General features: G+C 37.4%; 53 protein-coding genes. 23 read left to right on the forward strand and 30 right to left on the reverse strand.

The window, feature by feature from the left end; genetic code table 11:
• Positions 1-234: 234 nt before the first annotated feature.
• Together PHO43_RS02315 and PHO43_RS02320 are read left to right on the forward strand one after the other, a co-directional pair.
• On the forward strand, positions 235-1,380 hold the full coding sequence (locus PHO43_RS02315) for a glycoside hydrolase family 76 protein (RefSeq protein WP_288009094.1): 1,146 nt from the start codon (positions 235-237) through the stop codon (positions 1,378-1,380).
• A gap of 99 nt (positions 1,381-1,479) precedes the next feature.
• Positions 1,480-3,642 (forward strand): GH92 family glycosyl hydrolase, encoded by a 2,163-nt coding sequence (locus tag PHO43_RS02320; protein ID WP_045088908.1) that lies wholly within the window; start codon positions 1,480-1,482, stop codon positions 3,640-3,642.
• 23 nt (positions 3,643-3,665) lie between these two features.
• Here the strand turns inward: PHO43_RS02320 and recG are convergent, their stop codons facing one another.
• The 3 genes from recG to PHO43_RS02335 all read right to left on the reverse strand — a co-directional run bounded on the left by recG (position 3,666) and on the right by PHO43_RS02335 (position 8,313).
• Positions 3,666-5,759 carry an ATP-dependent DNA helicase RecG gene (recG, locus tag PHO43_RS02325; RefSeq protein WP_045088907.1) on the reverse strand — a complete coding sequence of 698 codons (2,094 nt, stop codon included), beginning with the start codon at positions 5,757-5,759 and terminating at the stop codon, positions 3,666-3,668.
• Between the two features lie 121 nt (positions 5,760-5,880).
• Entirely contained in the window at positions 5,881-7,161 is a 1,281-nt protein-coding gene (gene glyA / locus PHO43_RS02330; RefSeq protein WP_053826825.1) for a serine hydroxymethyltransferase, read from the reverse strand.
• A gap of 75 nt (positions 7,162-7,236) precedes the next feature.
• A complete protein-coding gene (locus PHO43_RS02335) occupies positions 7,237-8,313 on the reverse strand; it encodes a GDP-L-fucose synthase family protein (protein ID WP_045088905.1) in 1,077 nt (358 codons plus the stop codon).
• Positions 8,314-8,514: 201 nt separating this feature from the next.
• Here PHO43_RS02335 and PHO43_RS02340 point away from each other — a divergent pair, with 201 nt between their 5' ends.
• Entirely contained in the window at positions 8,515-9,012 is a 498-nt protein-coding gene (locus PHO43_RS02340) for a hypothetical protein (RefSeq protein ID WP_053826826.1), read from the forward strand.
• 6 nt (positions 9,013-9,018) lie between these two features.
• Here PHO43_RS02340 and rfbB read toward each other — a convergent pair whose 3' ends face one another.
• The 8 genes from rfbB to PHO43_RS02380 all read right to left on the reverse strand — a co-directional run bounded on the left by rfbB (position 9,019) and on the right by PHO43_RS02380 (position 16,555).
• The gene (rfbB, locus tag PHO43_RS02345; RefSeq protein ID WP_045088903.1) at positions 9,019-10,077 is read right to left on the reverse strand and encodes a dTDP-glucose 4,6-dehydratase; all 1,059 of its coding nucleotides are present in this window, start codon (positions 10,075-10,077) and stop codon (positions 9,019-9,021) included.
• A 21-nt stretch (positions 10,078-10,098) separates the two neighbouring features.
• Positions 10,099-10,668 carry a dTDP-4-dehydrorhamnose 3,5-epimerase gene (rfbC, locus tag PHO43_RS02350; RefSeq protein ID WP_045088902.1) on the reverse strand — a complete coding sequence of 190 codons (570 nt, stop codon included), beginning with the start codon at positions 10,666-10,668 and terminating at the stop codon, positions 10,099-10,101.
• 6 nt (positions 10,669-10,674) lie between these two features.
• Positions 10,675-11,553: a glucose-1-phosphate thymidylyltransferase RfbA gene (gene rfbA / locus PHO43_RS02355; RefSeq protein WP_288009103.1), complete on the reverse strand. Its 879-nt coding sequence runs from the start codon at positions 11,551-11,553 to the stop codon at positions 10,675-10,677.
• 40 nt (positions 11,554-11,593) lie between these two features.
• Positions 11,594-12,265: a tRNA (guanosine(37)-N1)-methyltransferase TrmD gene (gene trmD, locus PHO43_RS02360; protein ID WP_053826827.1), complete on the reverse strand. Its 672-nt coding sequence runs from the start codon at positions 12,263-12,265 to the stop codon at positions 11,594-11,596.
• A 36-nt stretch (positions 12,266-12,301) separates the two neighbouring features.
• Positions 12,302-14,794, reverse strand: coding sequence for a TonB-dependent receptor (locus PHO43_RS02365; protein ID WP_288011175.1), 2,493 nt, complete (start codon positions 14,792-14,794; stop codon positions 12,302-12,304).
• A gap of 104 nt (positions 14,795-14,898) precedes the next feature.
• Complete coding sequence (locus PHO43_RS02370) at positions 14,899-15,066, reverse strand: type II toxin-antitoxin system antitoxin (RefSeq protein WP_045088898.1); 168 nt, start codon at positions 15,064-15,066, stop codon at positions 14,899-14,901.
• Complete coding sequence (locus PHO43_RS02375; protein ID WP_045088897.1) at positions 15,063-15,584, reverse strand: hypothetical protein; 522 nt, start codon at positions 15,582-15,584, stop codon at positions 15,063-15,065. Before PHO43_RS02375 ends, PHO43_RS02370 begins: the two co-directional genes overlap by 4 nt.
• Positions 15,585-15,613: 29 nt before the next feature.
• Positions 15,614-16,555 carry an SPFH domain-containing protein gene (locus PHO43_RS02380; RefSeq protein ID WP_053826830.1) on the reverse strand — a complete coding sequence of 314 codons (942 nt, stop codon included), beginning with the start codon at positions 16,553-16,555 and terminating at the stop codon, positions 15,614-15,616.
• A gap of 277 nt (positions 16,556-16,832) precedes the next feature.
• Here PHO43_RS02380 and PHO43_RS02385 point away from each other — a divergent pair, with 277 nt between their 5' ends.
• Positions 16,833-17,873 (forward strand): metallophosphoesterase, encoded by a 1,041-nt coding sequence (locus PHO43_RS02385; protein WP_154904841.1) that lies wholly within the window; start codon positions 16,833-16,835, stop codon positions 17,871-17,873.
• Between the two features lie 6 nt (positions 17,874-17,879).
• On the forward strand, positions 17,880-19,013 hold the full coding sequence (locus PHO43_RS02390; RefSeq protein WP_288009112.1) for a metallophosphoesterase: 1,134 nt from the start codon (positions 17,880-17,882) through the stop codon (positions 19,011-19,013).
• Positions 19,014-19,074: 61 nt separating this feature from the next.
• Here PHO43_RS02390 and PHO43_RS02395 read toward each other — a convergent pair whose 3' ends face one another.
• Positions 19,075-20,376 (reverse strand): UDP-N-acetylmuramoyl-tripeptide--D-alanyl-D-alanine ligase, encoded by a 1,302-nt coding sequence (locus tag PHO43_RS02395; protein ID WP_053826832.1) that lies wholly within the window; start codon positions 20,374-20,376, stop codon positions 19,075-19,077.
• Between the two features lie 17 nt (positions 20,377-20,393).
• Positions 20,394-21,563 (reverse strand): C1 family peptidase, encoded by a 1,170-nt coding sequence (locus tag PHO43_RS02400; protein WP_045088893.1) that lies wholly within the window; start codon positions 21,561-21,563, stop codon positions 20,394-20,396.
• A gap of 165 nt (positions 21,564-21,728) precedes the next feature.
• Between PHO43_RS02400 and PHO43_RS02405 the strand changes: the two genes are divergently transcribed.
• On the forward strand, positions 21,729-22,181 hold the full coding sequence (locus tag PHO43_RS02405) for a hypothetical protein (protein ID WP_045088892.1): 453 nt from the start codon (positions 21,729-21,731) through the stop codon (positions 22,179-22,181).
• Positions 22,182-22,188: 7 nt separating this feature from the next.
• A complete protein-coding gene (locus PHO43_RS02410; RefSeq protein WP_045088891.1) occupies positions 22,189-22,833 on the forward strand; it encodes a ribonuclease H1 domain-containing protein in 645 nt (214 codons plus the stop codon).
• Here PHO43_RS02410 and PHO43_RS02415 read toward each other — a convergent pair whose 3' ends face one another.
• From PHO43_RS02415 to PHO43_RS02450, 8 genes are all read right to left on the reverse strand, one after another.
• Positions 22,834-23,532 (reverse strand): TatD family hydrolase, encoded by a 699-nt coding sequence (locus PHO43_RS02415; RefSeq protein WP_288011177.1) that lies wholly within the window; start codon positions 23,530-23,532, stop codon positions 22,834-22,836. It abuts the gene before it with no gap.
• A gap of 11 nt (positions 23,533-23,543) precedes the next feature.
• Entirely contained in the window at positions 23,544-23,810 is a 267-nt protein-coding gene (gene yidD / locus PHO43_RS02420) for a membrane protein insertion efficiency factor YidD (RefSeq protein WP_045088889.1), read from the reverse strand.
• The gene (gene rnpA, locus PHO43_RS02425; RefSeq protein WP_045090753.1) at positions 23,810-24,214 is read right to left on the reverse strand and encodes a ribonuclease P protein component; all 405 of its coding nucleotides are present in this window, start codon (positions 24,212-24,214) and stop codon (positions 23,810-23,812) included. Before rnpA ends, yidD begins: the two co-directional genes overlap by 1 nt.
• A gap of 148 nt (positions 24,215-24,362) precedes the next feature.
• Positions 24,363-25,127, reverse strand: coding sequence for a uroporphyrinogen-III synthase (locus PHO43_RS02430; RefSeq protein WP_045088888.1), 765 nt, complete (start codon positions 25,125-25,127; stop codon positions 24,363-24,365).
• Positions 25,124-25,969, reverse strand: coding sequence for a DUF4271 domain-containing protein (locus tag PHO43_RS02435; protein WP_288011180.1), 846 nt, complete (start codon positions 25,967-25,969; stop codon positions 25,124-25,126). The genes PHO43_RS02430 and PHO43_RS02435 overlap by 4 nt, the downstream gene beginning before the upstream one ends.
• A gap of 72 nt (positions 25,970-26,041) precedes the next feature.
• Positions 26,042-26,638, reverse strand: coding sequence for an LOG family protein (locus tag PHO43_RS02440; RefSeq protein ID WP_045088886.1), 597 nt, complete (start codon positions 26,636-26,638; stop codon positions 26,042-26,044).
• Between the two features lie 148 nt (positions 26,639-26,786).
• A complete protein-coding gene (metK, locus tag PHO43_RS02445; RefSeq protein WP_045088885.1) occupies positions 26,787-28,097 on the reverse strand; it encodes a methionine adenosyltransferase in 1,311 nt (436 codons plus the stop codon).
• A 247-nt stretch (positions 28,098-28,344) separates the two neighbouring features.
• Positions 28,345-28,953 carry an HAD family hydrolase gene (locus PHO43_RS02450; protein WP_045088884.1) on the reverse strand — a complete coding sequence of 203 codons (609 nt, stop codon included), beginning with the start codon at positions 28,951-28,953 and terminating at the stop codon, positions 28,345-28,347.
• A gap of 197 nt (positions 28,954-29,150) precedes the next feature.
• On the opposite strand from PHO43_RS02450, the gene PHO43_RS02455 reads away from it, so the two are divergent.
• The gene (locus tag PHO43_RS02455) at positions 29,151-30,044 is read left to right on the forward strand and encodes a C40 family peptidase (protein WP_052673059.1); all 894 of its coding nucleotides are present in this window, start codon (positions 29,151-29,153) and stop codon (positions 30,042-30,044) included.
• Here the strand turns inward: PHO43_RS02455 and PHO43_RS02460 are convergent.
• Positions 30,027-30,857 (reverse strand): hypothetical protein, encoded by an 831-nt coding sequence (locus PHO43_RS02460; RefSeq protein ID WP_053826837.1) that lies wholly within the window; start codon positions 30,855-30,857, stop codon positions 30,027-30,029. The two genes, PHO43_RS02455 and PHO43_RS02460, sit on opposite strands and share 18 nt — an antisense overlap.
• A gap of 260 nt (positions 30,858-31,117) precedes the next feature.
• On the opposite strand from PHO43_RS02460, the gene prfB reads away from it, so the two are divergent.
• Both prfB and PHO43_RS02470 read left to right on the forward strand, forming a co-directional pair.
• Positions 31,118-32,228 (forward strand): peptide chain release factor 2 gene (gene prfB / locus PHO43_RS02465; RefSeq protein WP_154904843.1). Its coding sequence is split into 2 segments (ribosomal slippage): positions 31,118-31,180 and positions 31,182-32,228, totalling 1,110 coding nucleotides; the frame shifts between segments, so codons are not numbered across the junction.
• 23 nt (positions 32,229-32,251) lie between these two features.
• Positions 32,252-33,292 (forward strand): AI-2E family transporter, encoded by a 1,041-nt coding sequence (locus PHO43_RS02470; protein ID WP_045088882.1) that lies wholly within the window; start codon positions 32,252-32,254, stop codon positions 33,290-33,292.
• 14 nt (positions 33,293-33,306) lie between these two features.
• On the opposite strand, the gene PHO43_RS02475 is transcribed toward PHO43_RS02470, so the two are convergent.
• On the reverse strand, positions 33,307-34,068 hold the full coding sequence (locus tag PHO43_RS02475) for a TIGR02757 family protein (RefSeq protein ID WP_045088881.1): 762 nt from the start codon (positions 34,066-34,068) through the stop codon (positions 33,307-33,309).
• Between the two features lie 84 nt (positions 34,069-34,152).
• On the opposite strand from PHO43_RS02475, the gene PHO43_RS02480 reads away from it, so the two are divergent.
• Positions 34,153-36,408, forward strand: coding sequence for a trypsin-like serine protease (locus PHO43_RS02480; protein WP_053826839.1), 2,256 nt, complete (start codon positions 34,153-34,155; stop codon positions 36,406-36,408).
• A gap of 13 nt (positions 36,409-36,421) precedes the next feature.
• On the opposite strand, the gene PHO43_RS02485 is transcribed toward PHO43_RS02480, so the two are convergent.
• The 5 genes from PHO43_RS02485 to PHO43_RS02505 all read right to left on the reverse strand — a co-directional run bounded on the left by PHO43_RS02485 (position 36,422) and on the right by PHO43_RS02505 (position 42,074).
• Positions 36,422-38,128 carry a lytic transglycosylase domain-containing protein gene (locus tag PHO43_RS02485; protein WP_082057315.1) on the reverse strand — a complete coding sequence of 569 codons (1,707 nt, stop codon included), beginning with the start codon at positions 38,126-38,128 and terminating at the stop codon, positions 36,422-36,424.
• A 44-nt stretch (positions 38,129-38,172) separates the two neighbouring features.
• Complete coding sequence (locus PHO43_RS02490) at positions 38,173-38,898, reverse strand: DUF5683 domain-containing protein (protein ID WP_045088880.1); 726 nt, start codon at positions 38,896-38,898, stop codon at positions 38,173-38,175.
• Between the two features lie 10 nt (positions 38,899-38,908).
• Positions 38,909-39,814, reverse strand: coding sequence for a ParB/RepB/Spo0J family partition protein (locus PHO43_RS02495; RefSeq protein WP_288011183.1), 906 nt, complete (start codon positions 39,812-39,814; stop codon positions 38,909-38,911).
• 25 nt (positions 39,815-39,839) lie between these two features.
• Positions 39,840-40,604 (reverse strand): ParA family protein, encoded by a 765-nt coding sequence (locus tag PHO43_RS02500; protein WP_045088878.1) that lies wholly within the window; start codon positions 40,602-40,604, stop codon positions 39,840-39,842.
• A gap of 138 nt (positions 40,605-40,742) precedes the next feature.
• A complete protein-coding gene (locus tag PHO43_RS02505; RefSeq protein ID WP_045088877.1) occupies positions 40,743-42,074 on the reverse strand; it encodes a KamA family radical SAM protein in 1,332 nt (443 codons plus the stop codon).
• A gap of 420 nt (positions 42,075-42,494) precedes the next feature.
• Between PHO43_RS02505 and PHO43_RS02510 the strand changes: the two genes are divergently transcribed.
• From PHO43_RS02510 to argH, 8 genes are all read left to right on the forward strand, one after another.
• Positions 42,495-43,121 carry a GNAT family N-acetyltransferase gene (locus PHO43_RS02510; RefSeq protein ID WP_053826842.1) on the forward strand — a complete coding sequence of 209 codons (627 nt, stop codon included), beginning with the start codon at positions 42,495-42,497 and terminating at the stop codon, positions 43,119-43,121.
• Entirely contained in the window at positions 43,118-44,308 is a 1,191-nt protein-coding gene (gene argG, locus PHO43_RS02515; protein ID WP_288011185.1) for an argininosuccinate synthase, read from the forward strand. Before PHO43_RS02510 ends, argG begins: the two co-directional genes overlap by 4 nt.
• On the forward strand, positions 44,301-45,275 hold the full coding sequence (gene argC / locus PHO43_RS02520) for an N-acetyl-gamma-glutamyl-phosphate reductase (protein ID WP_045088874.1): 975 nt from the start codon (positions 44,301-44,303) through the stop codon (positions 45,273-45,275). Before argG ends, argC begins: the two co-directional genes overlap by 8 nt.
• Positions 45,276-45,296: 21 nt before the next feature.
• Complete coding sequence (locus PHO43_RS02525) at positions 45,297-46,421, forward strand: aspartate aminotransferase family protein (protein WP_045090748.1); 1,125 nt, start codon at positions 45,297-45,299, stop codon at positions 46,419-46,421.
• A gap of 5 nt (positions 46,422-46,426) precedes the next feature.
• A complete protein-coding gene (locus PHO43_RS02530) occupies positions 46,427-47,380 on the forward strand; it encodes an N-acetylornithine carbamoyltransferase (RefSeq protein ID WP_288011188.1) in 954 nt (317 codons plus the stop codon).
• Between the two features lie 204 nt (positions 47,381-47,584).
• Complete coding sequence (gene argB, locus PHO43_RS02535) at positions 47,585-48,406, forward strand: acetylglutamate kinase (protein ID WP_231623096.1); 822 nt, start codon at positions 47,585-47,587, stop codon at positions 48,404-48,406.
• 4 nt (positions 48,407-48,410) lie between these two features.
• On the forward strand, positions 48,411-49,484 hold the full coding sequence (locus PHO43_RS02540; RefSeq protein WP_045088872.1) for a M20/M25/M40 family metallo-hydrolase: 1,074 nt from the start codon (positions 48,411-48,413) through the stop codon (positions 49,482-49,484).
• A gap of 51 nt (positions 49,485-49,535) precedes the next feature.
• Positions 49,536-50,831: an argininosuccinate lyase gene (gene argH, locus PHO43_RS02545; protein ID WP_053826844.1), complete on the forward strand. Its 1,296-nt coding sequence runs from the start codon at positions 49,536-49,538 to the stop codon at positions 50,829-50,831.
• A 179-nt stretch (positions 50,832-51,010) separates the two neighbouring features.
• Here the strand turns inward: argH and PHO43_RS02550 are convergent, their stop codons facing one another.
• The gene (locus tag PHO43_RS02550) at positions 51,011-51,622 is read right to left on the reverse strand and encodes a DUF6448 family protein (RefSeq protein ID WP_045090746.1); all 612 of its coding nucleotides are present in this window, start codon (positions 51,620-51,622) and stop codon (positions 51,011-51,013) included.
• A 279-nt stretch (positions 51,623-51,901) separates the two neighbouring features.
• Here PHO43_RS02550 and PHO43_RS02555 point away from each other — a divergent pair, with 279 nt between their 5' ends.
• The 4 genes from PHO43_RS02555 to PHO43_RS02570 all read left to right on the forward strand — a co-directional run bounded on the left by PHO43_RS02555 (position 51,902) and on the right by PHO43_RS02570 (position 56,089).
• Positions 51,902-52,681 carry a Crp/Fnr family transcriptional regulator gene (locus PHO43_RS02555; protein WP_052673056.1) on the forward strand — a complete coding sequence of 260 codons (780 nt, stop codon included), beginning with the start codon at positions 51,902-51,904 and terminating at the stop codon, positions 52,679-52,681.
• A gap of 130 nt (positions 52,682-52,811) precedes the next feature.
• Positions 52,812-53,822, forward strand: coding sequence for a phosphate acetyltransferase (gene pta, locus PHO43_RS02560; protein ID WP_288010207.1), 1,011 nt, complete (start codon positions 52,812-52,814; stop codon positions 53,820-53,822).
• A gap of 32 nt (positions 53,823-53,854) precedes the next feature.
• Entirely contained in the window at positions 53,855-54,835 is a 981-nt protein-coding gene (locus PHO43_RS02565) for a 3-hydroxyacyl-CoA dehydrogenase family protein (protein WP_288010209.1), read from the forward strand.
• A 48-nt stretch (positions 54,836-54,883) separates the two neighbouring features.
• Positions 54,884-56,089 (forward strand): acetate/propionate family kinase, encoded by a 1,206-nt coding sequence (locus tag PHO43_RS02570; protein WP_045088868.1) that lies wholly within the window; start codon positions 54,884-54,886, stop codon positions 56,087-56,089.
• A 38-nt stretch (positions 56,090-56,127) separates the two neighbouring features.
• On the opposite strand, the gene PHO43_RS02575 is transcribed toward PHO43_RS02570, so the two are convergent.
• Positions 56,128-56,694 (reverse strand): hypothetical protein, encoded by a 567-nt coding sequence (locus tag PHO43_RS02575; RefSeq protein ID WP_045088867.1) that lies wholly within the window; start codon positions 56,692-56,694, stop codon positions 56,128-56,130.
• Between the last annotated feature and the right edge of the window lie 281 nt (positions 56,695-56,975).

Raw genomic sequence — 56,975 nt, forward strand, 5'->3', positions numbered from 1 at the left:
ATGCGAACAGTCCCGAATCATATTATTACTTAAAACTGGTGAATCCTACACAATGGGATAATAAATGGAAATTGATGGGTAATTATGATGGGAACCCTGCTGTATATACAATATATCTTCAGGCAGACCAGCCATATACTCATTCAGTTACAGCACCTTGACAGATGAGGAAAGTAGTATGGGAATTACCAATAGGTTATTCCCATACTTTATTATTTTAAATAAATTACTCTTATGAAAAAAAACTATCAATATCTGCTAATGCTATTCATACTTTTTGCCTGGGGATGCGAAAAAGGTGATATACCAGGTGATGGGGATAAAGATGATGATGATGATAAAGTAGAGATAAACTGGAATGATGCTGCAAACTCAAGCAGTGATGCTTTAATTTCATCTTTTTGGAATAGCAGCGGACAATATTTTAATACTAATAATGGTGGTAATACTACCTTTCAGTATTGGCCAAATGCACATGCTCTGGATGTGGTAATAGATGCATATGTGAGGACTAATAACCAATCATATAAAACTATAATTGAACAGTGGTTCACAGGTGTAAAAGCCAGAAACGGCAACACCTGGAATAATGATTTCTATGATGACATGGAGTGGAATGCTTTAGCCTTACTTAGGGCTTTTAAAGCAACAAACGACCCAAAGTATAAAGATGCAGCTCTTGAACTATGGGGATATATAAAAGAGGGCTGGAATGATAATGCCGGCGGAGGTATCACATGGAAAAAGGGTATGGAATGGAGTAAGAATGCCTGTTCAAATGGCCCTGCTGCCATACTTGCAGCACGTCTTTACCAGGAGTTTGGTAACCCTGAAGATAAAGAGTGGGCACTGCGAATATATGACTGGCTAAAATCAACATTGGTGAATACAAATTCAGGTGCTGTCTGGGATAGTATTGACTCAAGAGAGGGTAAAATTAATAAAGATTGGATTTTTACATATAACCAGGGTACATATTTAGGAGCTGCAGTTGAATTACATAAAATATTAAATGAAAAAAGTTATCTGAATGATGCTGCTCTGGCTGCCGACTATACAATGAGCAGCTTGGTAAACAACTCTATATTAAAGAGTGAAGGTGACGGGGATGGAGGACTCTTCAAAGGTATATTTGTAAGATATTTCACTCAGCTTATAATTCAGGAAAGACTTGATGAACCTGTTCGCAGAAGATATTTACAGTTTATCAAACTAAATGCCGAGACATTATGGAATGAAGGCACTAATAAACAAAACTTTCTTTTTAGTCCCAACTGGCGTGTAAAACCCGGTAATACAACAGGGCTGACAGAACAGCTCAGCGGATGCATGTTAATTGAGTCTGCTGCATACTTACAAAAAGAGAATTATATTGATTAATACAATCAATTCATTATAAAAATAGTTTGTGAATTATTACATTTATGATTAGGTTCGTAATTGCATTAATTTAATACATATATCATAGAAATAATTAAAATGAGACTTTTATCTACGATTATCACCCTTTCAATTATCTTATCAGGCTGTACATCTATATCGGAGAAAGGCTTAACAAGCTATGTTAACCCATTCCTTGGAACAGCTACTTTGTGGGAACCTGAAGACCTTGGCTATGTACGCACTTGGGAAGAGCGCACATGGGGAGCAGAGGTTTTCCCTGGATCATCACTTCCGAATGCAATGGTTCAGCTAAGTCCTGTGACACAATTCAGAAGTGGAGCCGGCTATCAGTATGAAGATACTGTAATTTTTGGTTTTGCTCACACCAATAAGGGTCACTGGAACCTACTCCATCTGCCTGTGCTTCCTGTAACAGGAGATGTAAATCCAACCGATTTCGCATCGGAATATAGTCATGAGAATGAATCTGCACATCCGGGATACTATCAGGTATTTTTAGAGAGGTATGGTATAAATGCTGAACTTACTTCCACTTTAAGATCAGGATATCATAAATATAGTTACAATGATGGATCTGATAAAAAACTTATTGTTGATATAACACGCACTAATAACAGAGTGAGGGACTGGGCAATAGAAAAGAGTGGTGATTATTCCTTCACAGGTTTTCAGGACGCAGAGGGTAAAATATATTTTTTTGCTGTTTCTAACTACCCTATTGACGAAATAGAGCAAGTAAAGAATGACCAGCATGAAGTATCTGTTGTTAAATTCGGGAATAATGGAAAAAATAGCCCATTGGAGTTAAAGATTGGGTTCTCATTTGTGAGTGTTGAGAATGCAAAGATGAACCTGGAGGAGGAAATGATTGATAAAAGTTTTGATCAGGTTCGTAAAGAGGCAGATAACACATGGAATAAACTATTGTCGAATATTGAAGTGAGTGGTGGCACTGAACGTGAGAAAGGAATTTTTTATTCAACTCTGTATCGTTCGTTTTTATGGCCTGCATTGAGAAGTGATGTGAATGGCGACTTTACAGACGAGAGAGGTGAAGTTGTAAATGAGGGTTTCAGATATTATACTAATCCATCGTTCTGGGATGATTACAGGAACAAACTTGTGTTGCTGGGAATGGTATCACCTGATGTGACAACAGATGTTATTAAATCAATCATTGATAAAGGTGAGAAGAGAGGCGGATATATGCCTACATTCTTTCATGGTGACCACGCTTCGGTATTTGTTTCAGGTAGTTGGCTCAGAGGAATAAAAGATTTTGATCTTGAGAGAGCTTATGCATTGTTATTAAAAAATGCCACAGTTCCGGGTCGTGGTGGAAGACCATATCTTGACGAGTATATAGAGAAAGGGTGGATTGCTGAAAAAGATACAACTAATGTTCCATTTTGGGATGAGTATAAAGCTGCAGTTACCAAAACGGTTGAGTATGCTTACGACGATTACGCTACTGCTCTTGTAGCAAAAGAGATTGGAGATACAGAAAATTATGAGCTGCTGATGGGTCGCTCAATGAACTATAAAAATCTGTTTGACCCTTCAACCGGTTTCTGGCGTGGTAAGGTGGATAATGGCACCAAAGAGGGTAAGTGGATTGAAGACTTCGATCCTTATTATGCCTATTTTGCCTATATGTATCGTGAAGCAAATGCATGGAATTCTCTCTTCTTTGCACCTCATGATGTTAAAGGAATGATTGATCTTTATCCAAGTTATGAAGCTATCGACAAGAAGCTTGATTCACTGTTTACAGAACCGTGGAATGGAATTGAACTTCATAATATGACAGGATTCATAGGCAATTATTGCCATGGCAACCAACCGGGACACAGTATTCCTTATACCTATTACTTTATAGATCGCCAGGAGAAGGCACAATGTGTACTTGATAGTATCATGAACAGGTTTTATGATATGGGAGCTGAGGGACTTGCATATGCAGGTATGGATGATGCTGGTGAGATGTCTGCCTGGTATGTATTGAATGCAATAGGATTATATACATACTCTCCGGCCGATCCGGAGTATATTGTAACTGTTCCGCTGTTTGATGAAGTTAAGTTCAGACTAGGTACAGGCAACAAGTTCACTATCAGAAAAGATGGTAATGGTAAAAAAATTAACCAGATTACCTATGGAGGTGAAGTAGTTGACGGCTGGTTTATCTCACATGAATTACTTGAGCAGGGTAAAGAACTGGTTATTAAAACTGAATAATATAATTGAACTGTTTGGACCTTTCAGCTTATTCTGCTCCAGTCGTAACGATTACCTCCGAGCAGTTTAAGCTGATGTTTAAGCACCTCATGCTCAGGCAGTTCAAGAGAGGGGTCATTATCGATTAATTTTTCTGCAATTTCACGTGCCCTGAACAATATATCGTTGTCTTTAACGATATCAGCAATTTTGAGATCGAATGGAATCCCGCTCTGCTGGGTTCCTTCCAGATCTCCCGGGCCCCTGAGTTTCAGGTCAGCTTCAGCAATAACAAATCCATCGTTACTCTCTGTCATTATCTCAATCCTTTTACGGGTATCTGATGACAATTCATAAGGGGTTATTAAAATGCAATATGACTGATCCGCACCCCTACCTACTCTTCCTCTTAACTGATGCAACTGAGACAGACCAAACCTTTGTGCACTCTCTATTACCATAACACTGGCATTTGGCACATTAACCCCAACCTCAATTACTGTTGTAGATACCATTATATCTGCTTTACCTGAAACGAACTTCTGCATAACTTCATCCTTCTCGGCTGGCTTCATCCTGCCATGCATTTTGCAAACTGAAAACTCAGGGAAAGCCTCTTTTATATGCTCATATCCCTCTTCCAGATTTTTTAGGTCGAGCGTTTCACTCTCTTCAATCAATGGGTAAACAATGTAGACTTGGCGACCAGAATTGATCTCTTTCCTTATAAAATTATATAGCTCACCCCGCTTTTTGTCAAATCGATGCAATGTTTGCACTGGTTTTCTTCCAGGTGGTAATTCATCAATTACAGATACATCAAGATCGCCATATACAGTCATAGCCAGAGTACGAGGTATAGGTGTAGCAGTCATCACCAGTATATGTGGCGGGCGGTTGTTTTTAGACCATAGCTTTGCTCTCTGTGCTACCCCAAAACGGTGCTGCTCATCAATAACAACAAACCCCAGATTTTTAAACTGTACTACATCCTCTATAAGCGCATGAGTACCAATTAAAATATTTATTTCACCAGATTGCAGTCCTGCATGCAACTCCTCCCTATCCTTCTTTTTAGTTGAACCTGTCAGTAACTCTACTCTTAGATTCATTCCTGACAGCATTTTGGTGAATGTTTCGTAATGCTGGGAAGCAAGAATCTCTGTTGGAGCCATCAAGCATGCCTGGAAGCCATTATCCAAAGCTATCAGCATACACATTATAGCTACCAATGTTTTTCCACTTCCAACATCACCCTGTAGAAGACGATTCATCTGCTTTCCTGATGCGGTATCTTTGCGAATCTCTTTAATAACCCTTTTCTGTGCACCGGTTAAAGGGAATGGCAGATTATTTTTGTAAAAATTGTTCAGGTACTCACCCACCTTATGGAAAACAAAACCATTTAATTTTCCCTTTCTATCAGATGCATAACGGACGATATTCAACTGGATATAAAACAGTTCTTCAAATTTTAATCTATATTGAGCATCCTTCAGATTAGCAGGTGATTTAGGAAAGTGGATATTCTCAACAGCATCATGAAAAGATATTAGCTTTGCATCAGTTATAACATCAGAAGAAAGAGATTCAGGCAGTCTATCTTTGATTAAGCTGAATGCATTCTCAATAATCTTCTGCATAGCCTTTGAGTTGAGATAATGATTTTTCATTTTCTCAGTTGTATTGTACATTGCCATCAGTCCCTGAGGCAAATCTGACTCATTTAAAAAAGGATCTATTTCTGGATGAGCTATATTCCACTTACCATTAAAAAGATTAGGTTTGCCAAAAACTATATACTCCTGATTAAGCTTATATTTTCCTTCGATAAAACGAATACCCTGAAACCAGACAAGATCAATAAAACCGGTACCATCTGTGAAATGCGCTACCAGTCGCCTTTTTCGCCCCTCACCAAAAGTCTCGAATGCAGTTATTTTCCCTTTTATCTGAATATATGCAAGGGTGTTGTCAATTTCATGAATATAATAGAAACGGGTTCTGTCAATATACCTATACGGATACCATCTTAAGAGATCCCCAACAGTGAAAACATCTATCTCCTTGTTTAATAGTGCTGCTCTTTTAGGACCAACACCCGGTATAAACTGAATTTCTGTTTGAAGGATACTCATAAACTATCTACTGTAGGATTTCAAATCTGCCTGTTATATGCAAATATAAATAAAAACGAGGAATAGTTCAACCACTCCTCGTTTGATATTGTCTAAGAAAAAGCCAGTAACTGTTTTTACATTACCAAGCAAAAATTGGATATTTTTTCATTGTTTCATTCACCTTCTCACGAACAGAAGAAATCACTTTACCATCTTCGGGATTTGCCAGAACCTTATCAATCATCTCAACAATTTCACCCATAAGATCTTCCTTTGCACCGCGAGTTGTTATAGCAGGTGTACCGAAACGGAGTCCTGAAGTCTGGAATGGCGATCTGTCATCGAAAGGCACCATGTTCTTATTTACGGTAATATCAGCCTCTACCAGCAGATTCTCGCCTTGCTTACCTGTCAGATTTGGGAACTTGCTTCGCAAATCTACAAGAATGATATGATTATCTGTACCACCCGATACTACATTATATCCAAGATCGACAAATGCTTGCGCCATTGTGGCTGCATTTTTCTTAACCTGTTGTTGATAAACTTTGTACTCAGGCTGAAGTGCTTCATGAAAAGCAACAGCTTTAGCAGCAATAATATGTTCGAGGGGACCTCCCTGCATACCCGGGAAAACTGCTGAGTCAAGCATAGCTGACATCATTTTCGTCTCACCCTTTGGAGTTTTTACACCCCATGGGTTTTCAAAATCTTTACCCATCAGAATAACCCCACCACGTGGTCCGCGAAGTGTTTTATGCGTTGTAGATGTAACTATATGTGCATATTTAACCGGATTTTCAAGTAAACCTGCAGCTATTAATCCTGCCGGGTGTGCCATATCAACCATAAAAATTGCGCCGATCTCGTCAGCAACTTTTCTGATACGTGCATAATCCCATTCACGTGAATAAGCTGAAGCACCTGCAATAATCAACTTCGGTTTTTCAGTACGTGCAACCTGTTCCAGTTGATCATAGTCGACATGCTGATCATCTTCTCTTACATTATATTCAAGTGGATGAAACATCAATCCTGAAAAATTAACAGGAGAACCGTGAGTTAGGTGACCACCATGAGAAAGGTTTAAACCCAGGAATTTATCACCTGCTTTAAGGCAAGCAAGAAATACAGCAGCATTTGCCTGTGCTCCTGAATGTGGCTGAACGTTTGCCCATTCTGCATCGAACAATTGCTTTAATCTGTCTATTGCAAGCTGCTCACTTAGGTCAACAACTTCACAGCCACCATAATATCTTCTACCAGGATAACCTTCTGCATATTTATTTGTAAGGACAGAGCCGGCAGCTTCCATTACCTGCTCACTAACGAAATTTTCAGAAGCAATCAGCTCCAAACCCTTTAACTGACGATCTCGCTCCTTTTCTATTATTTCAAAGATGTGCTTATCTCTATTCATCTGATTCTGTTTAAATAATGACGTGCAAAAATAGTGAAGTTTACTTACAATAGGAAGTTATTTATACCACAATTTTCATATATTCTGAATATACCAATTGTACAATTTCTGAACTCCCTCCTCAACTTCAATCTTATGCTTCCACCCAAGATTATTTAATTTGGTTACGTCAGTCAGTTTTCTCATAGTACCATCAGGTTTTGAATCATCAAAAAGTATCTCACCATCATATCCGATGGTCTCTTTGATAAGTAATGCAAGATCATGAATTGATATCTCTTTTCCTGTACCAATATTTATATGACAGTTTCGTATCTCTTTTTTATCTTCTATTAAGTCAGAAAAATCAACATTCTCCATTATGAACACGCACGCATCCGCCATCTCTTCACTCCAGAGAAACTCTCTTAATGGCTTGCCTGTTCCCCAGAGCTTTACATGCTTGTCTGTGATTCCATATTTTCCAAGTATCGACACTTTCTCATCTTTACTGCTTTCTCCGTTTACCTTTTCTACAGGGCGAACATTGAGGTCTCTGTTTATCGTATCCCAGTTGTTATCCATCAAAGCCTTTGAAAGAAAGATCTTCCTTATCATTGCAGGAAGAACATGACTCTTTTCCAGATCAAAATTATCATTTGGTCCATATAGGTTTGTGGGCATTACCGCAATAAAGTTTGTGCCATATTGAATATTAAAACTCTCACACATCTTAAGTCCGGCAATTTTTGCAATGGCGTATGGTTCATTTGTATATTCCAGTGGTCCGGTAAGTAAAGAGTCTTCTGAAATAGGCTGACTCGCCTCTTTTGGATAGATACATGTACTCCCCAAAAAGAGCAGTTTCTTTACGTTATGACGGAAACTCTCTGAAATCACATTATTTTGAATCTGTAGATTTCTGTATATAAAATCAGCTCTGTAATTATTATTGGCAATGATACCACCGACATGTGCTGCAGCCAGAAATACAAAATCAGGTTTCTCCTGATCGAAAAACCTGGAAACTTCAGAGCCATTCATAAGATCGAGCTCTTTATGGGTTCTGCCAATTAAATTAGTATAGCCTTTCTTTTTCAGATTATTCCATATTGCAGAGCCAACCAACCCCCTATGCCCTGCCACATATATCTTTGACGATTTACTAATCATACAATATTCTCTTTAAATTCTTGCTTTTACCAATAACCTATAATTCAAATAAAATTTCAGAATAAAGCTTTAAGTTTAAATGTAAATGTAATATAAAAATTGCTTAAGATAAAATAATACTATAATTTAGACGTCTGAAATTATTAATTATCCGATATGAAAAAATTATACTTTACTCTGTTATTTACAATTGTCATTTTAATGAGCGCTAAAGGCCAGTACAACAACTACATCAGGATATCTGGTGACATTGGTATAGTTACAAACAGTGAGCGCGATAAAAAGTTCGGAGCCGGCGGTACTATAGCTTGGTTGACAGTGGATAATTATGTTTCATCCACTGGCAATAACTTCATTTCACTTAGCATAAAAGGCTTTAATAACCCATATGGAGAAGGTAAGCTGGTTTCAAGTATCCTCAATAATGCAGATGATGGATTCAATTATATTATGCCATTGGTTGGATACAGGATTACCAAGATAGGCTTTGAAGATGGATTATTTTTTGAACCACGCATAGGTGCCGCATTTGGTGGTAATTATGCAGCATTTGCATTTGCTCCGCTAGCCGGTTACTCCTTTCAAAATATAGAACTCTCTATCTTTGTTGATATGGGATTTGGATCAAAAAACAGCGCAATAAGAAAGAAAAACTTTGTTACACCCGGTGTGAGTATAGCATATAACTTAGGCATGTAATATCATCTATTCGCCATACATTTGTTTATAATAGTTCATGTATTCACCACTAGTTACATGATCAAGCCAGTCCTGATTGTCAAGATACCATCTAACTGTCTTCTCAAGCCCTTCCTCAAACTGAAGTGATGGTTTCCAACCAAGCTCGGAAGTCAGTTTAGTCGCATCAATAGCGTAACGCAAATCATGACCGGCCCTATCGGTAACATAGGTTATAAGTTTTTCTGACTCACCTTCTGCTCTCCCTAATAGTTTATCACAAACTTTCACAACCTGATGAATCAGGTCAATATTCTTCCACTCATTGAGTCCTCCAATATTATATGTATCCCCTCGTTTACCTTTGTGAAATATTACATCAATTGCTTTGGCATGATCCTCTACATACAGCCAGTCTCTTACATTCTCTCCCTTACCATAGACAGGCAATGGTTTATTGTGACGAATATTATTTATAAATAATGGAATAAGTTTTTCGGGAAACTGGTAAGGTCCATAATTGTTGGAACAGTTAGAGATTACTATTGGCAGCCCATATGTATCCCTATAAGCTCTGACGAAATGGTCCGAAGATGCTTTCGAAGCTGAATATGGTGAGTGTGGATCATAAGATGTAGTCTCAGTAAATGGATGCTCTCCAAATTCAAGTGATCCATATACCTCATCAGTAGACACATGATAAAACAGTTTATTGCTGAAATCATTGTTCCAATACTCTCTGGCAGCCTGTAAAAGATTTAGAGTACCCATTATATTTGTACGGGCAAAAGAGAACGGATCAGTTATAGATCGGTCTACATGACTCTCTGCAGCCAGATGTATAACAGAATCTATTTCATACTTTCTGAAAAGATTTTGCATTTCAGAAAAATCACATATATCAGCTTTTACAAAAGTATAATTTTCTCTATCCTCAATATCCTTCAGATTAAGCAAGTTGCCTGCATAAGTGAGAGCATCAACATTAATAATCTTATACTCAGGATAACTATTAATAAAATGTCTTACTACATGTGAACCTATAAAACCGGCACCTCCTGTAATTAATATGTTTTTTCTTCCCATTTTACTCAAAATATCTAATTTTTAATTTTTTGACTTCTTACTTTCGAAATATACAGAGTTTAAGTCAAAATTTGGATTATTCTTATCCTTTTCAGATAATATTATATCTTCATCAGGTAGTAACCAATTAATGTTTAACTGTTTATCATCCCACATTAAACCCTCTGCATAATCAGGAGCATAATAGTTATCACATTTATACTGACACACAGCATGATCACTTAAGACAATAAAACCATGCGCGAACCCTCGGGGAATAAAGACCTGCTGTTTATTCTCTTCTGATAATTCAACCGAGACATGTTTACCAAATGTTGGAGAATTATGTCTTAAATCAACTGCAACATCCAACACTTTTCCACTAATCACTCTTATCAGTTTAGCCTGAGCAAAAGGATTTTTCTGAAAATGCAAACCTCTCAATACACCATAGCTGGATCTGCTCTCATTGTCCTGAACAAACTGCGTTTTACTTACCTTTTCTTCAAACTCTCTCTGAGAAAAAGACTCAAAGAAATATCCTCGTTCATCTCTATAAATTTCAGGACGAATAATTACCAGACCTTCAATTTCAGTGTACTCTACTTCCATAAATTTTTATTCTATATCAATTAAACGCAATAGATACTGACCATATTGATTCTTTTTCATTGGTTCAGCAATACGTTTAATATCTTCTCTTGAGATCCAGCCATTTAATAATGCGATCTCTTCGAGACAAGCGATTTTTAGACCCTGTCTTTTTTCAAGCACCTCAATAAATGTTGACGCTTCAGATAGCGAATCGTGAGTACCTGTATCCAGCCATGCAAACCCCCTGCCAAGCAATTGAAGGTTCAACTGCTCTTTATTCAGATACATTTCATTAACTGTAGTAATTTCAAGTTCTCCACGTGCAGAGGGCTTTATATTCTTTGCAATTTCAACTACACTATTTGGATAAAAATAGAGCCCTACCACAGCATAGTTTGATTTCGGATTCTTAGGCTTTTCCTCTATTGATTTAACTTTATTATTTATATCAAATTCAACAACCCCATACCTTTCAGGATCATTTACATAATACCCGAATATTGTAGCTTGCCGGTTATTCTCTGTATTGGCCACTGCCTGCTGAAGCATTAACCTGAAACTCTGTCCATAAAAAATATTATCTCCGAGTATTAAGCAAACAGAATCATTGCCTATAAAATTTTCCCCAATAATGAAAGCCTGAGCTAAACCATCCGGACTTGGCTGTTCAGCATATTCAAAGTTGACTCCATAATCAGAACCGTCACCTAAAAGACGTTTGAATCCTGGTAAATCGGCAGGTGTTGAAATGATGAGAATATCTTTTATCCCTGCTAGCATCAGAGTAGAAATAGGATAATAGATCATTGGTTTATCAAAAATCGGCAGCATTTGCTTGGATACACCTTTAGTAATGGGATATAACCTGGATCCAGAACCACCGGCTAGTACAATGCCTTTCATATTTTATATAATTAATTAGTTTTTACAAAGATATAAAAAGTTACAACAAATCAGGTCTAAGTCTTTTTGTACGTTCAACAGCCTGATCATGTCGCCAATCCTGAATTTTCTTTTCATGACCGGATAAAAGCACATCGGGAACTTTCCACCCCTTATACTCTGCCGGCCGGGTATAAACAGGAGGTGCCAGAAGCCCATCCTGGAATGAATCGGACAGAGCTGACTGTTCATCACCAATAACACCTGGAATTAATCTTACAACAGCATCTGCAATCATTGCTGCAGCGAGTTCACCACCGGTAAGTACAAAATCGCCTATTGATATCTCTCTTGTTACAAGATGCTCTCTTACTCTGTAATCTATTCCTTTATAATGACCGCAAAGTATTATGATATTATTTAGTAACGAAAGTTGATTTGCAACAGATTGTGTAAACAGCTCTCCATCAGGAGTTGTAAATATCACTTCGTCATAATCACGCTGTGATTTCAAATGAGATATTGCCCTGTCAATAGGTTCAATCTGCAACACCATTCCAGCTTCTCCACCATATGGATAATCATCAACTCTCTTATGTTTATCTAATGTATAATCACGCAGATTATGTAGTCCAAATTCCACCAGACTCTTATCCTGAGCCCTCTTTAGTATACTTGTATGGAGAGCCCCTTCAATCATTTCGGGAAGCACTGTTATTATATCAATCCTCATTCTTCAAAAATACAGGAAATTAAACATTCTACAAAATTAGCTGCCTGCTGGGATTGTTGCCGCACCCTGTTGTGTACCACTTTCTCCCTGCATGACATCTTCATTTGTAATAGTTCTCTGAACACGTTTAATTGAAGATTTCAGGTCGCCAAACCTATATGTTACACTCAAGCTAAAAACTCTTGCCGGACTCAAGAATCTACTCTTCTGAGTGAATCCTTCGCCTTTGGTAGTAGTTGACATATCTCTATATTCTGAAAACAGATTTTGAACATTTAAAGACAAGTCAAGCTTCTTATTGATAAGACTCTTTTGCATGCTCATAGAGTAGAAATAAAAAGGAGACTGATTTGTTTGCAGCAAAACCTGGTTTAGGAAGAATCCTCCATTTGTCACAAATCTGAAATCTTTAGGAAAAGAAAATGTAATCCCACCAAAAGCACGACCCGAGAACCCGCTATTTTGCAATCTGCTGTTCTCCTGAGTGCTTTTAATGTCAGTATAATTCACTCCACCATTGATATAAGTTCGAATAATTTCATTGGGCATCCAGCTTAAGTAAAGATTTGTTCCAATAGTATGATTACGTCCAATATTTGCATAAGTGTTATGAGTGACTGATTTTTCAATGCCATCTTCTACATCTTGAACAATAAAACTGTAAGCAGTAACTGCGTTTTTTGCAAAAGAGTAACTAATGGTTGCATTTAAATTAACTTTCTGAGAGAAGGTTCCATAATTTATATTGAAATTATGCTGCTGTTCAGAGTCCAGATTAGGATTTCCATAACTGATATTATTAGGATCCACATCATTGATATATGGATTCAGATACCAGATACCAGGGCGAGATATTCTCATATTATAACCCCCTCTTATAGTTTGAGTCATACCAATCTGATACGATATTGTAGCCGATGGAACCAGATCAAAATAATTTGTCCCAACAACCGTATCCAACTCAGCACTCATAAAATGAATATTCTGCTGTGTTTGCTCAGCCCTCAGACCAATTTTCATACCAATCTTACCACTCCTGTAACTATACCCTCCATATCCGGAAAAGATATTTTGTGTATGATCCAAGTCATTTTTTCTATCAATATCAGGTTTCCATAAGTTGTCTTCAACATCAAAGTATGTATGAACGGCGCGACTCGAATTATCTCTGAAAATATACTTTACACCTGTTTCAACATTATGCTTCCCATTCAATGGATTAACATAATCAACCTGAAATGTATGTTCATTACCTCCGGCTTTATTTACACTCTTTAATTGATAACCATCAGGATAATAAAAAACACCACCAGGTTCAACATCATATTTGCTGTCATACTCACTGTCATTTGGATTTCTTTCAAACCTATACGAACCGGTGAGTAGTTCTCCTTTTTTCCTGAAACTCCTCTGGTAATCGGCTGAGAAACTCATACCTCCAAAGTTATTTACACTATTGCTTTCAGAAGTATATGAATATGGTCGCGCTTCACCCGAAACAGCTTGCTGGTTTGTATTAGATTTGAAGTTGCCACCAAATCGGGATACAGAAAGATTAAAAAGGTTGATTGTATCTGGTTCAAAACTCATAGAACCGTTTAGGAAGAGCACTTTGCCAATAGTTGATGTAGCTCCTGTTTGACTCAATGTATTAAGCGGGTAAGGAGTAAATTCTTCAGTAGTAGAACTTGTCTCCGATTTTGGCTGCTTAAACATATCATAACCGACATTTCCGGTAAAGCCAAGTTTTCCATATTTAGTTGCTAAATAGAGATTGCTCCCAAGCCCTTCAAAACTGTTTGCACTTCCTCCAACAGACCCGGAATAACCATCATCAACTCTTTTATCAGTCACAATATTAATTATACCTCCAACTCCTTCTGCATCATAACGAGCACCTGGATCTGTAATTACCTCAATATCCTTAATGCTGTTGGCCGGCATACTCTTTAATACCTGAGAAGGATTAGATGAAACCATATTTGAAGGCTTGCCATTCACATAAATCTTGAAGTTTGATGAACCTTTCAGCTGAATTTCATCCTCCCCATCTACAGTAATCAGTGGCACCTTTCGCAACAGATCAAGTACACTTGAGGTAGATGCCTCAGGGTCATCCTTAGCACTGTAAGTTAGCTTATCCAGCTCCACTTTAACCAATGGCCTCTGAGCAGTAACATTAATCTCTTCCAGCTCAGTGGAAGACTCTGTCATTATGATATCTCCAAGGTCGTATTTTCCGTTAACTGATGTGAGATCTAATGTTTCTTCGACCTCATCCATTCCTACAAAATTGAAGACTAATATATATTTTCCTTTCTCTAGGTCAGTTGAGAACTTACCATTTTCGTTTGTAGCTAATTTCCTGAAACTATTACCAGGATCACTCTCTTCAGCTACAGCAATAGTGGCGTATGGCAAAGGCTTATTATCTTCTGCTGATACTAATCTGCCAGTTACTGATATGTTTTGAGCAACTAAAGTAACAGACATCAGTAAGCACGTGACCAAAACGAAAACTTTATTCATTTTATATGTGGTTTAAATATGTTCTTGGGATTTGAATTTGTATATGTATATATTTATAGTAAAAGTAGAATAAATATGAATAATAATTTCATCAATAGAAATAATTATTCGGATTTCAACCTTCCACTCTTTCTTAGCTGTTGATCAAGCATCCACTGAATCTGACCATTTACACTTCTGAATTCGTCAGCAGCCCATTTCTCAATAGCCTCCATTGTCTCAGGATCCAGTCGCAAGGCAAAATTTTTAGTTGTCTTATCTTTCTTTGTCATCCTATTTCAACTCCATACTTTCCAAGTTTAATAAGTATCTCTTTTAAATATTCTGGTTTTTGGGTACCTATCAAAACACTTTTACCGTTTTTTAATTTTATCATTAACCCTATCTTGCCTTTAACAGTGTAAGCAACAGTGCCTTTTAGCCTCTTTCTGAAACCCCAGCCTCCATATTCAAAGAATGGTTTATATTTTGTGATAAACACCATTTCTATATTATTCCAGTCATATAATTTATACTTCCATTGAAATGGGAAATATCTAATATAGATACCATCACTGTTAATGAATGTCTGAAGCTTACAAAATACAGCAAGGGGTAAAGAGGATAAAAGAATCAGAACAGCAACAATAATCAAACCGATATCGCTCATAGGCGTATCACCAAACGGTTCACCCATCCCAATCTGCTTAATAGTTCCAAAAATAAATATCGAATTGATTAAAAGCAAAACTATCCAGATGAACGGACCCTGGCGTTGTTCTTCAATAAAATTTATTTTATTTATCCTCATTATCCTTGTAGATATAATTGTTGCGTCAGTTATTGATAAAGTGAACCAGTATTCAGAACAGGTTGAGCAGACTCATCAGCACACAGTACAACTAATAGATTACTTACCATTGCTGCTTTTTTATCTGCATCAAGTTCTACAATATCCTCATCTTCAATCTTATCTAATGCCATCTTAACCATGGTTACTGCACCCTCAACAATTTTCTCACGTGCTGCTATAATAGCCTCAGCTTGTTGGCGTCTTAACATAACAGCTGCAATTTCGGGTGCATATGCCAAATAATTAATACGAGCTTCTACAATCTCGATACCGGCCATCTCAAGTCTTTTATTCAATTCTTCCTGAAGATCATCATTTACTATATCCCCTCCTGATCTTAATGTTATCTCATCATCTGAAACCAAGCTGCTATCGTAAGCATACTTGCCGGCAATCAGCCTTAATGCAGCATCACTCTGCACATCAACGAAATTCTCAAAAGCGTTCATCTGTTTACTTACAGAGAATGTACCGGTACCAACAGTATTGGGGGTAGATGCAGCGATTGTTTGAGAGTCTATTTCAAACATAGCCTTGTAAGTATCCTTTAGTTTCCAGACTAAAACCAGACCAATAAGAACAGGGTTACCCACTTTATCGTTCACTTTGATAGGATTAGGATTAAGGTTTCTTGCACGAAGTGAAAGTCGTTTCTTAGTAATAAAAGGATTAACCCAAAAGAATCCAGTCTCCTTTAGCACCCCTTTGTATTTACCGAAAAATATCATAACGACTGCTTCGTTAGGCTCAAGCTTTGTAAATCCAAACAGGAATACTAACCAAAACAAAAATAATGTAATACTGGCTATTATACCCCAGATACCCTGCAAGAACAGCCAGACAACCGCTGCTAACAGAACAATTTCCAGAAAAATCATTAAGAAACCGCTTGTTTTAAATCCTTTAAAATTGAATTCTTTTGTTTCCATAAAATATAGTATTTAAAATGATATTATTTTGATATCACAAATATATCATACATTTTTATATTGCCAAAACTTTTTCAATTTATTTTTATATATTTTTTCCATATCTTTATACAATTAATGTATTGTCCCTTTCATAGAGCATTACAATAAGTTAGACATTATATTAAATTGTTCACTTTTTAATTTAGAACTATTGACTCAAAAAGCTATTCTTATAATATTACCTGTAATATTCCTAGCTGTTTATCTGTATACAGCTATCAGGTTATATAAACTTATGCCTGACATTACCCTGATAAAGATCATAGTACCTACTATATTTTTACTTGGTATAATTTCGATGGTTATATTTTTTACTCTGAGTGAAAAACTAAGTTTACAGCTTGCCGGGCAACTCTATTCATTCAGTACAGGATGGTTAGTTGCATTTTTGTATCTATTTATTGGGGTATTACTGATAGATTTTTTTCGCCTCTCAAATCATATTTTTCATTTTATTGACAATGGAACTGTTTACCGAATTTTCACAAATAACACAACAACTTCTCTGATAGTGCTTGGCGTGGTTTCTTTAATTTTAGCTTATGGCAACCTGCTATATCACAATAAAAAAAGACAACATATAAATATAGAGAGCGATAAGATTTCAGAACCAGTTAAAATTGTGGGCATTAGTGATCTCCATATTGGATACACCATTTCTGCAAAAGAGGTTGATAAATGGGTTGAGTTAATAAACTCCGAGAAGCCTGATATTGTTATAATCGCAGGTGATATAATAGATAATCATCTCAGACCACTAATAAATGATTCAACAGAGAGTGTATTAAAAAAAATCACCAGCAATATGGGTGTATATGCCTGTACAGGAAATCATGATATGATGTTTGCTATAAATGAAGATCCGGATTTTTATGATAGAGCTGGCATAACCCTTTTAAGAGACAGACATATAAACTTAAACGGAATAACTATAATTGGTCGCGATGATCATTCAAACAGAGGCAGAAAAAAGCTGAACGACATAATGGAACAAGTAGACAGGTCGTCTTTCACCATTCTGCTGGATCATCAGCCTTTGAAACTTGAAGAAGCAATGGAAAATAGTATTAATTTTCAATTCTCCGGTCATACTCACAGAGGACAGATATTTCCAATTTCATTGATAGCTGACAAAATATTTGAAGTATCTCATGGATACTTAAGAAAGAGCAACACTCACTATTTTGTAACCACAGGAATAGGAATCTGGGGTGGTAAGTTTCGTATTGGAACCAGATCAGAATATCTTGTTATAGAACTGCACCCATCAAGTTAAATAAATATGCGCGCACTTATAAATGCTTATATAATTCATGTTACACTTGGCGTTTTAGTCTTCCTAAAAGGCTGGCACACATTCGACAAGAAGAAATGGGCACGTATTATCCTGATAATTCTTTTCGGCCTTGAATTTCTTATATATACTTATGGATTTTTCTTCTACAGAACCTTACCCGATAACGTTGTCCAGCTGATCCGGGTGATGGGAACAAGCTGGATGCTGTTTCTGCTTTATACAGGAGGGCTATGGTTTATAACCGATCTCATATATATATTTGTAAGAAGATTACTAAAGAAGCCCTGGTATCTTAACAGACAGTCCCGTAAATTCAGAATCATATCATTGACTATTCCTATATTATTTGTGACCGGAGTAATGATAAACGGGCACTACAAATTCAATAACCCGGTTGTGCAGGAATTGCGGTTAAATATTGAAAAGCCTGTTGAAGAGTTTGATTCTGTACGTATAGCAGTAATTGGAGACATGCATTTAGGATGGATGATTAACCGCAAGCATGCCAAACGATATGTTGATCTGATTATGTCACAAAAACCTGATTTGATTCTATTTGTGGGTGATATAATAGATTCGCATATTGAACCTATATTGGATCAGGATATTAAAGATGAGCTGGTTCGACTTTCAGCCCCTCTGGGTATATATTCCTGCACAGGGAATCATGAATACAGATATGATGCTGAAGAGAAAATTCAGTTGTTAAATGAATCTGGAATTGTGATGTTGCGCGATTCTGTGGTATTAATTGATAGCGCAATATATGTAGTTGGTCGTGACGACAAAGTAATTCTCGACAGAAAATCAACCGAGGAAATTATATCAGAAAATCATGTTGATATGTCAAAACCTGTTATCATACTTAACCACACCCCTGATAATCTGAGCGAAGAATCTGAGGCAGGAGCTGATTTAGCACTTTACGGGCATACACACCATGGACAGACATTTCCAGGTAATATTGCAACAGAAATTGTATTTGAGGTTGCTCATGGTTATAAGAAAAAGGAGAACACCCATGTTTATGTTACATCAGGGATTGGTTTGGTGGGTCCACAATTTCGTATCGGTACAGTATCTGAGATCGCAATAATCACCATACTGTTCAGGAATTAATTATCCTGAATAATAACTGTGATCTACTCTGTTCTCAACAACTATTTTATAAAACTAAAATCTACAAATAGCTAATCACTTTATCTAACTGCACAGAATGTGATCCTTTAATAAAGATATAATAGTCTTTTACTGGATTATTTTCCAACTCCTTTATCAGATCGTCAACATTTTCGAAATACCTGCAATTCTCTTTTTCCTCAAGCAGATCCTTAAAAACTCCACCAACAAGATATCTAAGTGAAAAAGATTGCTTCTCAAGGTACTTAACCATTTTTCTATGCTCCTCTTCACTAACATCCCCCAACTCTTTCATTTCACCCAGAATCACCATTTTTGGCAGTGATGTAGGTATAGAGGTAAAGAAATCGAGAGAGGTCTTCATACTTGTAGGATTTGCATTATATGTATCGATAATCAGATCATTTTTTTCAGTTCTCATAAACTGCGACCTGTAATTGGTTGGCTCATACTCTTCCAGTGCAGCACTGATCCTCTCTGCATTTATGCCGAAGAATTTTGAAATAGCCACTGCTGCAATAGCATTATCAAAATTATATTCACCCACTAGTCGTGTTTTAACTCTGTATGAACTGTCGAAAAAGCTCCAGTCAAACTCCAAAAAAGGTGTTGAGTCAGCTATCGAGCCAGATGCAAAAAGTGAAGGATCATTTTTACCATATAAGATGCGGTCCATTCCTTCTGACAATTCATATAGTGTTTTATTATCTCTGTTAACAAAAACCTTACCCTCATGAGCACGAATGAAATCATATAATTCGCACTTTGTACTGATTACATTCTCAATTGTTCCAAATCCCTCCAGATGCGCCCTGCCTACGTTAGTAATAATTCCATAGTCCGGCTCAGCAATCTCACACAGCTCTTTAATATCTCCCGGGTGGTTAGCTCCCATTTCAACTACTCCTATCTCATGTGATTTATCCATAGAAAGGAGCGTTAAAGGCACACCTATATGATTATTATAATTACCTTGTGTTGATGCAACTTTGAATTTTCTAGATAATGAAATTGTAATTAACTCCTTTGTAGTAGTTTTCCCATTTGTACCTGTTATTCCAATAATAGGTATTTTAAGCTTCTTCCTGTGGTAGTTTGAAAGGTTCTGCAATGTAGACAGAACATTTTCAACCTTGATGATACGGTCATTCTTGATATTGTCATCCCACTCATCCACTACAGCATATGCGCACCCAATTTCCAAAGCTTTTTCGGCAAACAGATTACCATTGAATCTGTCACCTTTTAAAGCAAAGAAAATTGAGTCACGTATACATATCCTGGAATCGGTACTGACCTTTGGATATTTACAAAAAATGGAGTAGAGCTCTTTAATATCCATATCCACACCTTAAATCATTAAAGGCCAAGTTTTTTTGCAATAGAAGCAGGAATTGCATCCTTATGAAGCACAATACTAAGTGTTTTATACTTAACAAATGCTTCGGATGCATACCATAGTCCATCATAAGGTCCGGTTTCACCCCATGAATTTTTTACCATATAAAATTTATTGCCATTCTGGTCATTTGCAATACCGTAGATCTGCATACCATGGTCATCGGTTGTCTGATAGTTATCATAAGCTATCTGACGCATTTCCTGAGTTATTTTCTTTTCTGCCAGCACTTCCGATCCTACACGTGCTCTGATACTGGCATCACGTTCGCGACTTGATTGACCTAACCATCTTTCCTGATCGCTGCCTGCATTTTCCGGAGCATTCTCATCAGGCACAATAGCAATACCTGAACGTGAGAATCCTGCTTCACTAACATCAGATGCCCACGCAATAGTATAGCCCTGCATTATTGCATTATCCATTACCTCTATTAACTCCTCAACAGGAAGATTATATGAATTAGCCCATCTCCAGTTATCCGGTACTTCAATAGGAAATGCGCTATAAAATGGCTGATGATTAAATGAGGTTAATGAGATATAATCATCCTGATTTAATCCTAAGTATTTTGCAAAAGTATGTGGTGTATACTCTTTTCCTTCATACATAAACTTCTCTGGCACTTCTCCAAGGTATGTATCCAGGATTGCTGAGAATCCATTAAACCATACAGGAGAGAGATTTCTTGCACCGATAATCCCATTCATGTATCCTGCGAGTACTTTGTCTAATTCTCCATGATCATGGGTTTCAGAGCCATAATTAAGACCGGTATATGCTTCATTTGGCATTATCCCAAAATCATTTATTGTTTCAACTACATCAGCAAATGATCCTCCTGCTGCAAAATTCAGGTGTCCATGCAGTCGTGCATGTTTTTTTGCTTTATCTTCATAATTCTTTCTTACAATATACATTTCAGACAGGTCAAAGGTACCTTTTCCCATCCTGATCAGTTCAGACTCCAGTAGTCCCACTCCTGAAAAGCTCCAGCATGTGCCTGAACTTGATTGATTCTTTACTGTTGTAATCGGATTTTCCTTTACAGTTTTAAAAACATACGCACTCTGTGCGGAAACTGATAATGCAATAAGAAATGCAAAGAAGATTGTAGTAATTTTTTTCATTATAAGAATATAGTTATGTTGTTCAGATAGATAATGAAATATTAATAATTTTGTGAGTAACAAATATAGCCTAAATAAACCAATTTCCACAGTTAATTAGGTTACTATTTCGATATAAAAGAAAAAATAAACGGTATCTTTGCCACTTAAATAGTTCACTAAATTATGGATGATCTGAAACCTAAAAAGAAGAGAAAACGTAAAGGGCTTACGTGGTTCATTGGTATTCTGGTACTTGCTTTAAGTATTTTTGTATACGTAAGATATTATTACGTTTTTGGTACAGGAGTAAAATCTGGAGAACTCAATTACCTCGTATATAAGGGTGTAATATTTAAAACATATGAAGGAAAACTTATACAATCCGGATTCCGCGCCGACAGACCTGGAGGTTTACAGTCAAATCAGTTCGACTTTTCAGTTGTTGATGAAGAGATTGCACAGAAATTAATGATATCAGGTGGAAAGAATGTCCAGTTGCATTACAAAGAGTATTTTGGAACATTACCCTGGAGAGGATATACAAAGTTTATAGTAGACAGCATTGTCTCCATTCAGGATCCTGTCGGCTCCGACACATTGGAAGATCTTACACCTTATATCCTTGAATCTTTGTGAGGTAGTAATGGCAAAAAATAAAAAGTATTATGTTGTTTGGAAAGGAGTAGCACCCGGTGTATACTCCTCCTGGGATGATTGCAGGAAGAACGTGCATGGCTTTGAGAATGCATTGTATAAATCATTCTCCTCAGCTGAAGAAGCTCAGCGTGCATTTACAGAAAATCCATGGAAGCATCTAACCTCCAAAAATGGAAATAATAAGCAAAAAAAAGAAAAGGCTACTCCTTCAAATATTTCAGAAAACATAATTACCGAAAGTATTGCTGTTGATGCAGCATGCAGCGGTAACCCCGGTCTGCTTGAGTATAGAGGTGTTTATGTAGCAGATGGTATCGAAATATTTCATGTAGGTCCTTTAGAAGATGGGACAAACAATATAGGAGAATTTCTTGCTATTGTACATGCACTTGCACTGCTCAAAAATGATAATAAGAATACACCTATCTACTCAGACAGTGTAAATGCAATAAAATGGGTTGCCAGAAAAAAATGCAATACCAAGCTTGAACGTACAGAAAGGAACAGGCCGATTTTTGAACTTATTGAGCGAGCTGAAAAGTGGCTGAAAACCAATAGCTATTCAAATCCAATAATTAAATGGGAAACTGCCGATTGGGGAGAAATACCGGCAGATTTCGGAAGAAAATAATTAATCCTCCTCTTCCTCTTCAGGGAAATATGGCTTGGGAGGTTTAACTGAAGGGAATACTCTGCGTACATTCTCAGCAATTCTTAAAGCAAACTCCTCTCTATCCATATTAATTGCCTGTGATGCCTGAAGATAAACATCTCGAATAGACATTTCACCCTCATCGGTCTCACAGAACAGTGAGTCAATCGGTATCATCTGTAGTGAATCTATATTGATGGATTCTCCAACAGAAAAAAGAAATCCTTCATTAATAAGTCTTTTTGTCAATTCAGGCTTTCCCCTGTATCCATGGATTACCCATGGTTGTGTAGGTTTGGTCTCCTTCTTGACTTTAATCAGCTCTTCCCACGCTTTAACACAGTGGATTATTATCGGTTTACCCAAACTCTCAGATAACACAATATGTTTTTTGAAAACAGGAATTTGCACATCCAATGAAGGCCCTTTCAGCTTATCCAGTCCGGTCTCCCCTATTGCAACGATACGCGGATCAGATGAAATCTCAGCAAGATAAGCCATTTGTGTTTCACTATCCTCAGAGTACCATGGATGAATACCGCAAGAGAATGAATGTCTTTGGTGAAGTTCTTTAGCAACTTCAAATTCAAGTGAGTATACGTCGAAGATACACGAATGATAAGGGTCATCGTTATCTTCAGTGTAAATCTGGTGTGTATGAACGTCGTAAAATTCCATATTTTATTATCCTATGCTTTCTTCTGTCTTTTTTTTGCTTTAGGTTCCGGAACAGGGTCATAACCCGATCCTCCCCAGGGATTGCAACTTAATATTCTTTTAATTGTCAGATAAAGTCCCCTGAATGGACCATGCTTTTTTAATGCTTCTATTGCATACTGCGAACAGGTTGGAGTATATCTGCAACTTGGAGGAAAAAGCGGAGAAATAGCTGCTCTGTAAAAATGTACAGGGATTAATAATATCCATGTCAACAGTCTCTTAAAACCATTCCACATTATTCTCTGCTCGACTCTAAATTCTTTTTAATCTCAAACAATGCCTTACGCATGCCCTTCTCAACTGCAGTAAAATCAGTTAACTCGTCTTTCACATAAACAAAAGCTATCTCCAAAGATCCGAAGTTACCTCCAGAAACCTCATTAAGAATATGTTTGTTCAATCTATATGCCTCTCGTGTTAGTCGTTTCAGCCTGTTACGCTTTATTGCAGACCTAATCCTTTTTTTAGGTATACTGATCAATATTTTTGGCGCTTCAGGATTCTGAGAGGACCTCTCAATATAAACTACTCTCAGAGGATAAGCTACAAAAGATTTGCCTTCGGTAAATAGAGATTCAACCCTTTTTTCTCCTGTTAATTTCTCCTCTTTCTTGAAAAAATATCGATGTTCGTTATCCATAGATAAAAGCATTTCCTCTGAAAGCAATTACTGCAACAAAGATAAACCTTTTTAAAATCAAATATCAGACTTTAGGAAAAAAAATAGGAAAAGTATAAAAATGTACTTTTCCTATTATATCATATAATCAATAATTATAATATTGAGATTAATTATGGTGCTTATGATTTTCTTTCAAAAATGCATCCAAAGCCGCAACCATAGATGGGTATTCTGGTTGAGGTGCTTCACAATCAAGCCTGAAACCCGCCTCCTCAACAGCCTTAGCCGTTGTAGATCCAAAACAGCCTATTGCTGTATCGCCCTGTTTATAATCAGGGAAATTTTTCACTAATGATTGTATTCCAAGCGGACTGAAGAAAATGATCATGTCATAATCAAGTTTCTCGTTTTCCGGGAATGTATTGCTAACTGTTCTGTACATAACACTCTTGGTGTAATCAAGTTTCTTTTGATCCAGGAGCTGAGTTATGTCTTCATTATGCTCTTCAGGCAATGGGAATAAAAACTTCTCTTTTGAGTGTTTTGTAAAATAATTACTTAATCCCTCAATTCTGCCTGTCTGGCTAAAAAATATCTTTCTCTTCCTATAAACAATATATTTCTGAAGATAAAGTGCAACTGTCTCGGATATACAGAAATACTTCATCGTTTCAGGCATTGCAATCTTAAGATCCTCGCAAATTGAGAAGAAGTGATCGACTGCTGTTCTGGAAGTAAAAATTATTGCTGTAAAGTCAAGTATATTAATTCGCTGTTGACGAAACTCTTTAGACGAAACTCTTTCCACAACTATAAATGGATAGAAGTTAAGAGTCAAATGATATTTCTCCGCTAAATCAAAATATGGAGACTTATCGCTGGCTGGCTTGGGTTGAGAGATTAAAATTTTCTTTACTTTACGAGCGTTCATATTATATTATTTCCTGCTATACTTATAAACGAAAGCATCCCTTTATAAAACAGTAAATAGGGTGCAATTTCAGTGCCGCAAAGATACACAAAAAAATAAAAACTACCTACTTTATTTTTAACAAAAATATTTAGGAGCTCTATTGCTACTACTAATCGGACTATTACAAATACTGTTAATATGAGGATTAATAAGGTAGATCTGCTCTCTGGTAAAAAAACATATGCAAACAGTGGAATAAAGAGTACAACCCCGGCAAGTTCAATTAAACGGAAGTATCGACTTATCCAGTTTTTAATATCATTATGCAGGAAAAAGCTTGCAATTGACCTGTAGATTAGATACTTCAAGCAGGCAAGGAGCGTCATTGCAACAAATACGGACAGGAAATTAAATGCGTATGAACTAAATGTGACAACAAGTATCCCTTTATCTATCAGATAGGTTGTCAGAAATATGGTGAAAAGAAGAATTGACTGAAATATCATGAATACCTCACCCCATACTTCGGTTGTAGTAACCTGCTCTTTATAACCTTTTGACGATCTGCTGCTAAAGCTTAGTATACTATTGAAATTTCCGGAAAGTGCAACACCTTCTTTACTGAATATAAATGAGAATATGATAAAGCAGATAAAAAACATTGAGAATAGAACACCACTCATCAATGGGTTTAATAAAAAAGAGGAGCCTTCAATTCCGCTAAACATTGAAAACTTCTCATGTAATAAAACTGAATCGGGCGAAAAGAGGACTCCTTGCGGATTCGTAGATAAATATTCATAATTCCCGAAATCCACATTAATCAAATCTTTTTGAACAGGTGGTTCTGCTGTTCTCAAATATAATGATAGCGAATCCTGTATTGTATCCTGGAATAAGAGTGGCACTTACTTAATTTGTTTTACGCAAATTTACAACTCTTTTTTGTGATTTTTAGAAAATGAGGGATTCCAATCTGATTTATTCTTCAGTATGTTTATCACCTCCTCCGGTGTGGAAGCAACTTGCAAAAGGTTTGCGTATGAAGGATTCATAAACTTCTGCTCAATCATTCTTTCCAAGAAATCAAGCAGAGGATCATAGTAATTATTTGTATTGAGAATTATAACAGGGTTCTTAAAGAGTCCAAGCTGTTTCCAGGTAATAATTTCAGCTAATTCTTCAAGGGTGCCGATACCACCTGGCAATGCAATTGCCGCATCTGAAAGACGAGCCATCTGCTCTTTTCTCTCATGAATAGTTTCTGTAATTATTGTTTCGGTCAGACTTTCATGACACCATCCTGCTTCAACCATAAATTCGGGTATGATACCTTTTACTCTGCCACCGTTATTCAGAACAGCGTCATTCAGAACTCCCATTAATCCCAGCTTTCCTGCACCTGTGATACAGTCAACACCATTCCTGGCAAGCAACTCTCCAAGCTTCTCGGCATCTTTAATGTATGATTTGTCAATTTCCGGACTTGAAGCGCAGTAGACAACAACTATGGGGTTCTTTTTATTCATTTGATATTAATATAATGGAGGATGGGACATATTATCTTCATACCCACCTCATTAAAAAATGAGGTGGGCAAGGACTATGTAATATTAAAGTATACCTTTTGGTATTATAACAGATAAATTATTGTTATGTAAAAGGGGTGAATATCACCTAATCATTAAGATTGAAAGCTTTCTTGATTTTATCAACATAGTCAAGCTTTTCCCATGTGAACAGCTCAACATTGTATTCAACCGGATTTGACATATAACGGGATTTGAAAACTTTTTTCACTGTCTGAGGCTCCCTTCCCATATGACCATAGCTGGCTGTTTCAAAGTAGATGGGGTTGCGAAGCTTAAGACGCTGCTCTATTGCTTTTGGACGTAAGTCAAAAAGCAACCTGATTTTATCTGCAATCTCAGAGTCAGTCATATTCACTTTGCTCTTACCGTATGTGTTTACATATATACTCATGGGTTCTGATACCCCAATTGCATAAGATATCTGGATCAGTATTTCAGAAGAGACTCCTGCTGCTACCATATTTTTAGCTATATGACGAGCTGCATATGCTGCAGATCTGTCTACCTTTGAGGGGTCTTTACCTGAGAAAGCTCCGCCACCATGTGCTGCTTTGCCTCCGTATGTGTCAACAATTATTTTACGTCCGGTTAAACCTGTATCGCCGGTTGGTCCTCCAATGACAAACTTACCTGTTGGGTTTACAAAATATTTGATATCTCCATCAAATAGTTTAAGTATGTCTTTACGACGTTTATACTGTGCCTGCACACGAGGTATCAGTATTGTTCGAATATCGGTTTCAATTCGCGAACGCATCTTTTCATCTGCTTCTAATGCCGCTTCTTTGGTGTCTTTTTTGGGTTTCTCGAACTCATCATGCTGAGTTGAAATCACTATTGTATCTATTCGCAAAGGGATTCCTTCCTCTGAATATTCTATAGTTACCTGTGACTTTGCATCGGGACGAAGGTATGGCATGAGGACTGACTCATTCTTGCGGATATTTGCCAGCTCAATGAGTAATGCGTGACTCAAATCGAGTGATAGCGGCATGTAGTTGTCGGTCTCATTTGTTGCATATCCAAACATCATGCCCTGATCTCCTGCACCCTGTTCCATTGGGTCTGATTTCTGATCAACTCCTCTGTTTATATCATCAGATTGTTCATGTATACTTGAGAATACGCCGCATGAGTTTGCCTCGAAACCATACTCACTTTTTGTATAGCCTATTTTGCCTATCACATTACGTGCTACTTCTGCAACATCAACATATGCATTGGATTTTACCTCACCTGCAAGCACAACCTGACCTGTGGTAACAAGAGTTTCACATGCTACTTTTGAATTGTGGTCGTATGCCAGAAACTCATCAAGAATTGCGTCCGATATTTGATCGGACACCTTATCCGGGTGACCCTCCGAAACAGACTCGGAAGTAAATAAATAACTCATTTTTTAATAGTTTATGCCTTCTTTTATAAATATGATATTTATAAAGAAAACGTCGTTATACATTATAAATATAAACAACGTGTGAACTGCAGCATAAAAGTGAGGGGAAATTCAGAAAATCGTTTTAGCATTTTTTTCTGTGGTTGCAAGCAGTCCAAATCTCTCCACATTGTTTTACAACGACAAAGGTAAGAACATTCTGTTATTACGATGAAAAAAAAAAGTTAAATGATTTGAACCTTACATTTTAAGGCATAATTTCATTATCCTTGAGCCACTTTTCTAGATTAAGATCTTCTGTTAAATGAACTACTTTAAAATTCATATTCAGGGCTGCCTCAACATTAGTGTGATTGTCATCGATAAAAAGTGTTTCTTCTGCTTTTATATCAAATCTATCCAAAAGGGTTTGATATATTCTTGAATCAGGTTTTATTAATTTTTCCTCTCCTGATACTACAATACCATCAAGATCTTTGAAAAAACCGTATCGCTCCATTGCGTGAGGTATGGTTTCTGCTGACCAGTTTGTAAGTCCATACACTTTGTACTTTTCTTTCAAGGGTTTTATGAGTTTAACATTTTCTTCAAACAGACCGCCAAGCATTTCGGTCCATCTACCATAATACATCTCTATTTCATTCTTATACTCAGGGTGTTTTTTCTGTAGCAGTTCAGTGGCTTCGGAAAGAGGCCTACCCTTATCTTGCTGTATATTCCACTCGGAACTACAGATATTCTCAAGAAAATAGCTCATCTGCTCCTCACTGTCAAACACTTTTTTATATAAATATACCGGATTCCAATCAATCAGGACTCCACCAAAATCGAATACGATATTTTTCAAATGCTTCATTTCAATATTTTTTTTATCAGACAGACTTCAGGTTATAAATATACTACATAAATCGATATAAATTGCCATAATAAAACAGTGTTCCGCTAAAGGTTTAAATTTCATAAAATAAGAGGGGCATTGTTAATATTAGCATAACCATCAGTTACAGAAAGTATTTTTATTTAATTTTGCTTTCTTGAGCTCAAGTGCATAATATGATACTGAAACTATTTTCTGGAAACTATTTATTTAAACTTGTTTCACTTTTCACTCTGATTATACTTCTCGCATCGTGTGGAGCGGGCAGAACAGGTTTATCCCGAAAAAGCAGTACCACAGCTTTACAAAAGGATGTGCTTGATTTTAGTAAAAAACATCTTGGCAAGCCTTACAGATATTCAGGCAAGGGGCCAAACTCTTTTGACTGCTCAGGCTTTACTTCGTATGTATTCAGAGAGTTCGGTTTTAGATTAAACTCCAGTTCTGCCGGACAGGACAAGCAATTCCCCTCCATTACCAGCAAAGATAAGCTTAGAAAAGGTGATCTGGTCTTTTTTGAAGGCAACAGAAAAAATGGTAGCGTGGGACACGTGGGAATTGTTACTGAAACCTATCCCAATGGCGAGTTTAGATTTATTCATGCTTCAACTACAAGTGGAGTGATTATTTCATCTTCCACTGAGCCATATTATGCTTCACGCTACCTGCGGGGAGGAAGAGTTCTGAAAGAGAATTCATATCAGGAAGATGTAAAACGAAATGTGGTTGAATCTGCAGAACTTGTACTTAAACAACTGAATCCAGCTATAATAACAGTTGCACAAACAGACCCTTCAAAAAACCCGGAGCTGCTTACTCAACAAGGTCATAGTAAAAAGCGAGAGCAAAAAGATAAACTGCCGATAGTTAAATCTGATGTAATATTGCGAGAAGAGAATGCACTTGTTCCTACTCCATTTGAAACTCATATTGTACAACCTGGAGAGACTCTTTACTCTATCTCAAAGAGATATGGTTGTTCCGTTGAAGAGATAAAAAAATGGAACCCATATCTGGATTCCATTTTAAAGGCTGGTGATAAATTAAATATCTTACCAGGCATCAACTAATTTTGCTGATGCAACATTAATTGATGGTTTAATATCCATAGGTTCCGATGATGAAAATGGTATCGGCGCGTTAGAAAACAACATAAGAGGATATGTTGAAACAAGGCTGGCATCCTCTATTCTTACAATTGCAACAGGCAATGATGAGGATGATCCTTCTTTACTTTCAACTACTTCTAATATCGTAAAAGCAACCACTCCTAGATTTTCCCCTTTTAAGTTTGCATAAAATGGAGTGTAGTTTACAGACAAGTCATCTTCATATACAACTGCATAGACTGTTTTCCCTTTCAGCATAGAAATACCGGATGCACGTAATGGAACAACTCCAGGCACTTTTTCAAGATGCTCTTCGTTTCCATTATATCCTAAACCGGGACCAGCCATAAAGTAGTTGAACGAGCCGTCTGAGCCTGGGCCGGCATCTGACCAGCTAGTTGGAATATAAGTAGGTGCAAACCACCCCTCATCGCCAACCTGACCTGTAAATAACGGAATCTGCTTTCCTACATTTTCTTTGAAATATGGCAATATTTTGCGAAGACCAATTTCTGAAATATTACCGTTTATCTCCCAATCTTTAAACATATTGGGCTCACTGTCATTGTCAATACTTTCCTCATCAATGAGAAGAAATACCGCACCAGAAGATTTAGACTTTGGATAGCTTTTTTCTACTTCTTCACTATAAAGTCCACTTCTGTTATCGAAACTGTCCATTTTGTCATCAATATATGTACATGAACAAACAACACATACTACCAGCATCACTGAAGATATTTTCAGGAGCTTGCTAAAATTAATCTGTTTCATAACGATATTTTTACGTTAATTGATTGTAAACCACAAATATGAGAATAATTAAATTATTATAGAAATTAAATGCATATTATTCTATTTTTTTAATTACCGCATATCGTTGTTAACATAGTTTTGCCCTTTTTGATTGCACATATTGGACAGCTGTCCAAAATATGCATATAAAGAATGTGCCATCTTTCATTATTGTATTGAAAATGATTCATGTTTGCCTCATTTTATGTATTTTTGTCCTCGAATTTAAAAAAACGATTATGATTACAGCAGACCAGCTTAAAGATGTGCTGGAGCGCGAGAAAGCGCTGAGGGGGTATCTTTGACATCGATTCAAAGACCATACAGTTAGAAGAAGAGGAACTTAGGACTCAATCGCCTGATTTCTGGAGCGATGCAAAATCTGCCGAAGCCCAGATGAAAGTGGTAAGAGAACTTAAATTTTGGATAAATTCCTATAATGAGGTTAAGTCAGCTGCTGATGAACTGGAGCTGGCTTTTGACTTTGTAAAAGATGGCATTGTTACTGAAGAAGAGGTCCAGAAAAGTTACGAACATGCTATTGCATTAATAGAGGATCTTGAACTTAAAAACATGCTCAGAAGAGAGGAGGATAAGCTTGGAGCAGTTTTAAAGATAAATGCAGGGGCTGGTGGTACAGAAAGTCAGGACTGGGCTTCGATGCTCTTCAGGATGTATCAGAGATGGTGCGAAAGTAAAAACTACAAAACTACTGTTACAAACTGGCAGGATGGTGATGATGCAGGTATTAAAACCGCTACACTTCAGGTTGAAGGAGAACTGGCATATGGTTTTCTAAAAAGTGAAAACGGGGTACATCGTTTGGTTCGTGTTTCCCCTTTCAATGCACAGGGAAAACGTATGACATCTTTTGCATCGGTATTTGTGGTTCCACTTGTGGATGATTCTATCGAAATAGAGATTAATCCGGCCAACTTAAGCTGGGACACTTTCCGTTCATCAGGTGCTGGAGGACAGAATGTAAACAAAGTGGAAACAGGTGTTCGTCTTCACTATAATTATAAAGACCCTGATACCGGCGAGGAACAGGAGATAGTGATAGAAAATACCGAGAGCCGCTCTCAGATGGGTAACCGTGAAAACGCCCTTCGTCTTTTGAAATCGCAGCTATATGAAATAGAGCTGGAGAAAAGGCGTGCAGCACAGGCAGCTATTGAAGCGGGTAAAAAGAAAATTGAGTGGGGCTCACAAATCAGAAGTTATGTATTTGACGATCGCAGAGTGAAAGATCACAGAACAAATTATCAGACATCTGACGTTAATGGTGTTATGGATGGAGATATTGATGCATTTATTAAAGCATACCTGATGGAATATGGTGGTGAATAATATATAATTGTAATTAAGGTGTCATGAACTCAGATAAGAGGAATTCAGTCTATAGATATGTCTTAGTTGGATTTATTCTATTACTGTCTATAATCATTTTTACAGAAATGAGATACTATCTGGGTGGATTTATGGCAGCAATTGCAATGTACTCCATTCTAAGAAGCCTGATGATTAAATTGGTTGAACAGCACAAACTGAGTCGCGGTTTGAGCGCATCAATCATTGTATTAGGTTCTGTAATATTTTTTCTATTACCGCTTACAGGAATAGGTTTTTTGGTGGCAGATACGATATCCGGCATCAACATTAATCCTGAACAAATTAAAATCTATATTGAAGAGTTTGTTTCGGAAGTTGAAAGGAAAGCAGGAATTGAAATATTTACACCAGAAAACCTATCTTTCATACCTGAAGCAGGCAAATCATTTATGCAAATAATGGCTTCAAGTCTCAGCTCTATGGTAATGAACAGTGTAATAGCAATTTTTGTACTATATTTTATGTTAGTAAGCTATAACAACCTGGAGGTGGTAATAATGGAGACATTACCGTTTTCTGAAGAGAATAAAACAATACTCAGGCAGGAGACAAGAGCAATTATACTCTCAAACACTATCGGTATTCCTGTAGTTGCATTATCTCAGGCAGCTCTTGCATACGTCGGATACTTATTCTTAGGTGTAAATAATCCTCTTGTGTATGCAATATTAGTTGCTTTTACAACTGTAATTCCTGTTGTTGGTACCTCTTTAGTGTGGGTGCCGGTTGGACTTTCAGCAATTCTGACAGGTGATATTTTACGAGGGATTCTGTTATTGGCTTATGGTTTGGCAATCATTGGCGGTTCAGATGCAGTAATCCGTTTTGTACTTCAGAAAAAACTGGCAAATATACATCCGCTGATAACTTTTTTTGGAGTACTGACAGGTCTGGCCATGTTTGGTTTCTGGGGGATAATTTTTGGTCCTCTACTACTCTCTTTATTACTGCTGCTATTCAATATGTACAGACATGATTATATAAAAGAGTCAAACGTAAATCCCCGCATAGCAAGCAAATAAGAGTGTAACAAAAACTAAAACACCTTCTCTATAGAGAGTCCAAACAGAGCAAAGTCATATTTTGCAGGATCATCATTATCAAGTAACCTTAGATTTTCATAAAGCTCCAGAGCTGTTTTCCAGTCGGTCTGCTTCCTGGTAATTAGTCCCAACTTCCTTGCAGTCCTGTCAACATGCACATCAATAGGGCAAATTAACGAACTTTGCGGAATACGTTTCCAGAGACCAAAATCTACACCTTTATCATCATCCCTTACCATCCATCTCAAGTACATATTCAACCTCTTGCATGCTGAATTGCGGGCGGGTGTTGCCACATGCTTTCGTGTTCTGAGAGGGGCATCCGGACTATTAAAAAAGTTATATTCAAAACCAACAAGCGAGTCTTCCATAGATATAAATCTGCCATTGGAGAGAAATGCATCTTCCAGAGAATCGTTTTCATTATAAAACCTACAAAGAAAATCTACAAAATAGAGTAAATCTGTATCGTTGAAGGTTCGATGCTTAAAACCTAAAAGATTTTTCAAATCTTCTTCTCCGTGACCTGTTATAAACTTATAGGGTTCATTGTCGAATCTGACAGCGAGTTCTTTACACTTGTTTATAATTGTTTTTCTCTGACCCCAGGCTAGCGTTGCAGCAAAGAAGCCCATGATTTCTTTGTCCTGCTTACCACTAAAACTATGTGGTATTGAAATGGGGTCATCTATTACAAAGGAAGGATTGTTATAATAATCTGCTTTTTCATCAAGCAGTTCTTTTAATTTGATCATAGAAGTATATTTATTCTCTGCAAAATTACTACTATTTCTTAAAAAACCTTACATTTGTGTTCACATCCATTATTAAACCATTTAATGAGACGCGAATTCTTTTTTCTATTTACCTTTATTATACTCTCCCACACTTTAAAGGGTCAAATAAGTCACGGAGGACAACCATTACCTTTGAATACTGATGCAGGTGTTAGAGTTTTCGCTCCTGCTGCCGATCTTTTTATCGATATGCCAAAATTCAACGAGCAGGAAGCTTTATGGCGGTCTGGTCTGGAAAATTCAAAATTCAAGAGTCTGGAGTTTGCTCATAAATTTGATGTTCATTTAAGACCCGATAACTCCGGAATAAACTTTACTGTCGGAAATATAAATGTATGGCGAGTGGGAATTCGCTCAAAAAATGCATACTCTTTAAATATTCTTTTCTCAAAATTCAAACTTTCCAAAGGTGCTAAAGTGTTTGTCTATAATTCCGATCAGACAGAGATACTTGGATCCTTTACTCATGAAAACAACAGTGACCTGAACCTGTTGCCAGTTCAGCCTATTGGAGGAGACGAACTTATTGTAGAATACCAGGTTCCTATAGATGAAGCTACGCAAAGTGAAATAGAGATAGGAGAGGTGAACCATGACTTTATAGGAATATTCAGAGCAACAGAACCAAGGGATCCTTCTCAATCCTGTCATCCCAACTTAATCTGTTATCCTGAAAATATTCAGCCGGGAAGCGGAGTTGTGGCTCTGATTATAAATGGAACAATTTATTGCACGGGTAGTCTTGTGAATAATAGCTCTGAAGATGGAATACCATATATACTTACAGCTACACATTGTCTAAATTTTGATTATAGCGAGAGTTTCCTCAGAAACAGGCAATATAATGTAGTTGCAGGTAATATTGTAGCCTTTTTTAATTATAATTCACCTGTTTGCTCACCGGACATTAGAGGACCTTTACAGATGTCAATGGCATCGGCTGACTCTGTACTTATTAGTGAACGACACGATATCTCTCTGTTGAAATTAAAACAGGCTCCTCCTAAAGAATATCAACCATACTATCTGGGATGGAATGCGGGAAATGACTCCGGTTCATCTTCCTTAGCTCCATTTCATGGAATACATCACCCTAATGGAGGAATAAAAAAAGTAGCTATTGAAGAGAGCTCTCTTGCGGTTGGTACTTTTAGCGACCCTACTTCTAAATATAACATGGAGCCAAACTCATTTTGGGTAGTGAGAGAATGGGAGACAGCTGCTACTGAAGCTGGTTCATCAGGATCGCCTCTACTTGACAGACAAAAAAGGATAGTAGGAACTCTTACTGGTGGTGAGTCTTTTTGTTCTTCTACCCGTGGACCAGATATCTATGCTTCTTTAAACAAGTTCTGGAATGTGCAAGGCTCACTTAATAATCCAAACCCTATTAGCTATTACCTTGATCCTGCTGGAACAGGTGTAAACAGGATTGATGGATTTAATCCCTATTCTGACGAGCCTTATACAAAAAGCCACAACTATAGAACTGATGAAAATGCTACCGAGCTATATTTTGAGTCTGTACCTATGTTTGCTACTAACAATACATTTGGTTATAACGAATTTGCCGAAGAGTTCTTTGCAAAAGAGAATATACAGCTAAGAGGAATTTTTATTTCATCTCCTTCTACCGGTGATATCTCAAATAAAAATATAAGAATCAGAATTTACACAGGTGATAATGGACCACAGAATCTGATTCAGGAGATACCCTTTAATTATAGTTACAGATACTATGGGAATCAGAGTTTCAATTATGCCAATAGGGATATGAGGCATAACGTGGAGAATTATATAGAACTGCCAGAACCAATTACACTTAACGGCAGTTTTTACATTTCATATTATGAAGCTAATGGAATACCAAACGGATTTTCAGTATTTAATACAGAGCAACGTAAGTTAGGATCAGGTATAATATCTACAGCTTGGATGAAAAACGCTACAGGATGGGTACGCTCATCTGAAAATATGGAAAACCCTGCCAACACCTCTCTTCTGATTGCACCGTATATAATAGGCAATAGAGAGATTAAGGTAGAACCGGATCTTGACCAGACTACAATATCGGTATATTACTCGGGTGAGGTCAAACGTATCTTTATTGAGTCAAACGATGATCTGCTTGAATGGGAGATATTTTATGTTTCAGGACAAAAAATACATCAGGAAAGTACAGATATAAGCTTGAACAGAACATCCTATTCGGCAGTACATCTGCCTAAAGGAGTATATATAGTAAAAGTAAAAACAGTTAATGGAACAACAAGTGCAAAAAAGGTTTTAGTGATCTAGATCACTTACAACTTTAAAAATCCACCACAAAATCTGAGATTTTCTCTATCTCCTCTTCAATCTGAATCTCCTCTGCTTCGGTAGTTTTATTTAACTGACTTTTCAGATAATCAGAAATTATATTACTCCCGACATGTTGATCTTCCTGCTTGGCTTCCTGATTTGATTCCTGCTCCTTTTCAGCAGGTAAAGCTACAACTTTCTGTCCAACAATCAGTTGGTCATTTATATCGATTCTTGTTGACTTAAGATTATTCCATGAACGCAGTTGTGAAACAAGTACATTATTCTTTCTGGCAATTTCACCCAATGTATCACCCTTTTTAACTCTGTAATACGTATTTACAGTTGTAGTTTTGCCATCTGTAATGGTCTGTGCTAGTTGTTGCTGTGTCTCAGCCGATTGAGCAGGTGCAGCCCTCTTTCCCACAATAAGTCTCTTCCCTACACTCAGTCGATCAGAAGTTAATCCATTCCATGATTTAATCCTGGCAACCGTGGTTCCATTTCTTCTGGCAATTGTAGATAAATTATCACCTCTCTTAACCTGATAATAGACATCTGTTGTATTACCATCAGCAAGTGAGGCTGACCCATTCATATAGTCATCAGTGTATGTTCTGTGTGTAAAATATGTATCTCTGTTATAGTTTCTGATGGAATCATTCTGATCTATGTAAGCATACATTTTTTCAGTTGGTAATACCAAAGCATACGACTTGTTCCCCGGAATTATATCCTTCTTATACTGGGGATTCAATCTTTTAATCTCGCTAACCGGCATATTAAGTACACCAGCAATCTGTTCAAAATGCATCTCTTCATTAACATGAACAGTATCCAAAGCTAATTCAGAACCATAAGCACCGGCTGGACAAATATTATGATCGGCATAATGATTCATAATATAATTTGCTGCGATAAAAGCAGGCACATAACCCCTTGTTTCTCTGGGAAGACGATTATAAATCTCCCAATAATCGCGCTTACCACCACTTCTTGCAATTGCTTTATTCACATTACCCGGCCCACAATTATATGCAGCAATAACCAAATTCCAGTCTCCATATATAGTATAAAGATCTTTCAGATACTTTACTGCTGCCTGAGTAGATTTATAAGGGTCTCTGCGTTCATCTACAAGACTGTTCACTTCTAGTCCGTAACCTTTACCCGTTTTAAGCATAAACTGCCATAATCCGGTAGCTCCTACGCGTGAAACTGCAGTTGGGTTTAAGGCTGACTCAATTACCGGAAGGTACTTTAATTCAAGTGGCATTCCTTCTCTGTCGAGCGCCTCCTCAAACATTGGGAAATAATACTCCCCCAATGCAAGCATATAACTCACCTGATCTCTTCTTCTGCCTGCATACATCTCTATATGATTTTTCACCACCTGGTTATATGACAACTCCATAACGGTTGGTAAATCATATAACCTTTTGGCATATACAGAGTCGTGATATGTAATGTTTGCACCCCTTGTACAATCCAGATCAGATTTTGATAAATCAAGTTGCCACTCATGCAGAAGAGTGCCAATATTTTCGGTCATACTTTCCGGATATACAATAGAACTATCACTTATTAATCCAGAATTGTTGTTTTGCGATCTTGAGTTTTCACTCTCATTATCATTCTTGTAACTGGTATTGTTTTGAGCATATAAACCTAAGTTTCCAAATAAAAAAATCAATGATAATAGGACAGTATTTTTCATATCAGGATTTCCTCTTTATTCAATATTTTATCTGATATTAAAATCTAAAAATTAATACTCCATTGCAGACCATAGGAGCTTCCCATGTAGTTAGGCCTTTCTTCCCTTAAAAGTGCAGGCTCTATTCGCATAGATAAATCAGGACTCATATCAAAATCAAACAATTGAGCATCAACATAAGAATCAACAATTGCAAGTAAGTATAAAGCAAAAGTCCCAATTATACTCAAATCACGATAATATCTGTAATAGTCCTTCCTTTGCTGAAGAACATCCGTGAACCATTTTTGATCTACTGATTCAGGATCCATGCCAAATGGCAGCAGATTTTGCCACCTGTTAGTCTCAGGATTGCTATCCATAATATCTTGATACCCCCCAAGATAATCCCTGTAATAACCGTTATTCCAAGTTATTGCATATGTAAACCCCACAAAACCACCGTACAAGATAGGTAATTTCCAGTACTTTCTATTATAAATCTGACCCAGACCCGGAAAAATGGCTGAATATATTACAGCCTTCCTAGGTGTAGGTTTAAACATATACATAGGAGCGGAGAACTTATCTGAATATGTTTCAGGAAGTAAAAGTGGTGATTTTCTGTCTATTACAACAACATCAGCTGAATCACCCTCAATCGCAAAAGTTGAATCCTTTGCAACTATCTGTAATGAATCAGTATGTTGTTGAGTAGAAAAAATCTGTGCATGCAATCCGGCAGAATAAAATATAAACAGCAGAAAAACATGCAATCCGGAAACCTTCATACTAAATTTGTTATTTCATTTTATCGAACATAACTATAATTCTTTCCAGTTCATCTGACGAATTAAAAGGAATTGTAATCTTCCCTTTTCCATTCTTATTATAGGAGAACTGAACATCTGTTTCAAAATAGGAAGAGAGATGCTTCTTTAAAATTTCGAAGTCATCCGGTAATTTCTGTTTTGTTTTCTTATTTTCTGATTTTGCACTTTTACCTTCGGGATTTATGATATCCTCAATCTGCTTTCCATCACTATACTCTCTTACAATTGTCTCTACGTTTCGCACAGAAAGACCTTCTTGTAATATAACATTATAAAGTGAAAGCTGAGCAACAGGATCGTTCATGGTTACCAAAGCTCGTGCATGACCCATATCTATCTTTTTATCTTTGACACCCATTTGAACTTCAGCAGGCAATTTTAAAAGACGCAGGTAGTTAGCTACAGTGGCTCTTTTTTTCCCTACTCTTTCACTAAGCTGCTCCTGAGTCAAAGATAGTGTGTTGATAAGTTTCTGATAAGCCAATGCAATCTCTATGGAGTTAAGATCTTCACGCTGAATGTTTTCAATCAGCGCCATCTCCATAGTCTCATCATCATCGGCAGTTTTTATATATGCAGGTATTGACGTTAATCCTGCCATCAACGATGCGCGGTAACGTCTCTCTCCGGCAATTATTTCATAAGAATCTTCATCAATCTCTCTTAAAGTAATAGGTTGAACAAGACCGATTGATTTTATTGAAGCTGCAAGCTCCTGAAGAGCCTCTTCATCGAAAGACCTTCTTGGTTGATCAGGATTTGGTGCAATTTTATGAAGTTCAACCTCACTAATTGATGAGGAGCCCTGTGTATCGCCTTCATTAAAGGTTATCAGTGCATCCAATCCTCGTCCTAATGCATTCTTTTTTGCCATAATTTAATTTGTCAGATCTACAAAGTTAGGCATTTTTTCCAATAAGTTCCTGTGCAAGCTGAAGGTAATTGATAGCCCCTCGCGAACCGGCATCATACATTAACGCAGGCTGAGCAAAACTTTGTGATTCACTAAGAGTGATATTTCTCTGGATTACCGTAGTAAATACCAGCTCTTTAAAGTGATGTTTCACCTCCTCATAAATCTGGTTATGAAGTCTTAAACGTGAATCATACATAGTTAGAACAAACCCCTCAATTTCGAGGGATTTGTTAAGTTTTGATTTAATAATCTTAATAGTATTCAACAACTTACTTAGTCCTTCAAGTGCAAAATACTCACACTGAACAGGAATCATTACAGAATCGGCGGCAGTAAGTGCGTTAACTGTAATTATGCCTAAAGATGGTGAACAATCAATCAGAATATAGTCATATATTTCCTTTAATGGCAAAAGTAATTCCCGTAGTCTTTTCTCTCTGTTATCCATTTGAACCATCTCCACTTCCGCTCCTACCAGATTAATATGTGAAGGTATGATATCGATATTTTCAAATGGAGTGTTGAGTATAGTATCCTGAGACTTGCTTTTACCAATCAGTCCTTCATAAATAGTATTCTCCACACTTTTAATATCGATACCTAAACCTGAGGAGGCATTTGCCTGTGGATCTGCATCAACTACGAGCACCTTTTTATCTAAAGCTGCCAACGAGGCTGCAAGATTAATTGTAGTAGTTGTTTTACCAACTCCGCCTTTCTGATTTGCCAAAGAGATTATTCTTCCCATACTTCAATTTTCATAAAGCAACTTTCTTATGTTGCTTCAGATGGCAAAATAAACAATAAATCGAATATTTTTGTGTTAAATATTTAAAACGTTATCTTTTTTGTTGATAAGTAAGTTGATATGTTAGTTATTTTCTTACTATTCCCAAATAAAATCAGTGTCTCTTCCATTCTTTCCTAACAGATTATCTTTCTGAAAGAAAAACTCTTTTTCTCCAAATGCAGGTACTAATTCATCAAACCAAGTTGCCTTTTTATCATATTTCGCGAAGAAAGGTATATCAATTAATTTTGGGTTACGGCATTGAATAAATCTCAGCACAAATACTTTTTCTCCATGTACCTCTGTCACACCCAGTACTTGAACCTTACCCGGACCAGCACTCATACTTGGTCCTCTTACGGTGCGACTAACCCCACTAACACTTCTGTATGCTTTGCGGAAAATATCCCATGCTTTCTCTAGTGGCACATCAAAAAACTCTTTAGATCCGGTATCTCTGGCTACAAACATATAATAGGGTATTAAACCAAGTCTAACCTGCTCTTTCCACATATTTGCCCATATTTTAGGATCATCATTTATATGTCGCAGTAGTGGCGATTGAGTTCTAATCTGTGCACCTGTATTTCTAATACGTTCAATTGCCTGCTTCACTACATCAGTAGATAATTCAGCCGGATGATTGAAATGCGCCTGGAAGGCAAGATGTTTACCCGCTTTCTGCACTTTTTCAAACAGCATAAGAAGGTCATCTGCATCCTTATCTGTTAAAAATCTGTATGGCCAGTATGAAAGAGTTTTAGTTCCAATACGTATATTTTTGATATGATCAAATTCTTTAGTAAGCAGTGGTTCAATATATGCAGCCATTATACTTGCTTTTGCAGTAAGAGGGTCACCACCTGTAAAAAGAACATCTGTTACTTTAGGATGTTTTAAAAGATATCTATGCAGCAGATCAGCCTCCTTCATTGCAAACTTAAGTTCATTCATGCCAGAAAACTGTGGCCAGCGGAAACAGAATGTGCAATATGCGTGACAAGTCTGTCCCTGACTGGGAAAAAACAATACAGTCTCTCTGTATTTATGCTGCATACCGTGCAGCTTTATTCCGTCAACCATTGGAATATTCTTTTCCTGACCTGCAGGATTAGGATTCAGTTTCATCCTTATATCATAAACCTTCTGTTTAAGAGCTGCCTCATCTCCTTTGTCCAAAAGTGATTTCACTTCATTATAATTTTTCCTGGATAACATCTCCTTTCTGGGAAATGTGAGTGTAAAGATTGGATCATTGGGAACATTATTCCAATCGATAAGCTGCTCCACAACATAGTTATTAGCTTTGAACGGTAATACCTGACCAACTACCCTGATAGCTTCCTGTTCTTCTTGAGTTAGAGAACTAATTTGAGGTAAATCGGTAAAATTCCTAAGAATATAATTTCTGTACTTAATTGTTTCCATATTATATATTAATTTTTAACACAGGAGAGAAAAAAAACCTGCAGATGTGGTTCAGGTTGATATGTGTTGTTTTCACCTGAAACACAAAAATAAGAAAAAAGCGTCAAAAAGACAATTTTTATAACACTTTTTCTCAATTTCAACGACAACCGTTAACATTTTGCTCTATTACCTTTTATTATAATAGATATTTTTTTTAAAGTATTGCTATTATTAAATTATTATTACTACTTTTGCGGTTCTATGATAATGTTTTTATCACATACAAACCTTCACCAAGCAGCAGTCCTTGTCCGACGACGCTCTTGATTTATATACAGACAGCAAACAGTATGCTGACTCTGTCCCTCCGTCTATTTACTTTTGTCGCTTTATTGCGATTATTCACAACACAACAACTATCTTTTTTATTATATTAAAATGAATGTAGAAATTCATATTGCAAACAGCAGTTTTGTAGGTTATTCTCAAGAGATATGCGATTTGATTTACGAATCAGCACAGGCTCGTGGCACCGGTATTGCTAAACGCAGTGCCGAATATGTTGCAGAAAAAATTGAGGCAGGTAAAGCCGTCATCGCTCTCGACGGTGATAAATTAGTAGGCTTTTCATATATTGAAACGTTCAGTCACAAACGATTTGTAGCCAACTCCGGATTGATTGTACACCCTGATTATCGTAACCAGGGCCTTGCAAAAAAAATCAAAAGGACTATATTTGATCTTTCACGCAAGCTATATCCTAACGCTAAAATATTTAGTATTACTACTGGATTAGCTGTAATGAGAATGAACACGGAGCTTGGATTTAAACCTGTAACTTTTTCTGAGCTTACAGATGATGAAGAGTTTTGGAATGGTTGCAAAGGTTGCAGAAATTACGATATATTGCAGCGTAACAACTTTAAAATGTGTCTCTGTACTGGTTTGCTTTATGATCCCAAGGATCCTTCCACACAACCTGTTCAGAAGCCCAGCACATTCGCCAAAAAGGTTGTAAAACCGGTAATCAAAACAAGAAAACCAAATAAATTATATAAGAAATGAAACAGAAAGTAGTTTTAGCATTCAGTGGTGGTCTCGACACCTCCTTTTGCGTCCCTTATCTAATGAATGAAAAAGGGTTGGAAGTACACACCGTAATAGTTAATACGGGCGGATTCTCTGATGAAGAAGCAGCTAAAATTGAAGAACGTGCCCTTAAACTGGGAGCTGCTTCTCATACATGCATAGATGCTGTTAATGATTATTATAATAATGGCATTAAATATCTGATATTTGGCAATGTGTTAAAGAACAACACATATCCTCTTTCAGTTAGCTCTGAACGCTTCTTTCAGGCAATGGCAATACTTGAACATGTAAGAAAAACAGGGGCAGATTATGTTGCACATGGAAGTACAGGTGCCGGGAACGATCAGGTAAGATTCGACCTGGTGTTTGAAGTTCTGGCTCCTGAAGTAAAAATAATTGCTCCGATACGTGAGCTGAGCCTCTCTCGTCAGCAGGAGATCGACTATCTCAAAGAGAAGGGATTTGACTTTTCATGGGAAAAATCAAAATACTCAATAAACCAGGGTATCTGGGGAACAAGTGTGGGTGGAGTTGAAACATTGAAATCATCAGGTGTACTTCCTGAAGAAGCCTACCCATCGCAAGTAGTAAATCATGGAACAGAAAGAATCACCATAGGTTTTGAGAAGGGAGAACCTGTTAAACTAAATGGTGAGAAATTGGATCCGGTTGAATTGATACACAAACTGCATAAAACTGCATCACAGTACGGGATTGGTCGCGATGTCCACGTAGGAGACACAATTATTGGAACAAAGGGCAGGGTTGCTTTCGAGGCACCGGCTCCACTTATTATTGTTAAAGCGCATCACCTGCTGGAAAAGCATGTACTTACAAAACAGCAGCTCTACTGGAAAGATCAGCTCTCCAACTGGTACGGTCAGCTTATGCATGAGGCTCAATACCTTGAACCGGTTATGCGAAATATAGAAACATTCCTCAACGATACACAGAAATATGTAACAGGGGAAGTTGAAGTTGAGCTTCGTCCATATCACTTCTCGGTATTGGGCTGCTCAAGTGAGTTCGATCTAATGAGTTCGAAATTCGGCGAATATGGCGAAAGCAATAAATCTTTTACAGGTCAGGATGTGGTAGGATTTACAAAAGTAACTGCCAATCCATTGAAAATTTATTATACAATTCACGATAATGATTAATGTAAGTATAGCAGGTGGAACAGGATATACAGCGGGAGAACTTCTGCGTATCCTGCTTCACCACCCTGAGGTAAATATTGAGTCGGTAATCAGTACAACATCCGTTGGAATGTCTGTATCTGATATACACAGAGATCTGATTGGAGAAACCGATCTTGTCTATAGTGATACTTTTAAAAATCCCGATGTAATATTTCTTTGTCTGGGACATGGATTATCGAGAGAATTTCTTGAGAAGAATGAACTGCCAGCAGGTTGCAAGGTTATAGATCTGGGGAACGACTTCCGCAATCAACCTGAATTTGGAAACAGGAAGTTTGTTTTTGGATTATGCGAACAGAACCGCGAAGAGATTCGTAAAGCTGATAACGTTGCCAATCCGGGTTGTTTTGCCACAACAATAATGCTGGCTCTTTTACCACTTGCATCAAAGAATCTTTTAACAGAAGATATTCACATACATGCCATCACAGGCTCAACTGGAGCAGGAAAGAAACCTGGCGAAACAACACATTTCAGTTACCGCGACAATAATATCTCTGTTTACAAACCTTTTACTCATCAGCATCTTGAAGAGATCAGCAACACACTTATTTCTGCAGGTAACAGTAACCTGCCACAAATCAACTTTGTGCCAATGAGAGGTGATTTTACCCGTGGGATCTTTGCAAGCTTATATACAAAATGGAATGGAACCATTACTGATGATGAAGCAATTGCATACTTCAAAGATTATTATGCCGACTCACCTTTCGTGTTTGTTTCTGATAAACCCATCAGTCTCAAAGAGGTTGTAAACACAAATAAATGTCTTCTGCATATTGAATTCCATAACGGTTATATACATATAACATCAATATCTGACAATCTGGTAAAAGGTGCATCTGGTCAAGCCGTACAGAACATGAACCTTATGTTTGGTTTTGATGAGTCGCTTGGATTAAAATTAAAGGGAAGTGCGTTTTAATTTTAAATTGTAAGAATGAAAATGGAACTATTTGATGTATACAGTTTATGGAATATTGAGCCAGTTAAGGCTAAGGGATGTCATGTCTGGGACAATGAGGGTAATGAATATCTTGACCTGTATGGCGGACATGCAGTAATTTCCATAGGTCATTCACACCCCGTTTATATAAAAGCAATAAGTGATCAGGTAGAGAAGATAGGCTTTTACTCTAATTCAGTACTAAATTCACTGCAGAAGACTCTTGCTCAAAAACTTGGTGAGCAAAGCGGGTATACCGACTACTCTCTTTTCTTATGCAACTCAGGTGCTGAGGCCAACGAGAATGCACTTAAACTGGCCTCTTTTTATACAGGGAAAAGCCGGGTAATAGCTTTCAAAGAGGCATTTCATGGTCGCACCTCCGGAGCAGTCGCAATCACAGACAATCCAGATATACAATCACCTTTCAACAGTGGCCATGAAGTCACATTTTCAACACTCAACGATATAGCTTCTGTAGAGGCAGAGTTAAATAAAGGTGATGTTGCAGCTGTAATTATTGAGGGAATTCAGGGTGTAGCAGGTATATTTGTTCCCGAAGCTGAATTTCTGCAGCAACTCGACCAGCTTTGCAAAAAACATAACGTCCCTTTAATACTCGATGAAATTCAATCAGGATATGGTCGTTCCGGAAAGTTCTTTGCTCATCAGTTTGCAGATATAAAGCCCGATCTGATTACTACTGCTAAGGGCATGGGCAACGGGTTTCCTATAGGAGGTCTGCTGATTTCTCCTAAATTTGAAGCAAAAAAAGGAATGCTGGGTACAACCTTCGGTGGGAATCATCTTGCATGTGCTGCTGCGATTGCTGTTCTCGATGTTATCAAAGATGAATCACTTGTTGATAATGCAGCTTCTGTGGGCGAGTATCTGAAAGAAAAACTGCTAAATATTAATGGTGTAGTTGATGTACGTGGTTATGGACTAATGCTCGGTATAGAGTTTAAACCTGAATATTCATCTGTTCGTAACCAGTTGTTGTTCGAAAGTCATATCTTTACCGGTGGAGCAAAAAACAACATAATGCGACTACTCCCTCCTCTCTCGATTACAAAGGAGGAGATCGATATTTTTATTGACGAACTAATAAAGAAATTAAACTAAATAATATGAGAAACTTTACATCCGTACACGACATAGGTGATCTGAGTCTGGCTCTGGAAAAAGCAATGTTTGTCAAAGAACATCCATATGCAGATCAGGAAATGGGAAAAAATAAAACATTGTTGATGATATTCTTCAATTCTAGTCTGCGCACCCGCTTAAGCACACAAAAAGCAGCTCTTAATCTCGGGATGAATGTAATCGTTCTTGATATTAATCAAGGTGCATGGAAGCTTGAGACCGAAAAAGGAGTAATTATGGATGGTGATAAACCTGAACATATACTTGAAGCTATCCCGGTTATGGGTTCCTATTGTGATATTATAGGTGTAAGGTCTTTCGCTCAGTTCGAAAATAAGGAGTATGACTATAACGAGGTTATCCTTAATCAGTTTATTCATTATTCAAGGCGACCCGTATTCAGTATGGAGGCTGCTACGCGTCACCCTCTTCAGAGTTTTGCCGATCTGATTACTATTGAAGAGTTTAAGAAGAAGGAGCGACCAAAAGTGGTGCTGACTTGGGCTCCTCACCCTAAACCTCTTCCGCAGGCTGTTTCCAATTCTTTCGCGGAGTGGATGAATGCAACTGATTATGAGTTTGTAATTACTCATCCTGAGGGATATGAACTGGATGAGAAGTTTGTCGGCAATGCAACTGTTGAATATGACAGAGAAAAAGCATACAAAGGAGCTGATTTTATTTATGCTAAGAACTGGGCAGCCTATAAAGATCCCAATTATGGTAAAATCTTGAGTACAGATCGCTCGTGGACAGTTGACTCCGCCAAGATGGCACTTACTGATAATGCTTATTTTATGCACTGTCTGCCTGTTCGCCGCAACATGATTGTGAGCGATGAAGTGATAGATGGTCCGCAATCAATTGTCATTCCTGAGGCAGCTAACAGAGTTGTTTCCGCTCAGGTTGTTCTTAAAGAGATTTTGAAGGATTTGTAATCTTAATTATCCTGTTTCCAGGGATTATTTTCTTCTTTAAATAAAGGTATGATTTTTTCTAGTTTACACTATTTTCTTAACCCATTAGCTGCTTGTTCACTATTTGATTTAAACTCGCATAAATAAGACAGAAAATCAAATTCATTGTTCGATTCGCAGAATATACATTTTCGTTGTACAAAGAAGAAAAACTGTAGTCAAGAAATGATGATGAATAATAATGATAAAAATAATCGAAACAACAATATAGCTAAACTTTCTATTGTAAAAATCGGAGGGAACATCGTTGATAATCCCAAAGCATTAGAAACATTCCTTACTGATTTCAACTGTCTGGAAGGACCAAAAGTGCTGATTCATGGTGGAGGTGCAATTGCTTCAAAAATGTCAGTACAACTTGGCATTGAGACAAAGAAGGTAGATGGCAGAAGAATAACTGATGCTGAAACCCTTAAAATTGTCACAATGGTTTATGCCGGACTGATTAATAAAGACATTGTTGCTTCTCTTCAGAAACTTGGGTGTAACGCCATTGGTTTGTCTGGTGCTGATGCAAACTGCATTCCTTCTATTCGCCGATCACCTGAACCAATTGATTTTGGTTTTGTTGGGGATCCTGATCCTCAGAAAGTGAATAAAGATTTCATATCTAAACTGGTTGAAAGTGATATAACACCTGTATTTTGTGCAATCACACATGATGGTAATGGCACACTCCTCAATACTAATGCTGATACAATAGCTTATACGGTTGCCACGGCGCTCTCAGGGATGTATAAAACTGTTCTCTATTACTGTTTTGAGAAAGAGGGTGTGCTTATGAATATAGATGATCCTGAAAGCCTTATCGAGAGTATTAACCGTGATGAGTGCGATAAACTTATTGAACAGGGTGTAATTGCAGATGGGATGATTCCAAAACTGTTTAACTCATTTAATGCAATATCACATGGCGTTTCTGAAGTAATAATCCTGCATGCAAAGAATCTGTTGACAGGAAAAGGAACAGTATTGATTAATAGTTAATTAAATGGTTGAAAATAAGAACATAGATAATGCTGCTGAACTACTCAGGGAGCTTGTGTCACTAAAAGCTTACTCAGGTCAGGAGGAGTTACGCACTGATTTTCTTACAGATTATTTCAAACAGAAAGGTATCACCGGTGAAAGAATAGGAAATAACCTTATATTCCGTCAGCCTGATCATGATGCAAGTAAACCAACATTAATGCTAAACTCGCATCTGGACACAGTTCTGCCCGCTTCCGGTTATAGTATCGATCCATTTAACCCAGGAAAATCAGACACTCATGTTTATGGTCTTGGCAGCAATGATGCAGGTGCCAGTGTAGTTTCTATGATACACACCTTCCTGCATTTTTATAATAATCCTTTGCCAATAAATTTGATGCTGGTTCTCTCAACAGAAGAGGAGAATTCGGGTCCCAACGGTATGCGCCTTTTATGGGAAAAGCTGAGACCTTATGTGGATATGGCTATAATTGGAGAACCAACGGGAATGAGGGGTGCTATTGCTGAGCGCGGTTTGCTGGTTATAGATGGTATGGCAAAAGGTATAAGCGGTCATGCCGCTCGTAACGAAGGTGTAAACGCACTCTATATTGCACTGGAAGATATTAACACATTGAGGTCTGTTAGGTTCGACAGAATTTCACCAACTATGGGAGAGGTGAAATTAACTGTCACTCAAATAATGGCAGGCACCCAGCATAATGTGGTACCTGACCATTGCAGCTTTGTTGTGGATATACGTCCAACAGAGCAATACAGCAACAGTGAAATTATGGAAATTCTTCAGCCCTTGGTTAAAAGTGAGCTAAAGGCTCGTAATCTGACCAACAGAAGTTCCGCTACTCCGGAAAATCATTGGTTGATGAAGTGCACCGCACAGTTGGGTATCGAGACATACACCTCTCCAACTACATCTGACTGGATGAGGATAACCTGCCCTGCAATAAAAATGGGGCCGGGCGAATCATCTCGCTCTCACCAGGCGGATGAGTATGTACTTATCAGTGAAATTGAACAGGGTATTAAGGGTTATATCAGTTTTGTTTCGCAACTTACTGAGATTATTGATTGATAATCGTTTTATAAACGATTTATTTCGTAAAACATACAATAATAAAGATAGATGGCAAAAATATGGGATAAAGGCTTTGATGCCAACAAACTGGTGGAGGAGTTCACTGTAGGGAATGACCGGAAACTGGACCTGCGACTGGCTAAGCATGATATAATCGGATCAATGGCACATATCAAAATGCTGGTTAAGATTGGTCTTCTCGATGAAGATGAGGAAAAAACACTTCAGGATGAGCTTCAAAACATTTTAGCAGAGGTAGAAAAAGGTAACTTTAGACTCGATGATGATGTAGAAGATATCCACTCTCAGATTGAAGCTATGCTTACAGAGCGTTTGGGAGAGATTGGCAAAAAGATCCATTCAGGTAGATCCCGCAATGATCAGGTACTTGTTGATATAAAACTTTATCTGAAAGAGGAGATAAAACAGATCAAAGATGAGGTACTGCAGCTATTTAATCTATTACAGTCACTAAGCGAACAGCATAAAGACAGCTTACTTCCGGGATATACACATGCACAAATTGCTATGCCATCCTCATTTGGGTTATGGTTTGGTGCTTATGCAGAATCACTGGTTGATGATATGCACTCATTAGCTGCAGCATGGAGAGTGGCTGATCAGAACCCACTTGGTTCTGCAGCAGGTTACGGCAGCTCTTTCCCTCTTGACAGAGAGATGACTACCAAAGAACTTGGTTTTGGTACGATGAGCTACAACGTAATTGCAGCACAAATGGGCAGAGGAAAAACAGAACGTGTACTGGCTCAGGGAATGGCAAATATAGCTTCAACACTAAACAAACTGGCTGCAGATAACTGTATGTATCTGTCTGGTAACTACGGATTCATCTCTTATCCTAAAGAGCTCACTACCGGATCAAGCATTATGCCACACAAAAAAAATCCTGATGTATGGGAGCTGATAAGAGCTTATAGCAACCGATTACAAAGCCTCCCAAATGAGATAACGATGATGACAACAAATATGACTCATGGATATCATCGTGATTATCAACTGTTAAAAGAGGTGCTGTTTCCTGCAATTGAAACTCTCCACTCGATCTTAGGAATGTCTCACTTTATGCTTCAGCACATAAGCGTAAATAATGATATACTTTCAGATCCAAAATACAACTACCTTTTTACAGTGGAAGAGGTAAACAATCTTGTCCTACAGGGAATACCTTTTCGTGAAGCATATCAGATAGTTGGCAAGAAAGTTCAGGAAGGTACTTTTACAGCAGAGAAAAAGGTTAACCATACTCATGAGGGTAGTATAGGTAATCTATGTACACCTGAGATCAGACAAAAAATGAGTCTGGCTTCAGAAGTAATTAAGTAAAAGCTGGTACATTTTTCTTATTTTGGACTTACCTTGCTCTTATATCGCTCTTATAAAGCTCAGTTGCAAAAGAGAAAGGTAAGGCTAATTTAGGTATAATAAAACGGTGATTTAAGACTGAAATGCTTATGATCACCGTTTCTTTTGTTCATGAAGATTTGATTTTACCTGATTTGATTTTAGTGACTGTGGCCACCTCCACCTAATAATATGTCATGTACAGCCTCAATACTATGGGTGTAGTCTACATATGCTGCAACATATTCACGCCCCTCCTCTACTGAATTGTCTTTCACTTTGAATAAAGCCTCTGTCTTGTCGAATTTCTCCTGTAGTACTCCATTTATATGGTTGTTAAGTGCTTTAAGCAAGCTTTCAAAATCGCCCGTTTCAAGAGCTTTATCACTCATCATTGTGATTGGTGCGACCGATCCTGCAGGTTTTAAGCCTGTAAAACTTGCTCCTTCCATTTCGCGATGCAGACGTACAAATGTTTCGAAGAAGTGCTTTTTCACAATTTCATATATCTCCTTATCACCATTTCTCAGGCTGTATGTTTTGTGAAACAGAGGTACAACCTCAGCCTCCATATCAGCATCGATCCACTTTAGGATCAGATCAACATTGTTGGTTTCCAGAGCTTTTGCTGCATCTTTAAGTGCAGGTCCGTCAAATGAGTCACAATGGGCTGAAGCTGTTTGTGTACTTATTATTGTAAATAATGCGAAAAGAGATAGTGTGAGTATCTGCTTTGTCCAATTCATTTTAAATGAGAAATTACCTGTTTTCATAATTCTGTTTTTTAAAGAGTTGCTATGCTTAAATGTTTTTACTAATTTCGTTTTATTCATGTTAAGTTCGATATTGGAAACTTTTTCTAGAAGCTTCTGTTTTATTTGTCGCCAAAACCGAAATTATTTTTTTACTTTCTTATTATGTATTGCAAAGATATGCTCTGTAATACCCGATAATTGTCACCAGGGCGACACTCCTGAGTTCTTAACATTATTTAGCAACAAGGTAAGAAAAATCATCTTTACATTCTTACTATCAACATATTCAAAAAGATAATGGAAAATCAAAAAGGGCTTTCACACGATCATTTAGCACGCCTGCTTAGGGAGCATAATATCATTAAGGGTGAATTTGCAGGTCATTCTCATCAACATGATGAGCATAAACAGGACCATTCGGGACAATCTTTAACTTACTGTCCGTTATTCAGGAATATGAGTCAGACTGAACATGACCGTTTTCTCGATAGAAATGTAAAGGAGGTGCTGACGTTTAAAAAAGGGGAGACTATTGTTATGCAGGGTGATCCGATTAGTTCTGTTATGCTTCTTGTAATGGGAAGCGTGAGAACGGAGATGATTACCATGGAGGGAAATATTCTGGATATAGATATAATGGAGGCTGTTATACCTTTGGCCCCCTCTTTTATATATGGTGAGAGAAATATTTATCCATTCGATGTGATTGCAGTGGAGCCATGCATTTTTCTGAAGATTTCGAAAGAGGCATGGCTTGAAGAGATGTCAAACAATAAACAGATGCTTACCAATTTTCTTACAATGAATGCAGATTTAACTCTCTATCTTACAAGTAAACTGCAGATGATTTCACTGAAGAGTCTGAGGAAGAAACTGGCAACATTCTTTCTGGAAAAGACCACTGCTGAGTCCGGTACATTTACACTTAAACGGTCCCGCACTCAACTTGCAGAGTTTTTTGGTGTGCAGAGGCAGTCACTTGCCCGCTCTCTGAAAGAAATGGAGGATGATGGAATAATCAAGCTTGATGGTCGTAAAGTGACAATTATTGACAGGAACAAGCTGATAAGAGAGTGATGCTTTCCTTTTACATTGAGATTTACTATTTATTTAGCTCATTTTTTTGTACTTTTGCGGTTTATACTTTATAATTAATTATATAGTATCCTGATTATCTTGATTGAAAAACCAAAACAAATATAAAATAATGAACTTACTCGAAAGTATTATAGAGAGAGCTAAAGCTGATAAACAGCGAATAGTATTGCCGGAGGGGACAGAAGAAAGAACTCTTCGTGCTGCTGATTTAATATTGTCAAACGGCATTGCAGACATCATACTGCTTGGTGATGAACAATCAATCAAGGAATCAGCAAAAAAAATGGGATTGAATAATATCGATAAAGCAACGATAGTAAATCCAAAAGAACACACAAAGAAAAAAGAATATACAGATCTTCTTGTTGAGATAAGAAAGAATAAAGGGATGACTTTTGAAAAAGCATCGTCCCTTGTGGAAGATCCTCTATACCTGGCATGCCTGATGATTAAAAATGGTGATGCAGATGGCGAGATAGCAGGCGCTCAGAATACCACTGGTGATGTGTTGCGGCCGGCACTACAGATTATAAAAACTTTACCGGGTGTGAAGGTTGTATCTGGTGCTTTCATAATGTTTACACAGACACCTCAATATGGAGAGAACGGTATTTTGTTGTTCGCTGATTGTGCCGTGATGCCAAACCCGAATGCAGAGGAGCTTGCATCAATTGCTGTTTCATCGGCTAAAACCATGCAGAGCCTTGTTAATGTAGAGCCTAGAATAGCAATGCTTAGTTTCTCTACTAAAGGAAGTGCTGATCATGAGATGGTGGACAAGGTGAGAGAGGCAACAGACCTGGCTAAAAAGATGGATAGCAACCTGCTTATAGATGGTGAGTTGCAGGCAGATGCAGCATTGGTGCCATCAGTTGGTTCAAGCAAAGCTCCGGGCAGCCTTATAGCAGGGAAAGCTAATGTATTAGTTTTCCCCTCACTAGAATCGGGAAATATAGGTTATAAGCTGGTTCAGAGACTTGGCAATGCACAGGCAGTTGGTCCTGTATTGCAGGGTATGGCTGCACCGGTAAACGACTTATCAAGAGGTTGCTCTGTCGAAGATATTTATAACATGGTAGCAATTACAGCAAACCAGGCAATCGGACTAAAAAAGAATTAAATAAAAACAAATAGATAAATAGCCACATTCTTATGAGTGAAATGATTATAGAACCAATTGAGAAGTATGGACTTACCATAACATCTGATAGTAAGAAAAAGCCATTGTTCTCAAGAATTGGAGTTGTAGGTGCCGGTAAAGAGGGAAGAAATATTATCAATATGACTGCAACAGCAGGAATGGAGGTAGTATTTCTTGAAGAATCTCAGGAGAGGATTGATGTTGTGATTAAGGAGATTGAGAAGGTAATGGATCACAAGATCAAGAACTGGGGTCTTACTCAGGCAGAAAAAAGAATCATTATGAACCGCATTACTCCTACTCTGCAATATGAGGATTTTGCCGGTTGCGATATGGTAATTGAATGTACAAGATTTACTGAAGGTGGGCGTAGAAGTACTCCTTTGAGAAAAAGCATATTTAAAAGACTGGAAGAGATCCTGGATACAGATGCTATAATTGCCACAAACGGATCAGTAGTGATTATCAGTGAACTTGCTTCGGAACTGGTTCACAAGGATAGATGTGTGAGTCTTTATTTCCCGGTTGCTCATCCTGATGCACGTATACTTGAGATTGTGAGCGGTATGTATACTTCAGAGGAGGTTTACAGCAAAATGGAGGTTTTTGCTAAGCTGATTAACTATAAGCCGCATCGTATAAACGAGAGCAACGGAAACGTGAGTATGCGTATAATGGTTAACATGCTGAATGAGGCCTGTCAGATTCTACTGGAGAGAGTTTGCTCACTGGAAGATATTGAGGAGACTTATACGATAATATATGGTCAGCGCTACGGTGTATTCAGAATGGCTGATATAATAGGGATAGAACGACTTGTTACTCTTATGGAAGCGATGTTCAACGAATTTGGTGAGAAACACTATAAGCCCAATCCGATTTTATGGAAACTGTACAGATCCAACCAATTGGGTATACGTACCGGTAAGGGATTTTATATCTACGATGAAAATGGGAACCCTGTTTCGGTAAACAAGGCGGTGATAAACTAACTGAATTCAGAAAAAAAGAGAAAGGTTAAAAGAAAAACAAAGACTAAAATGAAGATATTGGTTTTAAATTGCGGCAGTTCTTCCATAAAGTATAAACTTTTCGAAATGGAGAGTAAGGAAGTGATAGCTCAGGGCGGTATAGAAAAGATTGGTATGAAAGGTTCTTTCCTGAAGCTGACACTGCCTGATGGACAAAAAGTTATGCTCGAAGGAGAAATTCTTGAACATCGTGCAGGAATAGAATATATTCTGGGAGTACTGTTAAGTGAGAAATATGGCTGCATAAAAACAATCGATGAGATTAAAGCTGTGGGTCACAGAGTGGTCCATGGAGGTGAACGCTTCAACTCAAGTGTACTTATTACAGATGAGGTTATTGATATGCTCAATGAGTGTATTGAGCTTGCACCTCTGCACAATCCACCTAATCTTAAAGGTATATATGCCATTCAGGAGCTTCTGCCGGGCACACCACAGGTGGGTGTTTTTGACACTGCTTTTCATCAAACTATGCCTGTCTATGCATATATGTATGGTTTACCCTATTCTCTTTATGAAAAATATGGAATCAGGCGTTATGGATTTCATGGTACTAGTCACCGCTATGTTTCCCGTCGCGCATGTGAGTTCTTAGGTGTACCGTATGAGGATCAAAGAATAATAACTGCTCATATAGGTAATGGTGGTTCTGTTACAGCAATCAAGAATGGTAAATCAATTGATACCAGTATGGGAATGACTCCTGTGGAAGGCCTGATCATGGGTACTCGCTCCGGTGATATTGACCCGGGCGTTATCTCTTACATTATGGAAAAAGAGAATATGGGAACTAAAGGGATATCAACCCTTTTAAATAAGTTTTCCGGTATGCTGGGTATCTCAGGTGTATCATCTGATATGAGAGAGATAGAAGAGGCAATTGAAGGTGGTAACAAAAGAGCTATAATGGCTTTAAAAACCTACTGCTACAGGATTAAGAAATATGTTGGTTCTTATGCAGCAGCCCTTGGTGGTGTTGATATTCTTGTATTTACAGGTGGAGTTGGAGAAAACCAGGCAAGTGCACGTAAGGCTGTTTGTGAGAACATGGAATATATGGGAATCGAACTAGATGAAGAGTTAAATGATTCGGTTAGAGCTAAAGAAGTAGTTATAAGTAAACCCACTTCAAAGGTGAAAGTATTGATAATTCCAACTGACGAGGAACTTACCATTGCAAAGGATACTGTTGAGATTTTGAATCAGGTTAATTAGTTTATCGATTAACTGGTTTTGTAAAAAAATGGTATGCTTCAGACAAGTAAGTTAATACTATTATAATCCTTGGGAGTAACTAATATTTTCACCCCTCTTACAGCAATTCCCGCTTGTGAGGATACTCCTGAAGCTGAAATAGTTTTAATTATAAATGAGTAATCAGAACCTCTTTGATAGAAGTATGTTATGATTTTAAACAATCCGGAAGAACTTATGCCTGGCATTTGATGCCAGGCTGTTTCTTCTTCATCTGTTGGGTTGTAATATGCTAATAAAATACTGTTGTCGATAGTCTCCTTGGATATATCAGGCATAACCAACTCCTGAATTCCAACTAAAATCATTTCACCATAATTAAAAACAAGGGCTCCATCTTCAGACAGGCTAACGGTTGATCTAATCTTTTCAGGGTTCTTTGATAAAGCATCTTCTTTATTTAGATTGTTATCCTTCAGGAAATCTTTAATTTCATCCAGGTCTATATCTTGAGGCTGACCTATCACTTCACCGGGACCTAAAGGTCCTTCCTCATCTTCACAACTAGTTATTGCCAAAAAAGCACATGAAATTACTATAAAGCTGAATAATTTTGACACTTTCATACCTGTAATTTTTAAAATGTTGATGTTAATATGTGACGATCAAATGTAATATTTACAGAAAAAAAGTGTTAGGATTTTGCGTACTCGATACGTAATCTGCTTATAAAATTTGATGGAGAGTAACCTGCAATTGCAGTCAATTTCCTGTTTAGCAGAGAAGTGCTGAATCTCTAATATCCTTGCATAGGGATAATCCATCTTTATTAGGCATAACTATATCAGAGATAATTATATCAGGTATCATGTTATGGGCTACATCCAATCCTTTGACACCATCTTCC

The sequence above is a fragment of the Lascolabacillus sp. genome (genome assembly GCF_028696275.1).
In the GTDB taxonomy this organism is placed as follows: Bacteria; Bacteroidota; Bacteroidia; order Bacteroidales; family Dysgonomonadaceae; genus Proteiniphilum; species Proteiniphilum massiliensis.

What these genes read in the sequence shown, in the direction of transcription:
- recG (WP_045088907.1), bottom strand. Translation starts at nt 5,759, where the DNA reads ATGAGTATCCTTCAAACAGAAATTCAGTTTATACCGGGTGTTGGTCCT.
- argH (WP_053826844.1), top strand. Translation starts at nt 49,536, where the DNA reads ATGGCAAAAATATGGGATAAAGGCTTTGATGCCAACAAACTGGTGGAG.
- argG (WP_288011185.1), top strand. Translation starts at nt 43,118, where the DNA reads ATGAAACAGAAAGTAGTTTTAGCATTCAGTGGTGGTCTCGACACCTCC.
- pta (WP_288010207.1), top strand. Translation starts at nt 52,812, where the DNA reads ATGAACTTACTCGAAAGTATTATAGAGAGAGCTAAAGCTGATAAACAG.
- rfbA (WP_288009103.1), bottom strand. Translation starts at nt 11,553, where the DNA reads ATGAAAGGCATTGTACTAGCCGGTGGTTCTGGATCCAGGTTATATCCC.
- PHO43_RS02500 (WP_045088878.1), bottom strand. Translation starts at nt 40,604, where the DNA reads ATGGGAAGAATAATCTCTTTGGCAAATCAGAAAGGCGGAGTTGGTAAA.
- PHO43_RS02525 (WP_045090748.1), top strand. Translation starts at nt 45,297, where the DNA reads ATGGAACTATTTGATGTATACAGTTTATGGAATATTGAGCCAGTTAAG.
- PHO43_RS02470 (WP_045088882.1), top strand. Translation starts at nt 32,252, where the DNA reads ATGAACTCAGATAAGAGGAATTCAGTCTATAGATATGTCTTAGTTGGA.
- PHO43_RS02430 (WP_045088888.1), bottom strand. Translation starts at nt 25,127, where the DNA reads ATGAACGCTCGTAAAGTAAAGAAAATTTTAATCTCTCAACCCAAGCCA.
- PHO43_RS02385 (WP_154904841.1), top strand. Translation starts at nt 16,833, where the DNA reads ATGCCTGACATTACCCTGATAAAGATCATAGTACCTACTATATTTTTA.
- PHO43_RS02485 (WP_082057315.1), bottom strand. Translation starts at nt 38,128, where the DNA reads ATGAAAAATACTGTCCTATTATCATTGATTTTTTTATTTGGAAACTTA.
- rfbB (WP_045088903.1), bottom strand. Translation starts at nt 10,077, where the DNA reads ATGGGAAGAAAAAACATATTAATTACAGGAGGTGCCGGTTTTATAGGT.
- PHO43_RS02390 (WP_288009112.1), top strand. Translation starts at nt 17,880, where the DNA reads ATGCGCGCACTTATAAATGCTTATATAATTCATGTTACACTTGGCGTT.
- PHO43_RS02495 (WP_288011183.1), bottom strand. Translation starts at nt 39,814, where the DNA reads ATGGCAAAAAAGAATGCATTAGGACGAGGATTGGATGCACTGATAACC.
- PHO43_RS02510 (WP_053826842.1), top strand. Translation starts at nt 42,495, where the DNA reads ATGAATGTAGAAATTCATATTGCAAACAGCAGTTTTGTAGGTTATTCT.
- PHO43_RS02480 (WP_053826839.1), top strand. Translation starts at nt 34,153, where the DNA reads ATGAGACGCGAATTCTTTTTTCTATTTACCTTTATTATACTCTCCCAC.
- PHO43_RS02540 (WP_045088872.1), top strand. Translation starts at nt 48,411, where the DNA reads ATGGTTGAAAATAAGAACATAGATAATGCTGCTGAACTACTCAGGGAG.
- PHO43_RS02405 (WP_045088892.1), top strand. Translation starts at nt 21,729, where the DNA reads ATGGATGATCTGAAACCTAAAAAGAAGAGAAAACGTAAAGGGCTTACG.
- PHO43_RS02395 (WP_053826832.1), bottom strand. Translation starts at nt 20,376, where the DNA reads ATGGATATTAAAGAGCTCTACTCCATTTTTTGTAAATATCCAAAGGTC.
- PHO43_RS02505 (WP_045088877.1), bottom strand. Translation starts at nt 42,074, where the DNA reads ATGGAAACAATTAAGTACAGAAATTATATTCTTAGGAATTTTACCGAT.
- PHO43_RS02375 (WP_045088897.1), bottom strand. Translation starts at nt 15,584, where the DNA reads ATGAGGATAAATAAAATAAATTTTATTGAAGAACAACGCCAGGGTCCG.
- PHO43_RS02455 (WP_052673059.1), top strand. Translation starts at nt 29,151, where the DNA reads ATGATACTGAAACTATTTTCTGGAAACTATTTATTTAAACTTGTTTCA.
- rnpA (WP_045090753.1), bottom strand. Translation starts at nt 24,214, where the DNA reads ATGGATAACGAACATCGATATTTTTTCAAGAAAGAGGAGAAATTAACA.
- PHO43_RS02415 (WP_288011177.1), bottom strand. Translation starts at nt 23,532, where the DNA reads ATGGAATTTTACGACGTTCATACACACCAGATTTACACTGAAGATAAC.
- PHO43_RS02565 (WP_288010209.1), top strand. Translation starts at nt 53,855, where the DNA reads ATGAGTGAAATGATTATAGAACCAATTGAGAAGTATGGACTTACCATA.
- PHO43_RS02550 (WP_045090746.1), bottom strand. Translation starts at nt 51,622, where the DNA reads ATGAAAACAGGTAATTTCTCATTTAAAATGAATTGGACAAAGCAGATA.
- glyA (WP_053826825.1), bottom strand. Translation starts at nt 7,161, where the DNA reads ATGAATAGAGATAAGCACATCTTTGAAATAATAGAAAAGGAGCGAGAT.
- metK (WP_045088885.1), bottom strand. Translation starts at nt 28,097, where the DNA reads ATGAGTTATTTATTTACTTCCGAGTCTGTTTCGGAGGGTCACCCGGAT.
- PHO43_RS02440 (WP_045088886.1), bottom strand. Translation starts at nt 26,638, where the DNA reads ATGAATAAAAAGAACCCCATAGTTGTTGTCTACTGCGCTTCAAGTCCG.
- PHO43_RS02340 (WP_053826826.1), top strand. Translation starts at nt 8,515, where the DNA reads ATGAGCGCTAAAGGCCAGTACAACAACTACATCAGGATATCTGGTGAC.
- PHO43_RS02575 (WP_045088867.1), bottom strand. Translation starts at nt 56,694, where the DNA reads ATGAAAGTGTCAAAATTATTCAGCTTTATAGTAATTTCATGTGCTTTT.
- argB (WP_231623096.1), top strand. Translation starts at nt 47,585, where the DNA reads ATGATGATGAATAATAATGATAAAAATAATCGAAACAACAATATAGCT.
- PHO43_RS02320 (WP_045088908.1), top strand. Translation starts at nt 1,480, where the DNA reads ATGAGACTTTTATCTACGATTATCACCCTTTCAATTATCTTATCAGGC.
- PHO43_RS02460 (WP_053826837.1), bottom strand. Translation starts at nt 30,857, where the DNA reads ATGAAACAGATTAATTTTAGCAAGCTCCTGAAAATATCTTCAGTGATG.
- yidD (WP_045088889.1), bottom strand. Translation starts at nt 23,810, where the DNA reads ATGTGGAATGGTTTTAAGAGACTGTTGACATGGATATTATTAATCCCT.
- PHO43_RS02410 (WP_045088891.1), top strand. Translation starts at nt 22,189, where the DNA reads ATGGCAAAAAATAAAAAGTATTATGTTGTTTGGAAAGGAGTAGCACCC.
- rfbC (WP_045088902.1), bottom strand. Translation starts at nt 10,668, where the DNA reads ATGGAAGTAGAGTACACTGAAATTGAAGGTCTGGTAATTATTCGTCCT.
- PHO43_RS02400 (WP_045088893.1), bottom strand. Translation starts at nt 21,563, where the DNA reads ATGAAAAAAATTACTACAATCTTCTTTGCATTTCTTATTGCATTATCA.
- trmD (WP_053826827.1), bottom strand. Translation starts at nt 12,265, where the DNA reads ATGAGGATTGATATAATAACAGTGCTTCCCGAAATGATTGAAGGGGCT.
- PHO43_RS02530 (WP_288011188.1), top strand. Translation starts at nt 46,427, where the DNA reads ATGAGAAACTTTACATCCGTACACGACATAGGTGATCTGAGTCTGGCT.
- PHO43_RS02380 (WP_053826830.1), bottom strand. Translation starts at nt 16,555, where the DNA reads ATGGAAACAAAAGAATTCAATTTTAAAGGATTTAAAACAAGCGGTTTC.
- PHO43_RS02370 (WP_045088898.1), bottom strand. Translation starts at nt 15,066, where the DNA reads ATGACAAAGAAAGATAAGACAACTAAAAATTTTGCCTTGCGACTGGAT.
- argC (WP_045088874.1), top strand. Translation starts at nt 44,301, where the DNA reads ATGATTAATGTAAGTATAGCAGGTGGAACAGGATATACAGCGGGAGAA.
- PHO43_RS02490 (WP_045088880.1), bottom strand. Translation starts at nt 38,898, where the DNA reads ATGAAGGTTTCCGGATTGCATGTTTTTCTGCTGTTTATATTTTATTCT.
- PHO43_RS02475 (WP_045088881.1), bottom strand. Translation starts at nt 34,068, where the DNA reads ATGATCAAATTAAAAGAACTGCTTGATGAAAAAGCAGATTATTATAAC.
- PHO43_RS02315 (WP_288009094.1), top strand. Translation starts at nt 235, where the DNA reads ATGAAAAAAAACTATCAATATCTGCTAATGCTATTCATACTTTTTGCC.
- PHO43_RS02335 (WP_045088905.1), bottom strand. Translation starts at nt 8,313, where the DNA reads ATGATTAGTAAATCGTCAAAGATATATGTGGCAGGGCATAGGGGGTTG.
- PHO43_RS02450 (WP_045088884.1), bottom strand. Translation starts at nt 28,953, where the DNA reads ATGAAGCATTTGAAAAATATCGTATTCGATTTTGGTGGAGTCCTGATT.
- PHO43_RS02570 (WP_045088868.1), top strand. Translation starts at nt 54,884, where the DNA reads ATGAAGATATTGGTTTTAAATTGCGGCAGTTCTTCCATAAAGTATAAA.
- PHO43_RS02555 (WP_052673056.1), top strand. Translation starts at nt 51,902, where the DNA reads ATGGAAAATCAAAAAGGGCTTTCACACGATCATTTAGCACGCCTGCTT.
- PHO43_RS02365 (WP_288011175.1), bottom strand. Translation starts at nt 14,794, where the DNA reads ATGAATAAAGTTTTCGTTTTGGTCACGTGCTTACTGATGTCTGTTACT.